The organism is Streptomyces inhibens (genome assembly GCF_003389455.1).
GTDB lineage: Bacteria > Actinomycetota > Actinomycetes > Streptomycetales > Streptomycetaceae > Streptomyces > Streptomyces inhibens.
Window position 1 is genome coordinate 1 of the sequence record NZ_QUAC01000021.1, and the last position, 56394, is coordinate 56394.

Below are 56394 nucleotides of genomic sequence, written 5' to 3' on the forward strand. Positions count from 1 at the left end.
GGGACGGCCTTGGTGGCGGCGGTCGATGCGGCGGTGCCGGCGGCGTTCCGTGCGGCGACCGTCGCCGCGGTCTCCTCGGCGCGCGGCACCCGCAGCTTGGCGGTCGATACGGCGTCGGGCGAGCCGGCGGCCGGGGTCTTCGGCCCGACCGGCTGCGGCGCTCCCGCGGCGGCCTGGGGGACGGCCGTGGTGGCCGCCGAAGCGGCCCGCGAACGGTCGGTGACCAGCGCCAGGGCCCGGCGTCCCGCCACCGCGCCGTTGCGGTCGGAGAGCACCCCGCGCAGCCCGATGGACGCCTCCAGCTCGGCGCGCGCCCGGTCGAGGCTGCCGGTGCACAGCGCCAGCACGCCCAGCTCGTGGTGGAAGTAGGCCTCTTCGGCGACCTCACCGGCCAGCCGCGCGGCCTCCTGGCCGTGCCGCAGGCTGCGCTCCCAGGCGCTCCAGTGCAGCGCCGCGGCGAAGGCGGGGGCGGCCGTACGGGCGAGCAGCACGGCCGCGCTGGCGTGTCCGCTCTCCCGGCTGCCGGTGAGCACGCCCATCGCGGCCAGCGCGACATCGGACTCGGCGGCGGCCCGCTCGGGGGTGACCGAGGGGTGTCCGGCCCACCAGGCGTAGTGCTGGGCGGCGGTGTGCGCGCGGGTGGCGGCGCCTTCGGCGTAGCCGGCCGCCGTGAGCTGGTCCTGGACGGTGGCGGCGAGCCGGTAGTGGCCGCCGACCGGGGTGATCAGGCCGCAGGCCAGCAGCGCGCCGAGGGCGGCGTCGGCGTGGGTGTCCTCGGTGAGGGCCGGCAGATGCGCCTGGTGCGGCAGCTCGCCGCCGAGCGCGACGGCGAAGCGCAGCGACTCCCGGGCGGCGGCGCTCAGCCGCGAGGCGAGCAGCGGGGCGGGGGCGGCGGCCTCGCCGAGGGAGGGCAGCGGCACGTCGGGGCGCTCGCCGGGCTCCGCGGCGGCGTCGTCCTCCGGTGTCTTCTCGGGGAACAGTCCGTAGCCGTCGTCGAGGGCGCCCGGCGCGGAGCTCATCCGGTCGCGCTGCCGCAGCAGGGCGGCGGCCTGGACGAACCGCAGCGGCAGCCCCTCGGACTCGAACCACAGGTCGGCGGCCCAGGCCTGCTCGTCGTCGGTGAGCGGCCGGTCCACGGCGCGCTCCAGCAGCCGTACGCAGGCGTCGCGGCCGATCCCGCCGAGGAAGACCTCTTCGAGGTGCGAGGCGGCGCTGGGGGCCGCGACGTCGGGGGTGGCGGCGAGCAGGAAGGCGCATTCGGGGGTGGCGTCGAGCAGCTCGTCGAGCGCGGAGCCGCCGAACTCCAGGTCGTCCAGGACGACGATCGCGCCGATCTCGGCGACCATGCGCAGCAGTTCGGGCCGCTCCGGGCGGTGCTGCGGGGCCCGGTGGACGGCGGCGAACAGCGCGTACAGCAGGTCGGTGGCGGTGCGGTGGTAGCCGGAGAGCCGGACCACGCCGTCGGGGGCGAGGTCGGCGCAGGCGGTGGCGACGGCGTCCAGCAGCCGGGTGCGGCCGGAGCCGGAGGGCCCGGTGACGCGTACGGAGCGGCCGCGGGAGAGCAGCCGTACCAGGCGTTCGGTGTCCTCGGTGCGCTCTTCGAGTACGGTCTCGTGCCCGGCGAATCCGGGCGGTCCCGGGGGCAGCGGGGGCGCTGCGGCACGGGCGGCCGCGGCGCGCTCCTGCGGGTCGAGTTTGCCGGGCGCCGCGGGGCGCTCTCCGGGCGGGCAGGGTTCTATCTCGCTGCCGTCGACGGGGTTGACGGTGACGAGGTAATGGCCCGAGACGAGCCGGACGACGCGGGCGAGCCCTCCGGAGCCGCCCTGCGCGCCGCCGAACGCGGGGGCCGGCGGTTCGGCAGGGTGGTCCTGCTCGCCGTACTCCTCAGGTCCCCGGTGAGTGTTCGGGTCCATGCTGCAAGCTCCCAGATGCTTCGTTCCACTCCGCCTCCGCCACGCGTCCTTGCCCAGGAGGCGGAGCGGCGTGCCGACTGCGCTTCCGGCCGTCCGCACCCCGCCGGCTCCGGCAGTCGTCCTCAGCTGTCGCGTCCGGTCCGGTGCCCGTCGCGGATGATGGCATACGGCGGGAACCGAACCTTAGACCTGGCGAGCAAAACGTTGCACCGCCGGGGGCCGGTCCTGACCGTAACTTCCGGGATTGGCCGGTATCGCGCGGTTGACGACACTTCCGTCGGCAGACCGTGGATGTTTCGTCGCGCTTTGCCGTGCGGTCCTGTTCGCCCGGGGGACGTCCCGGGCGCGGCCGTCGGGCGGCCGCGCCCGTGTCTCACACCCGAGGAAGCGATTCCGCTTCGATGCCGCCCTCGATGGCGAGGATGCGGTGCAGCCGGGTGGCGACCAGCAGGCGCTGCATCTGGGGCGGCACTCCGCGCAGCACCAGCCTGCGGCCCACCCGGCCCGCGCGGCGGTGCGCGCCCATGATCACGCCGAGGCCGGTGGCGTCCCAGGAATCCAGCTCGGTCAGGTCCAGCACCAGATCGCCCCGACCGGAGTCGACGGCGGTGTGCAGGGCCGTACGGGCGTCCGCCGCGCTGCGGACGTCGAGGCGGCCCTCGACGACCAGCTCGGCGTGGTCGCCCCTGATGTGCATATGCGCTCCCCGGTGTCATGGGTGGTGATGTCTGGACGTCTACAGAACTGACTGCCTCTCATGCGGCGAAGTTGCCGCCTGTAAGCGAACCGATACCGAATTCACCCCGGAGGGTGACACCATCGGGCCCCTGATCCTGACGGGGGCCCTGACGCGGCATCAGTGCTCGTAGAAGCCCTGCCCACTCTTGCGGCCGATATCGCCCGCATCGACCATTCGGCGCATGATCTCCGGCGGTGCGAACTTCTCGTCCTGGGACTCGGTGTAGATGTTGTCGGTGGCGTGCAGCAGGATGTCGATGCCCGTCAGGTCGGCGGTGGCCAGCGGCCCCATCGCATGACCGAAGCCCAGCTTGCAGGCGGTGTCGATGTCCTCGGCGCTGGCCACGCCGGACTCGTAGAGCTTGGCGGCCTCGACGACCAGCGCCGAGATCAGACGGGTGGTGACAAAGCCGGCCACATCGCGGTTGACGACGACACAGGTCTTGCCGACCGACTCGGCGAATTCCCGGGCGGTGGCGAGGGTTTCGTCGCTGGTCTTGTAGCCGCGGACCAGCTCGCACAGCTGCATCATCGGCACCGGCGAGAAGAAGTGCGTACCGACGACCCGCTCGGGGCGGGAGGTGGCCGCGGCGATCTTGGTGATCGGGATCGCGGAGGTGTTGGAGGCCAGCACCGCCTCGTCCTTGACGAGCTTGTCCAGCGTCTGGAAGATCTCGCGCTTGACGTCGATCCGCTCGAAGACGGCCTCGACGACGATATCGGCGTCGGCGGTGGCTTCCAGGTCGGTCGTGGTGGTGATGCGAGCCAGCGCCTGCTCGGCGTCGGAGGCCGCCAGCTTCCCCTTGGCGACGAACTTCTCGTACGAGGCCTCGATGCCGCCCTTGCCGCGGGCCAGCGCCCCGTCCGTCACATCGCGGAGGACCACGTCCCAGCCCGCCTGGGCGGAGACCTGCGCGATACCGGACCCCATGAGTCCGGCGCCGATGACGGCGAGCTTCTTTGCCACTGCTGTCCCCTCACACCCTGTGCATTTGAAAGCCTGTCGGTCTTGGGGTGACGTTAGCGGTCGTAAGCGATCCTTTGGTGGGTAAGAGATGCGCGTCACGCCCGCCCGTCACCCGACCACCGCCCCTCAACGAGGCCCTTCGGGCCGCAGCGCCAATTTTTCATGACGGACATCACATTGAAGGGGTGCGCCCCGTGGGGCGCGATCCGGACAGCCCGCCGTCAGTCGGCCGCGCGTGGGGCGTAGTTGAGGACCTTTTCACTCAGCAGCTCCTCCATCTCGTCCAGCAGGACGAGGGCCTCACGGGAGACGACGGAGGGCTTGCGGCCGGCGATCATCTCGTGGGCGATGGCGGCCATCAAGGTCTCGTGCACCCAGCCGATCTGGCCGGCCATCAGGCCGGGCATCGGGTCGTCGTCCGCGGCGCCGGTCTCCCGTCTGAGGGTGGCCTCCAGGTTGTCGAACTGCTCCCGCTGCACGTACCACAGGCGGGCCTGGAGGGCGGCCGTGCCGTGCACCACCTTCATGAAGCGGTCGAACCCCTCGATCAGCCCGACCTTGGGCGAGACGCTCTCCACCTCCTCGCGCAGCTCGCGCAGTACGGCGGCGGCGGCCGACTCCCCCGCGGCCCGGGCCCGTACGAAACGGGACAGCCGGTCGACCAGCCCCTTGCTCCGGTCCAGGAAGAGGTCCTCCTTGGACGGGAAGTAGTTGTGAAGTCTCCCAGGATTGCCGCCTGGGCTTCCCTCGCGCATCGCCATTCATGCGGTTACCACGCGATTCGGTTGACGATTCGGCTGCAGCCAACGCCGCGGCCTGCGTCTCCGCCAGGCGGGGACGCTGCGTCCGTCCACCCTGCTCCCCAGGGCAGTCAAGCATGCCAGTCCACGCGGCCACTCGTAGGTATGGATGGCATCGGTCTTGATGTTGTACGCGGAGTTCACATCGGTGTTCACCGGTCCATAGCCGCATTCGGGATTCGTGCACTCGAAGACCGCTTGGCTCTTGCGATTCTTCGCATCCACGTGCCCGCAGGCGGAACATCTCAGCGAGGTGTTCCTGGCTGGCACCGGCACGACGACACCACCGCGCTCAACAGCTTTGTAATCCAACAGTGCGAGGACGCGTGACCACCCTTCGCTGAGAATCGCCCGGTTCAAGCCGGTCTTCTGCGCCACACGTCTGCTCGGCCGGTCGGCACTGCCGCGAGGGGAGGCAGTCATCGCGCGGACATTCAACTGCTCGACGCCGACCAAGCCGTAGCGAGCAGCAAGCTCCGTGGTCACCTTGTGGTGCCAGTCCGCCCTGCGTCGCTTCTCCCGGCCGCGCAGCTCCGCAATATGCGCGTACGTACGTTGCAGCCGGCTCGATGCCGGTTGGCCTCGCTGAGCCGACCGCCGCTGACGGGCGGCCTTGCGCTCCAGGCGGCGCAGGCGCTCCCTTTCCTTCGGGTGCAACCACGGCCCGTGACTAACAAACGGCCTGCCGGGGTCCGAGGTAGCGAGTGGCACCGCTACGCCTCGGTCCAGCCCTACCGCAGGCCCGGGGTGAGACCCCGGCGCGGGGTTTTCTCGTTGGAACGCGCAGCGGAAGGCTGCATACCAGCCTTCCGTCTCCCGTACCAACCGCCCTCCGGTGACCCTGCCGACCGGGGCCTGGTCGCCGAGCCCCGGCAACTCGCGTGAATACCGAAAACGCACCCGCCCGACCAATGGAAGGCTGGCCTCGCCCCATCTGCGGTTCAGACGCGCAATCTTCATCGCGCCTGCCTGGGGCACGTCGATCGACAACCGCGTTCGGGCACGCGAGTGGAAGTGCGGACGGCGACGGGCGCCCCTGCGAGCGGCCTGCCACGCCTGGACGTACAGCTTCAGCACCTGTTGACACGTCTGGGCAGGCAGGGCGGAGAGCCAGTCGATCTCACGCCGCGCCTGGCGGATGGCCTCATCCGCCTCAGCAATCGACGGCCACCGCTGTGGGGCGTGGAACGTGTACCACTCGTGCAGCAGATTCCAGAGCGTCCGAGCGGCGTGTCCCTGACCGGCAAGAACCAGCTCCTGCTCAGGCGTCGGGTACAACCGCAGCTTCACCATGCGGCGTACTCCGGACTGCCCGGCGGTCTGCTTGGTGCGCCGTGGTCGCCTCTGCTCTCCGTCCCCCATGTGACACAGCTTGCAACCTCGGTGCCCCCTACTCCCCGCATTCGCTCAAACGAACCTCGAACGAGTGACACGCTCGCCGCCCAAGAGATCGGGCCGGTCATCAATGCCGTCACCATGCCCTCGATGCTGCTGTCCGGGCTGATGCTGCCGATGACGCTGGGGCCCGCGTGGCTCGATGTGCTCTCGCACTTCATGCCGTTCCGCTATCTCGTGGACGCGGTGCGGGCGGCGTTCGTCGGCTCCTACGCCTCCTCGGCGCTGCTCTACGGCGTCCTGGTGGCAGCCGCCTTCGCCGTATTGTCCGTGACCTTCTGCACCCGGGCCTTCCGCAGGTCCGCGGCGTAGGCTCGCCCACATGGTGAATCTGACGCGCATCTACACCCGCACCGGCGACAAGGGCACCACCGCCCTGGGCGATATGAGCCGTACCGCCAAGACCGATTCCCGGATCTCGGCATACGCGGACGCCAACGAGGCCAATGCGGCGATCGGCGTGGCGCTGGCACTCGGTTCGCTGTCCGAGGAGGTCGCCGCGGTGCTGCTGCGGGTGCAGAACGACCTCTTCGACGTCGGCGCGGACCTGTCGACGCCGGTGGTGGAGAACCCCGAATTCCCGCCGCTGCGCGTCGAGCAGAGCTATATCGACAAGCTGGAGGCCGACTGCGACCGCTTCCTGGAGGAGCTGGAGAAGCTGCGCAGCTTCATCCTCCCCGGCGGTACGCCCGGTGCGGCCCTGCTGCACCAGGCGTGCACGGTCGTCCGCCGCGCCGAGCGCTCCACCTGGGCGGCTTTCGAGGAACACGGCGAGACGATGAACCCCCTCACCGCCACCTACCTCAACCGCCTGTCCGACCTCCTGTTCATCCTGGCCCGTACGGCCAACAAGGAGGTCGGAGACGTGCTGTGGGTGCCGGGCGGCGAGCGCTGACCGGCTGCCGGACCGCTAGCGCAGCGTCTTTTCCTGGGGCCGGGCCGCTTCCTCGGTGGCGGTGGTCCGGCCCGGGTCCTTCTTCTGCCAGATCAAGTAGGTCAGCGCGATCACGGCGTGGATGCTGACGATCTTCAGCGCGGTGCCCTGCCATTCGTGCAGCGACTTGGTGTCGCCGCCGTCGCCGACGTACCAGATCGCGACCTGCAGCAGCGCGCACGCGACCACGGCCATCAGCACCGTGCGCAGCCACACCTTGCCCTCGTGCGCGGCGCGGGCCAGGCCGTAGAGCTTGACCGGCGGCGGGCCGCCCGCGAAGCGGTGGGCGAAGTGCCCGTCGACCCACTTGATCGTGTAGTGGCCGTAGGCGACCGTGAAGCCGATGTAGACGGCGGCCAGGCCGTGTTTCCAGTCCGCCGCGGCCCCGTTCTTCAGGTCGATCGCGGTCACGACCAGCAGGATCAACTCCAGCAGCGGCTCCATCAGGAGCAGCATCGCTCCGGTGCGCGGCATCCGTGCCAGGTACCGCAGCGCCAGGCCGGCGACCAGCAGCACCCAGAAGCCGACCTCGCAAGCGATGATCAACACGACGACCACGGCAGTCTCCTCTCGGGGGCTCTCCGACCGAACACCTCAAGCCTCCCAGCGGCCGGCGCCCGGTACGTCGTCGCACACGATGATCCCGGACTGCATCTTTCGATGTAGCGCGCGAAGTGCACGGATGACGCGGACGTGGAGGCAGCGGGCCCCGGCGCCGTGTTTGATGGAGGGGTGACCGCCAGATCCCTCGCCGCCGTCGGCCGGCCGCACCGACTCGATGTGCTCATCGCGGGCGGCGGGCTGCTCGGCGGGCTGCTGCTCTGGGCGATGAATCTGCACGGCGGTCCGGCGCGCCTGGGGCTGCCGACATCACTCACCCTGGTCGCACTCACCGCGATGTCGGCGGCCGAGCTGCTGCGCCGTACGGCCCCGATGACGGCGCTGGCCATCGCGGTACCGGCGCTGGTGCTGGACATCTGCACCGGCGCGCTGGTCGCCACCGTCCTGATGTTCACGGACGTGGTCTATGCGGCGGTGCTCTACGGCCCGGCGAGCGCGGCCCGCCGGATCCCGCTGCACTCCGTGCTGGTGACGGTGCTGGCGGCCATCGCGCTGACCGCGCTGTGGCAGGACCCGCAGGTCGTGATGGCCGTCATCGGCATCGCGCTGGTCACCATCGCGCCCGCCTGGACCGGCATCATCACCCGCAATCACCGCGACGCCGCCCAGTCCGCCCGGCTGCGGGCCGAGCGGATCGCGCTGCTGGCGGAGCGGGACCGGACGCAGGCGGTGGCGGGCGAGCGGGCGCGGATGGCACGTGAACTGCACGACATGGTCGCCAACCATCTGTCCGCCATCGCGATCCACTCCACCGCCGCGCAGTCCATCGACGACCCGTCGGCGACCCGCGAGGCGCTCGGGGTGATCCGCGAGAACAGCGTGCAAGGTCTGGCCGAAATGCGTCGTCTCATCGGGCTGTTGCGGGACCCGAAGACGACCGAAACCGCGGAGGAGCCCGCCGCGACCCCCACACTCGACGGGCTGGACGCGCTGATCACCCAGGCCCGTGCGAACGGTACGTCCAGCGGGCTGACCTTTGTGCTGGACGACGCCCGGAGCCCGGACGGCCAGGGAGCCGGGCGGACATTGGCGGCGGTCGAACTGGCCGCGTACCGCATCGTCCAGGAGTCACTGACCAACGCGCTCAAGCATGCCGCGCCCGGCGAGGTACGGGTGCGGATCGCCCGCGAGCGCGGCGGGGCGCTCACCGTCGCCGTGCGCAGCCCGTTCGCCGACCGGCCGGGTCCCCGTGCACCCGGCTCCGGTACCGGACTGGTCGGGATGCGCGAGCGGATCGCCCTGCTGGGCGGAGCATTCGAGGCCGGCCCGGAGAGCGGGCCGGCCGGCAGAGTCTGGCTGGTGCGGGCAGTGGTGCCCGCCGCCGAGGAGGAAGAACAACGATGACAGGCGCCGACGCGCAGCCGATCCGGGTTCTCGTCGCCGAGGACCAGTCCGCCGTACGGGCCGGGCTGGTGCTCATCCTGCGCTCCGCCCCCGACATCGAGGTCGTCGGGGAGGCCGAGGACGGCGAGGAGGCGGTACGGCTCGCCCGCGAGCTGCGCCCCGCCCTCGTCCTCATGGACATCCAGATGCCCCGGCTCGACGGGGTGTCCGCCACCCGGCAGGTGGTCGCCGAAAAGCTCGCGGATGTGCTGGTGCTGACCACCTTCGACCTGGACGAATATGTCTTCGGGGCGCTGCGCGCGGGGGCCGCGGGCTTCCTGCTCAAGGACAGTGATGCGGCCGCCCTGCTGACCGCGGTGCGCACGGTGGCGTCCGGCGAGGGGCTGATCGCGCCGGCGGTGACCCGGCGGCTGATCGCGGAGTTCGCCAGCCCCCGTACGGCGCGGCGGCGCCCGGCCCGGGACGGCGAGGCGCCGGATCCGGCGGTCCTGGACGCGCTGACGCCGCGCGAGCGGGAAGTGCTGGGGTGTCTGGGGCGGGGGCTGTCCAACGCCGATATCGCGTTACGGCTGGCGATGGCGGAGGCCACCGTCAAAACGCATGTCAGCCGGCTTCTGGCGAAGCTGGATCTGCGCAGCCGGGTCCAAGCGGCAGTGCTGGCGCAGGAGTTGGGGGTGGACAGCCCCTAGCGGACGCGCGCCGTCAGGCCACGTTCGTCGCTCCCCCGGACTCCGTCCGGGGGACACTCCCACCCAACGAGAACCCCTGCCTATGCCACATTGACTCTCTGGCCGGGCGGCGCCGCCTCCAGCCAGGCCAGGAAGCCGGTGAGGGCGTCCTCGCTCATCGCCAGTTCCAGGCGGGTGCCGCGGTGCCGGCAGGCCAGCACGATGGAGTCGGAGAGCAGTGCCAGCTCTTCCTCACCCTGGGGGGTGCGGCGCTCCAGGACCTCGATGGCGGAGCGCTCCAGGAGGCGGCGTGGCCGGGGCGCGTACGAGAACACCCGGAACCATTCGATCCGGTCGCCGTTGTAGCGCGCCACACCGTAGATCCAGCCCTTGCCGCCGGTCTCGTTCTCCGGCACGTTCCAGCGCAGGCTGCAGTCGAACGTGCCGCCGGACCGCTGGATGAGCCGCCTTCTCAGTCCGAAGACGAACAGTCCCAGCAGCACCAGTACCACGACCGCGCCGCTCACAAGCAGAGCGAGGACCATCTCGACCGACCTCCTCGCCTCGATGGGGGTGCCCCCGGACGGGGTCCGGGGGAGGGAAACGCACCTGCATTGCCTCAGCCGCGGGCCGCTCCGGAGAATTCCGGGCAGCCCGCGGCTGAGGATCGATCTCGTCGGCGACGGGGCTCAGTGAACGCCCGTCACCGCACGCAGCCGGACATCGGCGCGACGCTCGGCGGCCGCGTCAGCGTCCGACTTCGCTCGCTCCAGGGCCCGCTCCGCGCGCTGGACATCGATCTCGTCCGACAGTTCCGCGATCTCCGCGAGCAGAGACAGCTTGTTGTCGGCGAAGGAGATGAAGCCGCCGTGCACAGCGGCGACGACGGTGCCGTCCCCGCTCTCGCCGGTCGTACGAATCGTCACCGGGCCCGACTGCAGCACGCCGAGCAGCGGCTGATGTCCGGGCATGACGCCGATGTCGCCCGACGAGGTGCGCGCGACGACCAGGCTGGCCTCGCCGGACCAGACCTGACGGTCCGCGGCGACCAACTCGACGTGCAGCTCAGCCACGATGGCTCCTCGGGTCTCCACCTGCCTGGCGTGGCAGATGTTGGGTCAAATACTAGTGGTCGTACGGGCCGGGGGCGGCCAGGGCCGCCCCCGGGACCGGTGCCGGGGTCAGGAGACGCCCAGCTCCTTGGCATTGGCCTTCAGGTCCTCGATGCCACCGCACATGAAGAACGCCTGCTCGGGGAAGTGGTCGTAGTCACCGTCCGCGATCGCGTTGAACGCGGTGATCGACTCGTCGAGCGAGACGTCCGAGCCGTCGACACCGGTGAACTGCTTCGCCACGTGGGTGTTCTGCGACAGGAACCGCTCGATACGACGGGCGCGGTGGACAGTGAGCTTGTCCTCCTCGCCGAGCTCGTCGATACCCAGAATCGCGATGATGTCCTGGAGGTCCTTGTACTTCTGCAGGATCGTCTTGACGCGCGAGGCGCAGTCGTAGTGCTCCTGCGTGATGTAGCGGGGGTCCAGGATCCGGGACGTCGAGTCCAGCGGGTCGACCGCCGGGTAGATGCCCTTCTCCGAGATCGGGCGCGACAGAACGGTCGTCGCGTCCAGGTGGGCGAAGGTGGTGGCCGGCGCCGGGTCGGTCAGGTCGTCCGCGGGGACGTAGATCGCCTGCATCGAGGTGATCGAGTGACCGCGGGTCGAGGTGATGCGCTCCTGCAGCAGACCCATCTCGTCCGCCAGGTTCGGCTGGTAACCCACCGCGGACGGCATACGGCCGAGCAGCGTGGAGACCTCGGAACCCGCCTGGGTGTAGCGGAAGATGTTGTCGATGAAGAAGAGCACGTCCTGCTTCTGCACATCGCGGAAGTACTCCGCCATGGTCAGACCGGCCAGGGCGACGCGCAGACGGGTGCCCGGGGGCTCGTCCATCTGACCGAAGACCAGTGCGGTCTTGTCGATGACGCCGGAGTCCGTCATCTCCTCGATGAGGTCGTTGCCCTCACGGGTGCGCTCACCGACACCGGCGAACACCGACACACCGTCGTGGTTGTTGGCCACGCGGTAGATCATTTCCTGGATCAGAACGGTCTTGCCGACACCGGCACCACCGAACAGACCGATCTTGCCGCCCTTGACGTACGGGGTCAGCAGGTCGATGACCTTGACGCCGGTCTCGAACATCTCGGTCTTGGACTCGAGCTGGTCGAAGGACGGAGCCTTGCGGTGGATCGGCCAGCGCTCGGTGATCTCCGACTCGGCCTCGGGCTTGTTCAGGATCTCGCCGAGGGTGTTGAACACCTTGCCCTTGGTGACATCGCCGACCGGGACGGTGATCCCGGCGCCCGTGTTGGTCACCGCGGCCTGGCGGACCAGACCGTCGGTGGGCTGCATCGAGATCGCACGGATCAGGCCCTCGCCCAGGTGCTGGGCAACCTCAAGGGTCAGGATCTTCTTGACCCCGGCCTCGGCCGGGTCGGCGACCTCGACGGTCAGCGCGTTGTAGATCTCCGGCATCGCGTCGACGGGGAACTCCACGTCGACGACCGGGCCGATGACCCGGGCGACGCGGCCCGTGGCGGCGGCCGTCTCAACAGTGGTCGTCATTACTTGTCACTCCCCGCGGTCGCGTCGGCCAGGGCGCTGGCGCCACCGACGATCTCGCTGATTTCCTGGGTGATTTCGGCCTGTCGGGCCGCATTGGCAAGCCGCGAGAGCGACTTGATGAGGTCTTCTGCGTTGTCGGTCGCCGACTTCATCGCACGACGCGTGGCGGCGTGCTTGGAGGCGGCGGCCTGCAGGAGCGCGTTGTAGATCCGCGACTCGACATACCGCGGAAGCAGGGCGTCGAGGACGTCCTCGGCCGACGGCTCGAAGTCGAACAGCGGAAGGATCTCGCCCTTGGACTCCGCAGCCGTCTCCGCCACCGTCTTGTCGAGGCTGAGCGGCAGCAGGCGGTCGTCCAGCGCCGTCTGCGTCATCATCGAGATGAACTCGGTGTAGACGATGTGGAGTTCGTCCACGCCGCCCTCGGCGGTGTCCTGCTGGACAGCGTCGATCAGCGGTGCGGCGATCGCCTTGGCGTCCGCGTACGTCGGGTTGTCGGTGAAGCCGGTCCACGACTCCACGACCTTGCGCTCGCGGAAGCTGTAGTACGACACACCCTTGCGCCCGACGATGTAGGCGTCGACCTCCTTGCCCTCGGCCTTGAGCCGCTCGGTGAGCTGCTCCGCGGCCTTGATGACATTGGAGGAGTAGCCGCCGGCCAGACCGCGGTCGCTCGTGATGAGCAGCAGCGCGGCCCGCGAGGGCTTCTCCGCCTCCGTCGTCAGCGGGTGCTGGGTGTTCGAGCCCGTGGCAACCGCTGTCACCGCGCGGGTCAGTTCACTCGCGTACGGCGTCGACGCCGCCACCTGGCGCTGCGCCTTGACGACGCGCGAGGCGGCGATCATCTCCATCGCCTTGGTGATCTTCTTGGTCGCGGTGACGGAGCGGATGCGACGCTTGTAGACCCGGAGCTTGGCTCCCATGGATCAGGTCCCTTCCGTCGTCACTTGCTGGTGCCGGCCGGGGCGTCCTCGCCGAGCAGCTTGCCGTCCGAGGTCTCGAACTGCCGCTTGAAGCCTTCGACGGCCTCGGCGATCGCACCGATGGTGTCGTCGGACATCTTGGCGCCCTCGCGGATGCTGGTCAGCAGGTCCTTCTTCTCCCGGTGGAGGTGGTCCAGGAGCTCCCGCTCGAAGCGGCGGATGTCCTCGACCGGGACGTCATCCATCTTGCCGTTGGTGCCGGCCCAGATGGAAACGACCTGGTCCTCGGTGGCGTACGGGGCGTACTGACCCTGCTTGAGCAGCTCGGTCATGCGCTTACCGCGCTCCAGCTGCGCCTTGGAGGCCGCGTCCAGGTCGGAACCGAAGGCGGCGAACGCCTCCAGCTCGCGGTACTGGGCGAGGTCCACACGGAGGCGGCCGGACACCTGGCGCATGGCCTTGTGCTGGGCGGAGCCACCGACACGGGAGACGGAGATACCGACGTTCAGCGCCGGGCGCTGGCCCGCGTTGAACAGGTCGGACTCCAGGAAGCACTGGCCGTCGGTGATGGAGATGACGTTGGTCGGAATGAACGCCGACACGTCGTTCGCCTTGGTCTCGACGATCGGCAGACCGGTCATCGAGCCGGCGCCCATCTCGTCGGAGAGCTTGGCGCAGCGCTCCAGCAGACGCGAGTGCAGGTAGAAGACGTCGCCCGGGTAGGCCTCACGGCCCGGCGGACGGCGCAGCAGCAGGGACACGGCGCGGTAGGCGTCGGCCTGCTTCGAGAGGTCATCGAAGATGATCAGGACGTGCTTGCCCTGGTACATCCAGTGCTGGCCGATGGCCGAGCCGGTGTAGGGCGCCAGGTACTTGAAGCCCGCCGGGTCGGACGCCGGGGCGGCGACGATGGTGGTGTACTCCAGGGCACCGGCCTCCTCCAGCGCACCGCGCACGGACGCGATGGTGGAGCCCTTCTGGCCGATGGCGACGTAGATGCAGCGGACCTGCTTCTTGGGGTCGCCGGTGCGCCAGTTGTCGCGCTGGTTGATGATCGTGTCGACGGCCAGGGCGGTCTTGCCGGTCTGGCGGTCACCGATGATCAGCTGACGCTGGCCACGGCCGATCGGCACCATCGAGTCGACGGCCTTGTAGCCGGTCTCCATCGGCTCGTGCACCGACTTACGGACCATGACGCCCGGAGCCTGCAGCTCCAGGGCGCGGCGGCCCTCGGACTCGATCTCGCCGAGGCCGTCGATCGGGTTGCCCAGCGGGTCGACAACGCGGCCGAGGTAGCCCTCGCCCACGGCGACCGAGAGCACCTCACCGGTGCGCTGCACCGGCTGGCCCTCCTCGATGCCGCTGAACTCACCGAGGACAACCGCACCGATCTCGCGCTCTTCCAGGTTCAGCGCAAGACCGAGCGTGCCGTCCTCGAACTTCAGCAGCTCGTTCGCCATCGCCGAGGGAAGGCCCTCGACCTTCGCGATGCCGTCTCCGGCCTCGCTTACCGTGCCGACCTCCTCGCGCGAGGCCGCGTCCGGCTTGTACGCCTGGACGAAGTTCTCCAGCGCGTCCCGGATCTCCTCCGGCCGGATCGTGAGCTCCGCCATCTGGGTTCCCTGCTCTCCTTGTTGGGCCCGAAGTTACTTGCGGGGGTCTGGGGGCTGTCCCCCAGGGGGTTTCCGCTTACGGCCCAACTCGGGCCGCCGTCATGCATGTGCTGGTCCCCGGGGCTTCTTCCGGACCGCAGCCGGACCTCTCGGTCCGGCCGGCTGGTCCGGCGCCTGGCCGCCGGTTGTGCAGCTCTTGAGTTGGTGGCTGGGTCAGCCGGCCATCCGCCGGGCCGCCTCTTCGAGGCGCTCCGCGATGGTCCCGTTGATGACCTCGTCGCCGATCCGGACCTGGATTCCGCCGAGGACCTCGGGGTCCACGTCGAGGTTCAGGTGGATCTGCCGTCCGTACAGCGCGGCCAGGGAAGCACTCAGGCGCTCCCGCTGCCCTTCACTGAGGGGCACCGCAGAGGTGACCACCGCGACCATCCGGTCCCGGCGGCTCGCCGCCAGCTTGGAGAGGGCATCGAGCCCCGCTTCCAGGCTACGGCCCCGCGGCTGTACGACAAGACGGATCACGATCCGCTCGGTGACCGGGTTGGCCCGGCCGCCCAGCAGCGAGTGCAGCAGCTCCGTCTTGGCCGAGACCGATGCGTTCCGGTCGGTCAGCGCACGGCGCAGCTCGCTGTTGGAGCTGACGATCCGGCCGAACCGGAACAGCTCGTCCTCGACGTTGTCGAGCTGGCCGGCCCGCTGTGCCGCGACGAGGTCGGCGCTGTACGCCAGCTCCTCGAGCGCGTCCGTCAGGTCACGCGAGCGCGACCAGCGGGAGCGGACCATGCCGCCGACCAGGTCGACGGCCGGGCCGCCGACCTGGCTGCCGAGCAGCCGTCCGGCCAGTTCGGCACGCGCCTCGCCGGCCTGCGCCGGGTCGGTCAGGACCCGACGCAGCGACACCTCGCGGTCGAGCAGAGCGGTGACGGCAGCCAGCTCCTCGGCGAGCTTCGCGGCGTCGACGGAGGTGTCGTCCGTCAGCGCGTTGAGTCGCTCGCGTGCGGAGGCGAGTGCCTCGCGGCTGGCTCCGTTCATCGCCCGGCCTCGGCCTTCGTCGCGTCCGACGCCGCCTGGGCCTCGATCTCGTCGAGGAAGCGGTCGATGGTCCGGCTCTGCCGGGCGACGTCCTCGAGGGACTCGCCGACGAGCTTGCCGGCCAGTTCGGTGGCGAGCTTGCCCACGTCCTGACGCAGCGAGTGCGCAGCCTGCTTGCGGTCCGCCTCGATCTGGGCGTGACCGGCAGCGATGATCTCCTCACGCTGCCGCTGGCCCTCGGCGCGCATCTCAGCGATGAGCGTCGCGCCCTGCTCCTGCGCCTCCTGGCGCAGTCGCGCGGCCTCATGGCGGGCATCGGCCAGCTGTGCCCGGTAGTCCGCGAGCACCTGCTGGGCCTCGGCCTGAGTCGCCTCGGCGTCCTCAATCCGGCCTTCGATCTGCTTCCTGCGCTCGTCCAGAACCTTGTTGATGTTCGGGAGGAGCTTCTTGGCGAGGAAGCCGAAGACGATGAAGAAAGCGATCAGGCCGATGACCAGCTCTGGAATCGGCGGGACCAGGGGGTTCTCGGGAACCTCCGCCGCCATGTTGACCAGGGCGTTCACATCAGTGCCTTCCGTCTGAATGGATAGTCGATGCGGTTCGTTTACTTGTAAACGAAGCCCATGACGATGCCGATCAGGGCGAGCGCCTCACAGAAGGCGAAACCCATGATCTGGTTGGTCCGGATCAGGCCGGCGGCCTCGGGCTGGCGGGCCAGGGCCTGGGTGCCGTTACCGAAGATGATGCCGACGCCGACGCCGGGGCCGATGGCCGCGAGACCGTAGCCGATGGAGGCGACGTTGCCGACCAGGGTGGTCTTGGCGTTGTCACCGACGGCAGCGAGGTTGATCATTTCGAGAGCAGCGGACATGCCGTTACTTCCTTCTCATTTCACGGACCGGTGGGGGTTGGCCACCGGACAGCTGTTGGGCTGGGAGGCGGGGGTGCTCAGTGGTGCTCGGCGAGCGCGCCCTGGACGTAGTTGCAGGCCAGGAGGACGAAGACGTACGCCTGAACGGCCTGAATGAAGAGCTCGAAGGCGGTCATCACGATGGTCATCACGAAGGATGCCCCCGCGTAGACGATGCCGATGCCGTTCAGCATGTACCAGCTGGCAATGGTGAACAGCAAGATCAGCAGGTGACCCGCGAACATGTTCGCGAAGAGTCGGACCGCGTGAGTGAAGGGGCGGATGATCAGGTGCTGGAGGAGTTCGAGCACCATGATCAGCGGCAGCACCCAGCCGAGCGACTTGTCGTAACCCGAGATGTTCTTCAGACCGCCGACGAAGCCCTGCTTCTTGAACGTCAGGAACAGCCAGAGGACATAGACGACCAGGGCAAGGCCTACCGGGAAGGCGATGACCGACGTCACGGGGAACGAGAAGAGCGGAATCACCGACCAGAGGTTCATGATCCACACGAAGAAGAACAGCGAGACCATGAAGGGGACGTATTTGTCGCCCTCCTTCTTCCCCAGCGCGTCATAGACGAGCCCGCGGCGCACGAAGTCGTAGCCCGCCTCGCCGACCATCTGCAGCTTTCCGGGCACGACCTTGGCTTTGCCGAATGCGGCCCAGAAGAACCCCACCACGACGACCGTGCTGAGGAAGGCCAGCAGCATCGGCTTGTTGAACTCGAAGCCACCGATCGTGAAGAGGGGTTCGAATACGAACGAATGAAGACCCGGGGCCTCGAAGCCACACCCCGGAATGAAGAGGTGGCACTCCGTGTCGAAGGCGAGCATCGTTTCAGCACTCACCGCGGGCTCCTTCAGCGTGGCGCATGGGTACGGCAACCTCGTTGTGTCGGCGCGGCATTGAGCCACGGAGCGGCACTGGACTGGTCTTACGGATTAGGGGGCGGCGGCCGGCCGGCGCTGGGCCGGGCCGAATCACAGGCATCGGCCGCGAGAACTGCCCGTTCCATCGAGTGGAACTCGGGAGCTCAGCCGCCTGCGCCATCTGTGCCGCAGTTGGCACCGGACGATAGCAGGCCCGCATGAGGGCATTTATTTCGGCCCTACGTGTCACGTCGGCGACCCCGCCGTCTCCGCCTTCTTCGGCTCGGCGGAGTCGGGATCCACGTACAGAATCTTCGCCTTCATATGACCGCGGGTCTGTGCCGCGATCCATACGAGGGTGGCACCGAGCAACGTGAACGCAAATGCCTTGGTGTCAAAGAGCGTTGTGTCCTTGAAGACGATGAGGAAGACCAACACGAACAGGATCTGCACCGTGTACAGCAGCAGGCCCATCATCTGGAACAGCTGCGGAAGGCTCTTCGCGGTCTTCTGCAGGGCAACGAGGCCCGCCCCCATGACGAACACCACCAGCGCGGTACCGATGACGGCGCCGATCGCTCCCGTCCCGCCCGCGACCACTGCGCTCACAGCAACGGCAATGGCGCCGATGGCGAGCGTGGGCACAACGGCGTGAAGGAGTAGTCGGGCGTCATTCGACTGCATGGCGGCGCTCCGGCAAGGGGTGGGGGTGTGTCGTCAGGGACGAGCGTAGACCCGGCCTGAGGCGGAACCTGAGGCCAAAGAACCGTCGCACTACGGTCCTTCGGCTCTATCGCCGGGTTTCGTGAACGGTATCACAAACTATTTGATGAGGTCTTTACCTGGTTCGTGTGGACCCTGTCACACTTGAGCGTGAACGTGCGCGTTGGTGCACTGACGGCCAGCTATTTGTCTGGTATGAGGTCAACCCGCCCGATTTCTGATGCCCGTTCGGGCGACCGGCCCCCCGTATCAGTGGTGACTGCCAGCCCTCCGGCGGTCCACGAAGCGTGACCGGTCGCCGATCGCGGTGGCACCGTGGATGCCCGCGGGGATCGGCTCGCGCGCCTCCTCCGGCGCATCGCCCTCGCCGTCGGCCACCGCGGCCGGAGCCACCGCCGTACGGACGACCCGGCGGTAGCGCGGCGGGACCATCCACTCCGCCCAGCGCGGGGCCCGCGGCGTGAAGCGCGGCAGCAGAAGCAGCACCAGACCCACCGCGCTCAGCAGCACGATGCCCAGCACGATCCACATGCTGGCGTTGTTCGCGGAGTAGGCGACCGCGCCGAACGCGATCAGCGCCGACCAGAAGTACATGATCAGCACGGCCCGGCTGTGCGAGTGGCCGATCTCCAGCAGCCGGTGGTGCAGATGTCCGCGGTCGGCGGCGAACGGCGACTGGCCCTGCCACGTACGCCGCACGATCGCCAGGATCAGGTCGGCGACCGGCACCGCGATGACCGTCAGCGGCAGCAGCAGCGGGATGTAGACCGGCACCATCGCGTGGGTCGCCTCACGCAGACCGCCCGCCTTCAGGTTGAGCAGGTCCGGGTCGACCTGGCCGGTCACCGAGACCGCGCCGGCGGCCATCACCAGGCCGATCAGCATCGAGCCGGAGTCGCCCATGAAGATCCGGGCCGGGTGCATGTTGTGCGGCAGGAAGCCCAGGCACATGCCCATCAGAACGACCGAGAACAGCGTTGCGGGCGCGGCCGCCTCGATGCCGTAGCCGAACCACATCCGGTACGCGTACATGAAGAACGCGGCGGCCGCGATGCACACCATGCCGGAGGCCAGACCGTCCAGGCCGTCCACGAAGTTCACCGCGTTGATGGTGATCACGACCAGCGCGACGGTCAGCAGCGTGCCCTGCATCGGGGTCAGCGAGACCGTGCCCACACCGGGGATCGGGATCCACAAAATCGTCAGACCCTGAAGGACCATCACACCCGCGGCGATCATCTGGCCACCCAGCTTGACCAGCGCGTCCACGCCCCACTTGTCGTCCAGTACGCCGAGGATCCAGATCAGCGCGGCGCCCGACAGCAGCGCCCGCGGCTCGTTGGAGTTCTCGAAGACGCTCTTGAGGTTGGTCAGATGCGAGGCGACCAGAAGGCCGGCGCACAGCCCGCCGAACATCGCGATACCGCCGAGCCGGGGTGTCGGTTCGCGGTGCACATCACGCGCGCGGATCTCCGGCATCGCACCGGCCGCGATCGCGAACTTCCGCACCGGCCCGGTCAGCAGGTAGGTCACCGCGGCCGTGACGCACAGCGTCAGCAGGTATTCACGCACGGGCTGCCCCATTGGTATAGCTGGCCATCACAGCCCCACACCCTATGCGTGTCAGCGCCCTGGCCGTGAATACAGGACTAGACGCATCGCGTCAGCGGATGGTTCCCGCCGTTATCCGAGATCGGGATAAGGCGGAAATCCGTGGACCAAAGCGACGGTCCTGGAGCGGGCCGTACCGTCCTCCTGGAGCGCCGCCACGATCAGCTCGGCGACCGTCCGCATCTCGGCCTCGCCCATGCCCTGCGTCGTCACCGCGGCGGTGCCGAGCCGGATGCCGGTCCTGCGGTCCACGGGCGCATCGGTGCAGGGCAGCGCGCAGGTGTCCAGCACGATCCCGGCGGCCGCCAGCCGGCCGCGGGCGGTGCGCGCGTCCAGGCCCAGGGGCGCGGTGTCGGCGGTGATCAGATGGGTGTCGGTACCGCCGGTGGTGATCATCAGGCCCTGTTCGGCCAGCGCCCCGGCGAGCGCGCGGGCATTGGCGGTGACCTGATGGGCGTACGTGCCGAAGGCGGGCGTGGCGGCCTCCGCGAAGGCGACGGCCTTGGCGGCGACGGAGTTCATCTGTGCGCCCCCTTGGGTGAAGGGGAACACCGCGCGGTCGATGCGCTCGGCCAGCTTCGCACCGCACAGAATCAGCCCTCCGCGCGGTCCGCGCAGCACCTTGTGGGTGGTGCCGCACACCACATGCGCGTACGGGACGGGGCTGGGCGCCGCTCCCCCGGCGATCAGCCCCAGGGGGTGTGCGACATCCGCGATCAGGTAGGCGCCGGTCTCGTCGGCGATATCGCGGAAGGCGGCGTAGTCGATGTGCCGGGGGTAGGAGATCGAGCCACAGACGATGGCCTTGGGCCGGCGGGCGCGGGCCAGCTCGCGGATCGCATCGTAGTCGAGCAGTCCGGTCTCCTCGTCGACGCCGTAGCCGGCGAAGTCGAACCAGCGGCCGGAGAAGTTGGCGGGCGATCCGTGGGTGAGGTGTCCGCCGTGCGGGAGGGACATGGCCAGGACGGTGTCTCCAGGGCGCAGCAGGGCGGCGTAGGCGGCCAGTACGGCCGAAGACCCGGAGTGTGCCTGGACGTTGGCGTGTTCGGCGCCGAAAAGGGCCTTGGCGCGCTCCACCGCGATCCGCTCGGCGAGGTCGACGATCTCGCAGCCGCCGTGGTGCCGGGCGCCCGGATAACCCTCGGCGTATTTGTTGCCCAGCGGGGAGCCGAGGGCGGCGAGGACGGCCGGTGAGGTGAAGTTCTCCGCGGCGATCAGCTGCAGCCCGTCACTCTGGCGGGCGCTCTCGCCGAGCACCACGCCGGCGATCTCGGGGTCCTGGCGCAGCAGCGCGCCGAAGTCCGGCGCACCGGCCGGCCGGGTGACACCGTCGCGGGCCGCGGCGCGCGCCCGGTCCTCGATCGTCTCGGTTTCGCCGGCACCGGCGGGGGGATCGGTGGCCGGAATTCGACTGTCCGGGGTCTCGCTACGGGGTGACGCGGTGGTGGCAGGCATCGCTTGCTCCGGGCCTCGTACGGGGACGTAGTCCCAATGTAGGCGCGGTGGGGCGATCGGGCGCGGTGTGCGGGCCGCTCGGGGGCCCGTGGGTCCCGTGGGGCCCTGTGGAGGCCTGTGGGGTCCGCGCCCGCGCCCGTGACCGTCAGGCGCGGGCCGGGAGTCCCGTAAGGGCCGTGACGACCGGGTCGAGGGCCTGGTTGATCTCGTCCCCGATGGAGCGGAAGAAGGTGATGGGGGCGCCGTAGGGGTCGTAGACCTCGTCGGACTCCGGGTTGGGCGCCAGCAGCCAGCCGCGCAGCGCGGCGGCGGCGCCGACCAGTGCGCGGGCCCGCTCGACCAGCCCGCCGTCCGGCAGGTCCGGGTCGGGCTCGGGCAGCGTTGCCGGGTCTATGGCGCGCACCAGCCGGTTGAACTCCTTGAGCGTGAAGGTGCGCAGCCCCGCGGAGTGGCCCATCGAGATGACCTGGGCACGGTGGTCCCGGGTCGCGGTGAGTACCAGGTCGGCGCGGATGACGTGCTCGTCGAGCAGCTCACGGCCGATGAAGCCGGCCGGGTCGGCGCCGTAGTCGGCGAGCACCGTCGCGGCGTGCGCCTCCATCGGGGCGCCTTCGTGGCCCCAGGTGCCGGCGCTCTCCACGAGCAGCCCGCCGCTGCGGTGCGCGCCGAGCCGCAGTTCCAGGGCATGGCGGTGCAGCCGCTCGGTGATCGGCGAGCGGCAGACGTTGCCGGTGCTGACGTGGAGAATCCGAAAAGGGGATGCCGGGGGCAGGAGGGTGTCGTCGCCCGGTCCCGCTATGCCACGCCCCAGGGGCGCCATCAATTGGCCACCTCGAGCTCGGGTACCACCTTGCGCAGCTCCTCCGCGCTGATCGCGCCCGCGCGCAGCAGCACCGGGATCTTGCCGGTGACATCGACGATCGAGGACGGCACGGCGGCAGGCGTCGGACCGCCGTCCAGGTAGACGGAGACCGAGTCGCCCAGCATCTCCTGTGCGGCGTCGCAGTCCTGCGGGGACGGGTGGCCGGTGAGATTGGCGCTGGAGACGGCCATCGGGCCGAAGTCGGTGAGCAGCTCGATCGCCACGGGGTGCAGCGGCATCCGTACGGCGACCGTGCCGCGGGTCTCGCCCAGGTCCCAGGTCAGCGACGGCTGGTGCTTGGCGACGAGGGTGAGCGCGCCGGGCCAGAAGGCGTCGACCAGCTCCCAGGCCTGCTCGGAGAAGTCGGTGACCAGGCCGTGCAGGGTGTTGGGGGATCCGACGAGGACCGGGGAGGGCATACCGCGCCCGCGGCCCTTGGCCTCCAGCAGGTCGCCGACGGCCTCGGCGCTGAAGGCGTCCGCGCCGATGCCGTAGACGGTGTCGGTCGGCAGCACGACCAGCTCGCCGCGGCGGACGGCCGAGGCGGCCTCGCGCAGACCGGTCGCGCGGTCGGTCGCGTCGCTGCAGTCGTAACGCCGTGCCATTTAACGGACCTCCTCGTGCGGAACGGATACATCGGATGCACCGGTGCCGGATGCATCGGGCGTCGAAACGGGTCGCGTCATGGCGTCGCCCGGCGCGCGGTGGCGAAACGGGGCCGGTTGTTGAGGTCGGGGTGGTCGGCCGCGTCGGCCCAGCCCCGCTCCTCGGTGAAGATCCATGGCACCTGTCCGCCCTGGGTGTCGGCGTGCTCGATGACGACCACTCCGCCGGGCCGCAGCAGGCGGTGTGCGGTCCGCTCGATGCCGCGGATGGTGTCCAGGCCGTCCTCGCCCGAGAACAGCGCGAGCTGGGGGTCGTGGTCGCGGGCCTCGGGTGCGACGTACTCCCACTCGGTCAGCGGGATGTACGGCGGATTGGAGACGACCAGGTCGACCTGCCCGTCCAGTTCGGGAAGCGCGGTCAGCGCATCACCCTGGTGGAGAACGACGCGGGACCCCTCGACGTTCTTGCGGGCGTACTCCAGGGCCTCTTCGGACAGCTCCACGGCGTGCACCCGCGAGCGCGGGACCTCCTGCGCCAGGGCGAGGGCGATGGCCCCGGAGCCGGTGCACAGGTCGACGATCAGCGGCTCGACGACGTCCATGGCGCGTACCGCGTCTATCGCCCAGCCGACCACCGACTCGGTCTCCGGGCGGGGCACGAACACCCCTGGCCCGACGGCGAGTTCGAGATAGCGGAAGAAGGCGCGGCCGGTGATGTGCTGGAGCGGCTCACGGGCCTCGCGGCGGGCGACGGCCTCCCAGTAACGGGCGTCGAAGTCGGCGTCCTTGACGTTGTGCAGCTCACCCCGTTTGACGCCGTGCACGAACGCGGCGAGTTCCTCGGCGTCGAAGCGCGGCGAGGGCACACCGGCGTCGGCCAGCCGCTGGGTGGCCTGGGCCACCTCGGCGAGCAGAAGGTTCACGGGGCCTTCCTCCTAGTGCGCTGCGTCTTCATTGTGCGGTCCGCCGTCGATCGGCCGGGGGTCCGGGGGTTTCCCCCCGGGGGGATGAGGTACAGGTCTTGCTGCCCTACTGGGCGGCGGCGAGCTTGGCGGCCGAGTCGGCATCGACGCATGCCTGGATGACCGGGTCGAGCTCGCCGTCGAGCACCTGGTCCAAGTTGTACGCCTTGAAGCCGACCCGGTGGTCCGAGATACGGTTTTCCGGGAAGTTGTACGTACGGATGCGCTCGGAGCGGTCGACCGTACGGACTTGGCTGCGCCGGGCGTCCGACGCCTCGCGCTCGGCCTCTTCCTGGGCCGCGGCGAGCAGCCGGGAGCGCAGGATCCGCATCGCCTGCTCCTTGTTCTGGAGCTGGCTCTTCTCGTTCTGGCAGGAGACGACGATGCCGGTGGGCAGGTGCGTGATGCGGACCGCGGAGTCGGTGGTGTTGACGGACTGGCCGCCGGGGCCCGAGGAGCGGTAGACGTCGATCCGCAGGTCGTTGGGGCCGATCTCGACCTCGACCTCCTCGGCCTCGGGCGTGACCAGCACACCGGCCGCGGAGGTGTGGATGCGGCCCTGCGACTCGGTGGCGGGCACCCGCTGGACACGGTGCACCCCGCCCTCGTACTTCAGCCGCGCCCAGACGCCCTGTCCGGGCTCGGTGGCACCGCCGCCGCCCTTGGTCTTCACGGCGACCTGGACGTCCTTGTAGCCGCCGAGGTCGGACTCGTTGGCCTCAAGGATCTCGGTCTTCCAGCCGGCCCGCTCGGCGTAGCGCAGATACATCCGCAGCAGGTCGCCGGCGAACAGCGCCGACTCCTCGCCGCCCTCGCCGGCCTTGACCTCCAGGATGACGTCCTTGTCGTCGCTGGGGTCGCGCGGGACGAGCAGCAGCCGCAGCTTCTCGGTCAGCTCCTCGCGCCGGACGTCGAGCTCCTTGACCTCGCCTGCGAAGTCCGGGTCGACCGCGGCGAATTCGCGCGCGGTCTCCATGTCCTCACCGGTCTGCTTCCAGTCGCGGTACGTCGCGATGATCGGGGTCAGCTCGGCGTAGCGCTTGTTGAGCCGCATGGCCTCGCGCTGGTCGGCGTGGACCGCGGGGTCGGCCAGCCGCTTTTCGAGATCGGCGTGCTCGCCGATCAGTTCTTCGACCGCCTCGAACATCGTGGGGTTCCTCTGCTGGCTGCTGTGGTGACCGGGGGACCTGGGGCGCCGGGCACATCGGGTGCCGCGCCGCGGGCCCCGGGACCCCCGTAAGGGAGCCAAGGGCCAGGGCGACGCCGCGGGAATCCGGGAGACACCCCCGGATCCCCGGCAAAAAAGGCGCCGGTCCGGTCACCCCTGGGCAGGGGCGACCGGAGACCGGCGCCTTGTGCGTCGCTACTTCTTCGCGGCCGCGGCCTTGCCGAAGCGGGCCTCGAAGCGGGCCACGCGGCCGCCCGTGTCCATGATCTTCTGCTTGCCGGTGTAGAACGGGTGGCACTCGGAGCAGACGTCGGCGCGGATGCTGCCGCCGGCGACGGTGCTGCGAGTGGTGAAGGACGCGCCACAGGTGCAGCTGACCTGGGTCTCGACGTACTCCGGGTGGATGTCGCGCTTCAAGGGATTCTCCTAGGTTCGGGAGTGCACCGGGTCGTATCGCGGGTTGCGTCACGTGAACCGGGGCCGACGGTCCAGTCTGCCAGGACTAGCCGTATCTCCCAAAACCGGGGTTCGTGCGCAACTATTCCCTCGCGGATTCCGGGGCCCGCCGGGCCCCGGAACCACACCGTCCGCCTACTTGACGTAGTTGTCCGTGCCGCCCTTGTCACCGGCCGAGCCCTTGATCGCGGACTTGGGGATGTCCTTGTCCTGCCGCAGCGCGTCCCAGACCAGCCGGCTCTGCTTGGCCAGCGGCAGCACCCGGTCGGGGTCGGCGGTGTCGTACGCCACCGGCAGCGTCATCATGTCGATGTTCTCCGACCCGATGTTGCCCAGGCTCTTGGCCAGCCCGGTCAGTTCGCCGACCGAGTTGAGGTCGGTGTCGGTGGTGATGGCCTTGGTGGCCGTGTCGGCGATGTCGTAGAGCTTGGTGGGGTTGGTGAGCACCCCGACGTTCTTGACCTGGTTCATCAGGGCCTTGATGAACGTCTGCTGCAACTGGATGCGGCCCAGGTCGCTGCCGTCGCCGCCGGGGACGCCGTGCCGGGTCCGTACGAGACCGAGCGACTGCTCGCCGTCGAGCGTGTGCTTGCCGGGCTCCAGATGCAGATGGCTCTTGTCGTCGTTGATCGCCTTGCTGGTGGTGATCTCCACCCCGCCCAGCGCGTCGATGAGCTTCTTGAAGCCGGTGAAGTCGACCTCGATGAAGTGGTCCATACGGATCCCGCTGATCGACTCGACAGTCTTGACCGCGCAGGCCGGCCCGCCGACCTCGAAGGCGGTGTTGAACATCACCCGCCGCGCGCCGGTTACGGTCCTGCCGTCCTTGGTGCAGTCGGGGCGCTTGATCAGGGTGTCGCGCGGGACGCTGACGACGGAAGCCTTCTTACGGCCCTTGTACACGTGCACGATCATCGCGGTGTCGGAGCGCGCGCCGCCCTCGTCCTTGCCGTACTCATCGTTCTTGCCCGCGCGGGAGTCGGAGCCCATGACGAGGATGTCCATCGAGCCGTCGTCGACGTTCTTCGGCCGGTCGTGCCCGAGGGCGGCGTTGATGTCGACGCCCTTGAGATTGCCGTTGAGCTTGAAGTAGACGTACCCGAGTCCGGCGCCACCCAGCAGTACGACGCTGACCAGCGCGCACAACGTGATGGTCAGAGCTCGGCGGCGCCGGGCCGGCCCCTTGCGCCGGCGGCCCGTGGCACGTATGCCGCGGGCACGGCTTTCGGCCGTCTGCGCGGTCCCGTTGCTGTCCGCCATCTGCTCCTCAGTCCTTGTTCGCTCGGCTGCCCCTCGCCGCCACCGTGCTGCGTGCCGTCACGGCTTGTTGCTCCTTGTCAGACGGGAGGTCGACGGGAAGGGTTGCACAGCGAGTCATGAGTGCTTTCTTAGAAAATTTCCGCGGCGGTCCACGAGGGCGCGCGAGCGTCGCCCGTCCCACCTGGGCTTTCGTCCCGTTTTCCGGCATGGCTGGAACCGTGCGGGTTGCACCCGATCTGTGCGGAAGGTCTCAGGCAGGCCGCCCGCTCAGCCCTTGGAGCGCGGCGCAGGTCACATCCCGCCCGTCGGTGGCCCGCACCGTACGGGGCACCCCAGCGCAAAGCCCCCCTCACCCGTAAGAGCGAGGGGGGCTTTGTGTACGGCGCGAGGAAGCGCCCTACGGGCGTCAGTCGTTGTTGCCGCCCATACCCGGCGTGGTCTTCTGGATCTGCAGCAGGAACTCCGCGTTGGACTTCGTCTGCTTCATCTTGTCCAGCAGCAGCTCGATCGCCTGCTGCTGGTCCAGGGCGTGCAGCACCCGGCGCAGCTTCCAGACGACGGCCAGCTCGTCGCTGCCCATCAGGATCTCTTCCTTACGGGTGCCGGACGCGTCCACGTCCACCGCCGGGAAGATCCGCTTGTCGGCGAGCTTGCGGTCGAGCTTGAGCTCCATGTTGCCGGTGCCCTTGAACTCCTCGAAGATCACCTCGTCCATCCGCGAGCCGGTCTCGACCAGCGCGGTGGCCAGGATGGTCAGCGAGCCGCCGTCCTCGATGTTGCGCGCGGCGCCGAAGAACTTCTTCGGCGGGTAGAGCGCGGTCGAGTCGACACCACCGGACAGGATGCGGCCCGAGGCCGGGGCGGCGAGGTTGTACGCACGGCCCAGACGGGTGATCGAGTCCAGCAGGACGACGACATCGTGGCCCAGCTCCACCAGGCGCTTGGCACGCTCGATGGCGAGCTCGGCGACGGTGGTGTGGTCCTCGGCCGGACGGTCGAAGGTCGAGGAGATGACCTCGCCCTTGACCGACCGCTGCATGTCGGTGACCTCTTCGGGACGCTCGTCCACCAGGACGACCATCAGGTGGCACTCGGGGTTGTTGCGGGTGATCGCGTTGGCGATCGCCTGCATGATCATGGTCTTACCGGTCTTCGGCGGCGCCACGATCAGACCACGCTGGCCCTTGCCGATCGGCGAGACCAGATCGATGATCCGGGTCGTCAGCGCGCCGGCCTCGCCCTCCAGCCGCAGTCGGTCCTGCGGGTAAAGGGGCGTCAGCTTCCCGAACTCCGGCCGTCCGCGGCCCTGTTCGGGCGCCACGCTGTTGACCGTGTCGAGCCGGACCAGCGCGTTGAACTTCTCGCGCCGCTCGCCGTCCTTGGGCTGGCGGACCGCGCCGGTGACGTGGTCACCCTTGCGCAGACCGTTCTTACGGACCTGGGCGAGCGAGACATACACATCGTTCGGGCCGGGCAGGTAGCCGGAGGTCCGGATGAACGCGTAGTTGTCGAGGATGTCGAGGATGCCCGCGACCGGGATCAGCACATCGTCCTCGGACACCTGCGGCTCGTTGCCGAACTCCTCACGGCCACCACGGCTACGGCCCCGGCGGTCGCGGTAGCGGCCGCGACGGCCACGGCGGCCGCCCTCGAAGTCGTCGTCCTCTTCGGTCCGGCGGTCGCGCTGACGCTGGCCGCCCTGGCTGCCCTGGCCGCCCTGACCGGCGTCGCCCGCGTCGCCCTTACGGCGGTCGCCGCGGTCACGGTCGCGCTGACGCTGGCCGCGCTCGCCGCGCTCCCCGCGCTCGCCCTTCGGCCCGCGCTCCTGGCGGTCGCCACGGTCCTGACGCTCGACGCCCTTGGCGGGCCGGCCCTCGCCGGTCTCCTGCGGGGACACCGCGGTCTCGGTCCTGGCCTCGGCCTTGACCTCGGTCCTCGTCTCGGCCTTGGTCTCGGTCTTGAGGTCGCCCGAGGCGGCCTCAGGGCTGCCCGCGGCGGCGGTGGCGCGGCGCCGGCGGCGCTCGCCGGCCGGCTGCTCGTCGCTGACCGGCTGGCCCGGGATGTCGATCTGCTGCTGGGCCCCGGCCTTGTCCGCGGCCTTGGCGGCCTTGTCGGACTTGCCGGCGGCCGGCTCCGTGCCGCCCTCGCCGGTGCGGGCCTTGGAGGTCGTACGGCGCTTGGGCTTGGTCTCGGTGTCGGCGGGCGCGTCGGCCTTGGCCGCGGAGCCCGAGCCCCCGGCCTGCCTCTCCTTGATGACCTCGATCAGCTGGCTCTTGCGCATCCGCGCGGTGCCCTTGATACCGAGGCCGGAGGCGACCTGCTGCAGCTCTGCCAGGACCATGCCGTCAAGGCCGGTGCCGGAACGGCGGCGCCGCGTGGTGGCGGCGGGAGCGTCCGTGGCGGGCGCGGTGGCACTGCCGTCGGTTCGCGCGCCCATCAGATCGGTGGTGTCGCTCACGAAGGGTCCTTCCCTGGAGCGGGCGTCGGCCTGTCTGGCTCGGCGACCGGTTGTGCTGTCCGGCTGGGTCCTTGGTCTTGTGGACCGGGCCGGGGCGGTGGTCCCGCCGGAAGTGGCGGAGAGAATCAGTTCATGGCTCCGGCGTGAAGAGATGCACAGTGGCCCATGTCGTCACGCCGATTCCGGAGCGTGCTCACTACTGCTCAGGCCATTGCTCCAAGCAGTTTGGGAGGCTCCCGGAAGAAAGTGGTCCCGATGGGGGACACGAAGCACCGCGCCACTCAGGCGTCGAGTACTGACTTGAGGTTAACACTACCGGATCCAACAAACATTCCCCCTCTCCAAGACCGGCAATCGTCGATCACCCGCGTGATCACCCGGCGAGCGGCAGCACACAGGCTCCTGCCGCATCGAGGGTCAGCCGGTTGGCCGCCCACCCCTCTCCCGCCAGCGCCGCGACCTTCTCGGCCGCCGCGTCCTCGACCAGCGCGAGCACCGTCGGGCCCGCACCGGACACAACTGCGGGGACGCCGTCCGCGCGCAGTCGGTTCACCAGGGCCACGCTCTCCGGCATCGCGGGGGCGCGGTACTCCTGGTGAAGTCGGTCCTCGGTCGCGGCGAGCAGCAGCTCGGGGCGCCTGGTCAGGGCCTCGACGAGCAGTGCGGCGCGGCCGGCGTTGGCCGCGGCGTCCACATGCGGGACGGTACGCGGCAGCAGTCCGCGGGCGGTCTCGGTCAGCACCGGCTTCCCGGGCACGAAGACCACCGGAACGATGGAATCGGCGGGATCCATCCGGATCGCCCGCGCGGTTCCGGTGTCCATCCAGGCGAGCGTGAAGCCGCCCAGCAGACAGGCGGCGACATTGTCGGGGTGACCCTCGATCTCGGTGGCCAGCTCCAGCAGCGCGGCGTCGTCGAGCTTTTGCTCGCCGCCTATCGTCACGGCGCGGGCGGCGACGATACCGGCGCAGATGGCTGCCGAGGAGGACCCCAGACCGCGGCCGTGCGGAATGCGGTTGGCGCAGACGATTTCCAGGCCGCGCGGCTGTCCGCCGAGCAGCTCGAAGGCGGTGCGCATCGACCGTACGAGCAGGTGGCTCTCGTCACGCGGCAAGGTGTCGGCACCCTCACCTGCGATGTCGATGTGCAGCCCGGAGTCGGCGACACGCACCACGACATCGTCGTACAGGCCCAGGGAAAGACCCAGGGCATCGAAGCCGGGACCGAGATTGGCGCTGGTAGCGGGGGTGCGCACCCGGACGGCGGCGGCGCGGAACGCGGGACCGGCCATCGCTCGATGACTCTCCTTGATTGATGCTGCGGTACTGCCCCGGAGCGCCGCGGCACCGAAATGCCCGGCCGGCTCCTGGGGTCTGTTCTGACCTGCCCTGAACACCACTGCGTTATGCCGTGGGGAGGGGAGTTGGCTGCCAGCCTATCGAAGGAAGGTTCTGTCGCGACATAGGGCGCACAGGAGGCGCACGATGCGTGTCGCACATCTTCCTGTGCCCCGGCGCTGCCTTCCAGGGGCTTTGCAGCCTTTGCACAATTTGCTGTGCGAGTGGTGACGGGGCGCTCACCGCCCCGTCACCGTATGCCGTACGCGCAGGTCACTGCCCGTACGGCCGCGCTCTAGGCGAGCCCGAGGCGCTCGGCCGCGGCGTCCGCGTCGATCGGGATCGTGACCGGCTGCGGCGCTCCGGCCACCGCCCAGTCCGGGTCCTTGAGACCGTTGCCGGTGACCGTGCAGACGATGCGCTGGCCCGGGTCGACCTTGCCCTCCTCGGCGGCCTTGAGCAGACCGGCCACCGAAGCGGCCGAGGCGGGCTCCACGAAGACGCCCTCCTGCGCGGCCAACAGGCGATAAGCAGCAAGGATTTGACGGTCGGTCACGTCGTCGATGAAGCCGCCGGACTCGTCCCGCGCCTGCTCCGCGAACTTCCACGAGGCGGGGTTGCCGATGCGGATCGCGGTGGCGATGGTGTGCGGGTCCTTGACGACCTCGCCGCGCACGATCGGCGCGCTGCCGGAGGCCTGGAAGCCCCACATGCGCGGGGTGTGCGTGGCGATGCCGTCGGCGGCGTACTCCTTGTAGCCGCGCCAGTACGCGGTGATGTTGCCGGCGTTGCCGACGGGCAGCACATGGATGTCGGGCGCGTCGTCGAGCATGTCGACGATTTCGAAGGCGGCGGTCTTCTGGCCCTCGATACGCACCGGGTTGACGGAGTTCACAAGTGCGACCGGGTAGTTGTCGGACAGTCCCCGGGCCAGCGTCAGACAGTCGTCGAAATTTCCGTCGATCTGCAGGATCTTCGCGCCGTGGACCAGCGCCTGGCCCATCTTGCCGAGCGCGATCTTGCCCTGGGGGACGAGCACGGCGCAGACCATGCCGGCGCGGACCGCGTAGGCGGCGGCCGAGGCGGAGGTGTTGCCGGTGGAGGCGCAGATGACGGCCTTGGCACCCTCCTCCTTGGCGCGCGTGATGGCCATCGTCATGCCCCGGTCCTTGAAGGAGCCGGTGGGGTTGGCACCCTCGACCTTGAGGTGTACCTCGCAGCCTGTGCGCTCGGAGAGCACCTGGGCCGGTACGAGGGGAGTGCCGCCCTCCCGGAGGGTGACGACCTCGGTCGTGTCGCTGACCGGAAGCCGGTCACGGTATTCCTCGATGATTCCGCGCCACTGACGGCTCGCGGTGGAATTGGCAGACATGGGTTCCTTTACTCCCCTTCGACCCGCATGATGCTGGCGACACCGCGCACGGTGTCCAGCTCGCGCAGTGCCCCGACGGTCGACGACAGGGCCGCGTCGGCCGCTCGGTGGGTGACGACGACGAGGGATGCCTCGCCGTCCTTGCCCTGCTGACGGACCGTATCGATCGATACCCCGTGTTCGGCGAAGACCGTCGCGACCTGCGCGAGAACGCCGGGCTTGTCGGCCACGTCGAGACTGATGTGGTACCGCGTGATGACCTCGCCCATGGGGCTCACGGGCAGGGCCGTGTACGCGGATTCACCCGGCCCGGTGGCACCGGCGAGCTTGTTGCGGCAGACCGCCACCAGGTCGCCGAGGACCGCGGAGGCGGTCGGCGAGCCGCCCGCGCCCGGTCCGTAGAACATCAGCTGACCGGCCGCGTCGGCCTCGATGAAGACCGCGTTGTACGCCTCACGGACGGAGGCGAGCGGATGTGTCAGCGGGATCATCGCGGGGTGCACCCGCGCGGTCACGGACGCCCCGTCCGCGGCCCGCTCGCAGATGGCCAGCAGCTTGACGGTGCAGCCCATCCGCTTGGCGGAGGCCATATCGGCCGCGGTGACCTCTGTGAGGCCCTCGCGGTGCACATCGTCGATGGTCACGCGGGTGTGGAAGGCGATACCGGCCAGGATCGCGGCCTTGGCGGCGGCGTCGAAGCCCTCGACATCGGCGGTCGGGTCGGCCTCGGCGTATCCGAGCGCGGTCGCCTCGTCCAGCGCCTCGCTGTAGCCGGCCCCGGTGGAGTCCATCTTGTCGAGGATGAAGTTGGTCGTGCCGTTGACGATGCCGAGCACCCGGTTGACCTTGTCGCCGGCCAGCGACTCGCGCAGCGGCCGCACCAGCGGGATCGCACCCGCGACGGCGGCCTCGTAGTAGAGGTCCGCGCCATTGGCCTCGGCCGCCGCATGCAGCGCCGCGCCGTCCGCGGCAACCAGCGCCTTGTTGGCCGAAACCACGCTCGCGCCGTGCTCGAAAGCGGTGGTGATCAGCCCACGGGCCGGCTCGATACCGCCGATGACCTCGATCACGACATCAATGTCGCCGCGTTTGACGAGCGCGGTCGCATCGGTGGTGACCAGCTCGGCCGGGACACCTTCGCGCACCCTGTCGGGGCGGCGGACGGCGATCCCGGCGAGCTCCACGGGCGCACCGATGCGGGCGGCGAGGTCGTCGGCGTGCGTCGTCATGATGCGCGCCACCTCTGAGCCGACGACACCACAGCCCAGGAGCGCCACCTTCAGCGGACGCGTACGCATCATTCGACCTCTGCTTCTCATCGATCAGCGATTCAGCTTGCTAGTGCACCAGTCTCACGCACCGGACGGCAGTTTCCGTCCGTCGTCCGGATGCCGAGACATTTATTTCATCCGGGGCCGGGCCCCGGCGATCCGGCCCTACCCGACATCCAACCGCAGGAGATCTTCCTCCGTCTCCCGCCGGATGATCACCCTCGCCTCGCCGTTCTTGACGGCCACGACCGGCGGCCGCAGCGCATGGTTGTAGTTGCTCGCCATGGACCGGCAGTACGCACCGGTGGCCGGCACCGCGAGCAGATCGCCGGGCGCGACATCCGCCGGCAGGAACGCGTCCCGCACGACGATGTCCCCGCTCTCGCAGTGCTTGCCGACCACCCGCGACAGCATCGGCTCCGCGTCCGAGGTCCGCGATACCAGCGCCACGCTGTACTCCGCGTCGTAGAGCGCCGTCCGGATGTTGTCCGACATCCCCCCGTCGACGGACACATATGTCCGCAGCCCTTCCAGCTCCTTGACGGTGCCGACCTCGTAGAGCGTGAAGGCGGTGGGGCCCACGATCGCCCGCCCCGGCTCGACCGAGAGCCGCGGCACGCTCAGCCCGGCCGCCGCGCACTCCCGGCTGACGATGTCGCCCAGCGCCTTGGCGATCTCGTGCGGCTCGCGCGGATCGTCGTCCGAGGTGTACGCGATACCGAGCCCGCCTCCGAGGTCGATCTCGGGCAGCTCGATACCGTGCTCGTCGCGCACTTCGGTCAGCAGCTGCACCACACGGCGCGCGGAAACCTCGAAGCCCGCCATATCGAAAATCTGCGACCCGATATGGCTGTGAATCCCGATGAGCTCAAGACCGTCCAGCTTCAGCGCACGGCGTACGGCCTCGGCCGCCTGTCCACCGGCCAGCGCAATTCCGAACTTCTGGTCCTCGTGTGCGGTCGCGATGAATTCATGCGTATGCGCCTCGACACCGACCGTGACCCGGATCTGGACCCGCTGCCGCTTTCCCAGCCGCTCCGCGATATGCGCGACGCGCACAATCTCCTGGAACGAATCCAGCACGATCCGGCCCACCCCGGCCTCCACGGCCCGGGTGATTTCCTCGGCGCTCTTGTTGTTGCCGTGCAGCGCGATCCGCTCGGCCGGCATCCCCGCCGCAAGCGCCGTGGCCAGCTCGCCTCCGGAACAGACGTCGAGGTTCAGCCCCTCTTCGTCCAGCCATCGCACGATGGCCCGGGACAAGAACGCCTTCCCGGCGTAGAACACATCGGCTCCCGGCCCGAAGGCGTCCTTCCAGGCCCGGCAGCGCGCCCGGAAATCGTCCTCGTCCAGGAAATACGCCGGCGTCCCGAATTCCTCGGCAAGCGCGGCGACATCGAGCCCGCCGACGGTGAGCACACCATCGGCATTGCGCCGGACCGTACGGGACCAGACGCGCGGGTCAAGGGTGTTGAGATCGGCAGGCGGCCCGGCGTAGTGCCCCTCGGGCAATACGTCAGCGTGCCGGGGCCCTGCGGGATGCGCGGAACGACTCATAGCAGTGAGGATCCCCTCAAGATCATTCAGAGGTATTCAGGAGCGGAGATGCCGAGCAGACGCAGGCCGTTGGCGAGCACCGTCCCACTGGCCTCGGCAAGGGCCAGCCGGGCACGGTGCACGGCCAAGGGTTTCTGCTCCCCGACGGGCAACGGCGGAAAGTCGTCATGCCACCGGAAGAACGCGTCCGCCGTCGCCTCCAGATGCCGCACCACCCGGTCCGGCGCCCGCAGCCGCGCGGCGACTTCGATGTCGGAGGGGTAGGTGGCAAGGAGGGTGAGCAGGACCTGGAGCGACTGCGCCGCGGACCCGCCGAGCGCCTGCCCCACATCCCCCGGCCGGCCCTCGAACCCCAGCTCGGCCGCGTTGCGCACGAGCGCCCGCACCCTCGCGTATGCGTACTGCACCCGAAACCGCGGATTGCTCTCCCGCTGCACGGGCCGCTCGGGCACCCGCACCGGATCATGCGCGGCGGGCCGCAGCAGAACCCAGCGCGCTTCGTCGGCCCCGAGGCGGGCGGTGAGGACGGCCAGCTCATCGGCAGCCCGCTCATCGACGACATACGCATCGTCGCCGACAGCACCGACTGCACCGGCCACGTCCGGCAGGCACTCCCCCGCAGCCACCCGAATCCGCCCCAACGCCTCGGCCACGGCCAGCCCTCGCGCACCATCGAGAGACGGCACACGGACCGGTACACGGACCGGTTCACGGACCGGTTCGCGGGCGGACGTTCGGACCGGCGAGGGACCCGGCACTTCCCCACGGCCACCGGCGCCACGCTCTCCATAAGCGGCACCCCGCGCCAGCACATCCCGTACCAGCGCGACCTGCGCCCCGTCCCCGAGCGTGAAATTCAAGAACCCCGGCCCGGCGATCTCGACGCGGGCGATCCCGGCGCTCCCGACCAGCCGCTTCCGCAGAATCTCGGCGACCTCCCGGGCCGGCCGCCCCGCCTGCTGGGCGAGCTGCAGCGCGACATTGGAGGCGTAGTCCCCACACCCGGGCCGCGGCGGCGGCTGCACCACGATCCGCGCCGGCACAGGCACGGAGAGCTCCTGCTCCTCAACGGCACCACGCACGGAGCGCAGGACGGTACGGGAGAGCTCAGCGGGGGTCACGGGACAAGCGTATGGGAGAACAGGGGTGGACATGCGACCCGGTTTCGCCCTATGGACACTCCGCGCGCCACTTCAGCACGGCCTCCAGGGCTCACCCTCCGGCGCCGCGCCCCCTTCCTCATCGCCTTACTCATCCCCCGGGCCGGGCCACGGACGCCCCGGATTCCCCACCCGCGTCCACCATCCCCACTCCACCGGCCGCACCGGCCGCCGGACTCCCACCGGACGCGACAGCCCCACCGGCCGCCATGACCCCATCGGAGTCCATGACCCCATCGGACACGGCAGCCTCACCGGTCGCCATGCCCACGCCGGACGAAGCAACGCACTCCTCCCCGCTACTCCGCTCCCCCTCCTCGCCGCCCCCTCCCCCGCTCTCTTCCCCGGCCCCGGCCCCGGCCCCACCCTCGGGCCCACGCTCCCGCTGCCGGCCCTCGCGCACCAGCTTCCCCACGGTCCGCACCAGCTCGGTCGGCTCGAAGGGCTTCGCAAGAAAGGCGTCCACGCCCACCGACTCACCGTTGTCCATATCGCCCTGGCTGCAGGCGCTGACGATGGCGATCGGGATGTCCCACGTCCGCGGATCGGAACGCAACCGTGCCGCGGTGTGCAGACCGTTGAGCCTCGGCATCACGACATCAAGGGTCACGACATCAGGTCTCACGTGGTGCACGACATCCAGACATTCGGCACCATCAGCCGCGGTCACGACCTCGAAGCCCTCCAGCTCGAGATTGACCCTGATCAACTGCCGGATCACCTTGTTGTCGTCCACAACAAGGATCCGACCGGACAAGCCAGGCACACCATGAGACTAGGGCTCCACCTGCGACTGCGTCCCGGTTTTCCCCACTTCCGCCCCCATGCGGGGGACCTTTCCCCGACCGCCGCCGACACACCCACGCCATGCGCTAAGGACTCTCCCCACCCCTTCCCCGCCTCCCCCGAAACCTGTTCATGAACACCCCATCAGAGCTGGTAGTGTTCTACCCGTCGCCGCACAAAACGGTGACAACGCCCCCGTAGCTCAGGGGATAGAGCAACGGCCTCCGGAGCCGTGTGCGCAGGTTCGAATCCTGCCGGGGGCACTTCGCAGGAAGTGCCTGAAGGACCCTCCATCCAGTGAACACTGGGAGAGGGTCCTTTTCATATTCGTCTTCGGCGGTTGCGCTTCACGCGCATAAGGATCGGCATCCCGTCACTCTCCCTCCGAGAATCCGTCGGTTTCCGGGCCGCGGACATCGGACGCAGGACGATCGGCTCCGCTCCGGGCCGTCCGGTCCGGCGGAGGAAGCCGGACCGAGGGGTGCGCCCGCTCACAGGCCGTGTTCGTCGAGTCTCCGCATCAGGTTGCGCTTGCGTTTCTGGTCGGCGCGCAGGTCTGCGAGGTACCGCGTGAACTCGGCCTCCGTGCCCAGGGCTCGATGGCAGGCGCGGGCCGAGAGCAGGAGTTCTGTCATGCGTTCGTAGGCGGGATGGCCGGTCTGCTGCTTCAGCGGGGTGAGGGCACGCAGGTAGACGGGCAGGGCGTCGGCGGGGTGTTGCTCGCGTACGGCGTCGGCCAGGCGCACCCATTGAGCGAGGGTGGTCGGAACGCTCGGTGCCGTTTCCCAGGCGGTTTCGGCGTCGCCGTCGTCGAGCAGCGCCTCGATCAGGACCGGGCCGGTGTGGGGGCGGCGGCCGGTGTGTTCCCCGGTGGCGTCGGCGCGCAGGAGAGCCAGGGCGCGAGGGCGTTCGGCGGACCAGCAGTGGGCGGTCCGGCAGGCGGTCCGCAGGCTGCGGTACGTGCCGAGTGTGCCGTGGTGGCGAACGTCGTCGCGGCGTAGGCGTACCAGGTCGGTGAGGCGGCCCGCCTCCTCGTAGCGGTGTGCCAGAAATTCGACGAGGCGCCGGTCGCGTGGCGGGGCCGTTTCGGTGTCGGACAGGCCGCGTTCGGCCCATGTCATGGCCTCGTCGCGGCGGCCCGCCCGGTCCAGTTCGAGGACGATGGCCAGGTGCGTGGAGCCGTCCGGCTCAAGGTCGGTGGAGAGGGCGGTCACCAGCTCGTCCACCCTGCCGTCGGCCTTGAGCACGGACTCCAGCACATAGCGCTCGGTCCAGCCCGAGGGATGGCCGCGGTGGGCTTCGTGTGCCAGGCGCCTCAGCTCCGCCCGGCCGGGCTCGCCGAGAATTTCCCGGTATGCGGTGGGGTCGAGTTCCGGCAGGTGGCTCCAGTCGCCGAGGAGGTGGGCGGCGAGCCACTCGGCGGTACGGCCGGATCGGGGAGGAGGAGGCGGCAGGCCTCCAGGTGTGCCTGCGCCATGTCCTGGGCGGCGTCGGAGAGTTCGCCGTCCGAGTCGTCGATCCGCTCGACGGCCTCGCCGATCACTTTGATGGCGGTTTCGGCCAGTGTGACCGCCTCGGCATCCTGCTCGGTCGCAGCGAGGGCGCGGATGGCGGCTGCCGCCTCGGTGAGCTGTGCCGCGTACCCGGCGGCGGCGCGTCGGTCGACGACGCCGTACTGCTCGAAGGGGCGGGTGTCGAGCAGGCGGAGGATGTGGGCGCGTACGGCGAGGGTGTCGGAGCCGGCCGCGGCGGCGCGCAGTTCCAGGCGGCGGTGGAACTCGTCGTCCCTGGCAAGTTGTTCCCTCAGCAGTTCCCTCAGTTGGTCACGGTCGAGGGAGTCCAGCCAGCCGTCCAGGGTCTGCGCCCGCCGGGTCGTCTCGGCGCGCAGCCGCGGGAGGTCGTCCCGCCGGTCGAGAGCGGTGAGCCCGACGGCGACTCAATGCTTGCAGAAGTGTCCGTCCTGGCCGTAGGGGCAGTCACAGGAGCCGGTGAGGCGGGGGCCGGCCAGGAGCAGGACGACGTGGTAGGGCTCGGAGCCGTACACGGTGGCGGTGATCCGGTCTTCGGCGGCGGAGAGTTCCGCCACGTGGGAGAGGTAGTTCTGGCCGCGTGCGAAGGAGCGTGCTCCCGCCAGGCGGGAGAGGTCCTCTTCGGTGAAGGGCGGACCCATGGCATCAGGGCGCGGGGATCGAGTGCTCATGATCGGGCCCTGTCTTCCCGGATTTCCTTCTCGTACGCGGTGTCCCGGCCGTCCCTGGCCTGAAGCTCTTCGCGCTGCCGACTGTAAGTGCGCCGGTACAGCGGAACCTGGAACTGCTTCTCGCCCTGGACGAGTTTGCTGAACGTGGTCTCCTGCGCGTGCACACGCGTCCCCGCCCGGCGTTGTGCCGCTGACGGCCATGATCTCGCACCTGCATGCCGCGGTCAGGGAAAGCCGGAACACCCTCCGCGTTTCCGGCGTGCTTCAGATACCAAAACCGGGCACTCGGCTCAGATGCCAAGTGCCCGGTCATGGTCGGACGGGGACGATGGACCTCGGGGTCAGCCGTCGAGGCGGACCGGGAGGGATTCGATTCCGTAGACGATGGAGAGTTTGCGGAATTCGAGGTCCTCCGGTTTGGCCGCCAGGCGCATGTGGGGGAAGCGGCGTACCAGGGCGGGGTAGGCGGCGCGGAGTTCCATGCGGGCCAGTTCGGCGCCGACGCAGCGGTGGATTCCGTAGCCGAAGGCGAGGTGGGACGGGACATTGCGCGAGGGGTCGAACTGTTCCATGTCCGGGCCCAGTTTGCCGTCCCGGTCCGCACCGCTCAGTGAGCACAGCACCACATCTCCGGAGGCGATCTGGACGCCACCGATTTCCAGGTCCTCGCGGGCGAAGCGCGGGAAAGCGACCTGTACGACGGTCAAGTAGCGGAGGAGTTCCTCGACGTAGCGGTCGACGACGTCATCGCCGTCGTTGAGGGCCGCGAAGTGCTTGGGGTCCTGGAGGAGGACCAGGGCGCCGAGCGCCAGCATGCTGGCGGTGGTTTCGAAGCCGCCGGTGAGGACGCCGTCGGCAAGGCCCGCGAGTTCTTCGTCGCTGACCGAGTCGCCGTGTTCCTTCACGATCATGCCGAGCAGGCCGTCGCCGGGGTTTTCGCGCTGCTTCTTGACGATGTCCCGGAAATAGGAGAGGGATTCGGATATGGCACCGAAGGAGGCGTTTGCGCCGCTGAAAAGGTCGAAGCGGGCGGCGCTGAGGCGCTCGAAGTCGGCGCGGTCCTCGTAGGGGACTCCGAGGAGTTCGCAGATAACGAGGGACGGGATGGGGAGGGCGAAGGAGTGGACTATGTCGACCGGGTCGCCGTTCTTTCCCGCCTGCTCCATGGCGTCGAGGCGTTCCTCGACGATCTCGTGGATGCGAGGGGTGAGCCGGCCGAGACGGCGCATGGTGAATTCAGGCGTCAGGAGCCGGCGGAGACGGGTGTGTACGGGCGGGTCGGCGAATCCGAGGCCGCCGGGATTCTGTTCGGCACCGGCGCCGGCCTTGCCGACGAGGTTGGTGAAGTCCGAACTGAAGGCATTGGCCTTTCCGAGCACCGCCTTGATCTCGTCGTAGCCGGTCACCAGCCAGACGTTGGCGGCTATCGGTACGGGAAGCTTGCTGATGGGCTCCCGCTCCCGGACGGCTGCCAAATCGCCCACAGGGTTGAGTCCATCGCGCCGCAATGGCATCAGGACGGACTCGGGCAAGAAAGACATTCGAGACAGGTCGAAGCCTTTCTTCTGTGTTCTCGCCAGATACATACGGCCGGCCCAGGCGATGATCCGGGAACGGAGAGTCGTCATGACGCTAATACTGCCTTTCGTCGAGGGGGACGGTCACCCGCGCTCGGCGCCCCAAGGGAGCCGGGACAGCGCGGGACCTCCCCTCGGCGTGCACGGGTGTGACGTACGCCATAGCCCCTCGCTCACGGTGGTCATGGCGCAGGTCCATGCCATCGACCGGTGTCTCGGTCGTCCGCATCAGCGTGACGAGCTCGGCCTTCTTCTATTCGGTCTGGAAGAGTTTACAAACTGCCATTGGGCGCGTTCACGGAACAACCCGGAACAACCCTGGGTCGCCCCCGGGTAGTCCCTGATTCTTCCCTTAGGCATGCCAGATCGGGGGGCGGCCTCTCGTCGGGTGAGCCTCTCGGCGAGCGGGGCTCTCGTCGGGTACACCTTCGGCCGCGCGCCCCTCGATGGAGGCGCCTGCCGCTATGCGGGGCCGGTGCCTTCGCGTACCTCCATGTGCGCCACCTTGCCGTCGCGGAAGGTGTAGACGTGGTCGATGGTTCCGTCGGACCAGTGGTCGCCGTTCGCGTCCCGCAGGCCCTGGCGTACGTGGACGGCGATGCGGCCGTCCTGCTCCGCGGCCATTCCCTCGATGCGTACGAGGGGATGCGCGACGGCGAACTGGCGCTTCCAGTAGGCCAGCACGCCGTCGACGCCGTGGATCCGCTTGCCTTCCAGGACGTTCGGCCAGTCGACGTCCGGGTGGAATTCGGCTCGGGTGAGGTCGTCGACGTCCTGAGTGTTGAAGATCTCGTACATGCGGTGGAGCAGGTCCGCCTGGGCGGCGGGGATTTCTTCGGTCGGCATGAGGAGCAGCAAAGCGCATTCCGGGGAACGGGGTGACTCGTTCCGTTTGTGGCGAACGGAACGAGTGGCGGGTTGCGGAGCGGTGCGATGCCGGTGAGTGGGCTGCGGGGGTCGCCCGATGGTGTGTGCGGGTGGGTGTTCGGGTCACCGCACGGTGCGATGGCGAGGCGGTGAGGGTGACCGGGGCGGCGGGGTCTTCGGGTGCTTGGTTGGGGGGCTGGTCGGGGGGATTGATCGGGGGGCTTGATCGGGGGGCTTGATCGGGGGGCTTGATCGGGGGGCAAAAGGGGCACCGAAGGAGGCGAGTTGGGGGCTGCGCGGTGCTGTCGGTGGACTGTGGCGCCCCGGGGCGGATTGCCGGGGCTCGGCGACCGGAGGGCTTCGTCACGGAATGTGATGAGTTGCGGACCCTCCGGGGCCTCTCTAGCGTGAGAAGAGAGCGAGGTAGGCGGCGTGACGCGACGCGAGACAGCGGTGCGCATGGCAGAGGGAAGCCGGAGGCCGCACTCGCAGCCGGGGAAGGGTGCAACAGGCACCGCGCCGGCGGGGCACCAGGCCCCGACCCGTCCGTCAAGCGACGCCCGGCGACTTTGTTCGATCACCCGCGACTCCACTCGATTCACCCCGCAGGGACTCCCCTAGGGCTCTCCCCTTCGCAGGAGGAAGCGCATGTTTCCGAAATCGAAGTCCGGCAAGTTTGGCCTGTGTGTCGTTTCCGGTGCGTTGGCCGGCGCCGTGGTGGCCGGCCCGGCGGTGGCGGCCGACGACGATGAGGGCGAAGGCGAGGTCCGCGCCCGGTACGAGGGCCGGGTCGTCGCCAGGTCGGGCCTGGTGGTGCGTACGGGGCCGAGCACCGACTACAGCGCGGTCGGTTCGAAGGAGTACGGGGCGGTCGTGGGCATCACCTGCCAGCTCAACGGGCAGCGCGTCAGGGGCAACCCGGTCTGGTACAGGCTCAGCGATGCCTCGTACGCCTGGTCCTCCATGCGCGACATCGTGAACGACGGGGAGGATCCCCAATGGTGCTGAGGCTCCTCACCGGCGCCCGGCGCGCTCCGAGGAGAGCGGGTACGCCACGAACGTCGTATCCGACATAACGGAAATAGCGGCCGCCGCTTGCTACGTTGCCAGGCATGACGGCAATGGCAAGGTCGGCGGCCGCGGCGCGCCCGGTGGACGCTCCCCCACCCTTGCCGCTACTGCCCAGGCGGCGGGGCATCGAACTGGCCCTCCTCCTGGGTGCCGTCCTCATCAGCGTCTGCGGGTATGTCGTCGTGGGCCTCGCCAGGTGGCATGCCCTCCCGGCCGGCGCGGCCCGCTACGGCGCGGGGCTCGGCGGGCTCGCGCTGCTCGCGCATCTCGCCGTACGCTTCCGCGCCCCGTACGCCGATCCGCTGCTGCTCCCCACCGCCGTGCTGCTCAACGGGCTCGGGCTCGTACTGATCTTCCGGCTCGATCTGGAGACCCCGGCCGACCACGCCGCGCCCACCCAGCTGATGTGGTCGACCGTCGGCGTCGCGCTCTTCATCGCGGTGGTGCTGCTGCTGCGCGACCACCGCATGCTCCAGCGGTACGCCTATGTCTGTGCGGCGCTCGCACTGCTGCTCATGGTCGCGCCGATTCTGTTCCCGGCCATCAACGGGGCGAAGATCTGGATCCGTATCGCCGGATTTTCCATTCAGCCCGGAGAGTTCGCCAAGGTTCTGATCACCGTCTTCTTCGCCGCCTATCTCGCCGCCAACCGCAGCGCGCTGGCGCACACCGGCCGCCGTATGGGGCGGCTGCGGCTCCCCACCGGCCGGGTGCTCGGGCCGATCGTCGCGATCTGGCTGGTCAGCGTGGCGGTGCTGGTCCTCGAACGCGATCTGGGCACCTCGCTGCTCTTCTTCGGGATCTTTGTGGTGCTGCTGTACGTGGCCACGGGACGGACCGGCTGGATCGCGATCGGGCTGATCCTGGCGGGTGTCGGGGCGACCGCCGTCGGCAAGCTGGAGCCGCATGTGCACAGCCGGGTCGCGGACTGGATGCATCCGTTCGCCGGTATCGCGGCGGGCAAGGGGCCCGGTCAGCTCGCCCAGTCGCTGTTCGCGTTCGCCGAGGGCGGGTTGCTCGGCACCGGCCTCGGCCAGGGCCACTCGTATCTGATCGGCTTCGCCATGAAGTCCGACTTCATCCTGGCGACCTTCGGCGAGGAGCTGGGGCTGGCCGGGCTCACCGCGCTGTTCCTGCTGTACGCGCTGCTGGTGGCGCGCGGTTACCGTGCCGCGCTCGGGCTGCGGGACCCGTTCGGCAGCCTGCTGGCCGTGGGCCTCGCCGCGCTGCCCGCTCTCCAGGTCTTCGTCATCGCGGGCGGCGTGATGGGGCTGATCCCGCTGACGGGGATGGCGATGCCGTTTCTCGCGCAGGGCGGGTCGTCCGTCGTCACGAACTGGATCATCATCGCGCTGCTGCTGCGGATCAGCGACCGGGCGCGGGCGCCACGGCCGGAGGGGAGCGGGGCGGGGAGCGGTACGAAGAGCGAACCGGAGGGCGGGAGAGGGAGCGGGACGGGGAGCGGAGCGGGGAGCGGGAAGGGGCCTGGTGCGGGGCCGGGTGCGGGGCCGGGGAGTGATGACGCCGTGCGCCAGGCGGGGAGCGATGCCGCGTTCGGGTCGGTGAGCTGGGTGACCGGGTTCATGAAGCAGACCCAGAGCGAGCAGAACCAGAGCCGGCCACCCCGCAGCGGGCAGGCGCAAAAGCCGAGTCGGGCGCAGAAGTCGGGTCAGGCGCAGAAGGCGAGTCAGGCGGAGAACGGGACGCCGACGCCGCCCGCCTCCGCCGACGACGCCCCCGCCCCGGAGGCCGGCCGTTGATCCGCTGTATCCGGCATACCGCCGCCTTCACCTTCCTTCTCCTCGTTGCGCTGCTGGTCAACGCCGCCCGGGTGCAGGTCTTCGAGGCGGAGGGCTATGCCGGCAATACGGCCAATCGCCGGGTTCCGATCGCCCGTTACGACAAGCCGCGCGGCGCGGTGCTCGTCGCGGGCAGTCCGGTCACCGGGTCCCGGGACAGCGGTGGGCGGCTGCGCTACGAGCGCACGTACACCGAGGGTCCGCTGTATGCGCCGGTCACCGGCTACTCCTCGCAGACCTACGGGACCTCGCTGCTGGAGCGGGCCGAGGACGGCATCCTCTCCGGCGCCGACGACCGGCTCGCCACCTTCCCCTGGTGGGACCATCTCACCCGCACCCACCGGGCGGGCGGCAGCGTCCACACGACCATCAACCCCAAGATGCAACGCGCCGCGTTCGACGGGCTGGGCGGCAAGAAGGGCGCGGTGGCCGCGGTCGAACCGCGTACGGGGCGGATCCTGGCACTGGTCAGCACGCCCTCGTACGACCCGGGTGAGCTGTCCGGCAACAGCCCCGCGGTCAGCGAGGCCTGGCGCCGGCTGAACGGTGCCGAGCAGCGGCCGATGCTCAACCGGGCGCTCCGGCAGACCTATCCGCCCGGCTCCACCTTCAAGGTCGTCACCGCGGCGGCCGCGCTGGAGAGCGGCAAGGTCACCGACATCGAGGCCCGTACGGACTCCCCCGATCCCTACACCCTCCCCGGCACCGCCACCCAGCTCGGCAATGCGGCCAGGGGCTGTGAGGACGCCCCGCTCAAGGACGCCTTCCGGGTCTCGTGCAACACCGTCTTCGCACGGCTGGGCGCCGAGATCGGGCTGCGCGGCATGGTCGATGCGGCCCGGCGGTTCGGTTTCAACGACCGCCGGCTGCGGATCCCCTCCCTCGTGGCGCCGAGCAACTTCGATACCCGGATGGACCCCTCGCAGGTCGCCCTGTCCGCCATCGGGCAGTACGACACCGCCGCCACGCCGCTCCAGATGGCGATGGTCTCGGCGGCGGTCGCCAACGGGGGGCAGCTGATGCCGCCGTACCTCGTCGACAAGGTCACCGACGCCCGAGGTGTCATGGTCGCGGCCGGTCCGCACCGCCCCACCCGCGAGGCGATGGGTCCGGCCACGGCGCAGCAGCTCCAGGACATGATGATCGACGTCGTCGCGCACGGCAGCGGCCGGCGAGCCGCGATCAAGGGCCTCACGGTCGGCGGCAAGACGGGCACCGCCCAGCACGGCGTGCGCAACGAGGGCACGCCGTATGCCTGGTTCATCTCCTGGGCTCGGGAGAAGGACACCTACGAGCCGACGGTGGCGGTGGCCGTGGTCGTCGAGGACGCGGCCGCCGATCGCGAGGACATCAGTGGCGGGGGGAGCGCGGCGCCGATCGCGCGGGCGGTGATGGCGGCGGCAGGCTGAGGGGCGTCTCCCTCTCGACCATTGCCCAGTGGCCTGCGCCCAGGCCTCCCTGCCCGGGTCACAATGGCCGTATGCCTGACGCGAACCCGCCCATGACACCCGCCCGGCCGCCGCTGCTGTCCCTGGCCGAGGTGGCGGCGCTGGCCCGGCGTGCGCATGCGGGGCAGACCGACAAGGCGGGCCGCCCGTATGCCGAGCATCTGGCCGCGGTCGCGGCGGGCGTACGCGAACGCGGTGGCAGCGACGAGCAGATCGCGGCGGCCTGGCTGCACGACGCGGTCGAGGACGAGGCGCTGAGCCAGGAGTGGCTGGCCGGCGCGGCACTGAGCGAGGCGACCAAGGCGATGGTCCTGGCCGTCACCAAACGGGCCGGTGAGCCGGTCGAGGAGTACACCGCGCGCATCCTGGCCACGCCCGGCGCGCTGCTGATCAAGGAGTCCGATCTCGCGCACAACGCCGATCCGGCCCGGCTGGCCGTGCTGGACGCGCCGACACGGGAGCGGCTGACGGCGAAGTACGCACAGGTACGGGCCCTGTTGGGGCTGACCTGACCCCCTCCCCTCCCCTCCCCCGGTTCCGCGCATCGGACACCCGCACAGAAAGATGTCGTACACAGCTAGTCTGCGGCGATGACCACTACGCAGCCCTTGGAGCGCCCTGAGCCCGCAGCAGCGCGTGTGATCGCCGCCCTGGAGGGCGTCGGCGTCCGCCGCTACACCACCGGCCAGGTCATCCTCGACGCCGTCGACTGGACCGTATGCTCCGGTGAGCACTGGGCGTTGCTCGGTGCGAACGGCGCCGGCAAGACCACCGTCCTGCGGCTCATCGGCGCGCTGATGTTCCCCACCGTGGGCACCGTCGAGGTGCTCGGCCACCGGCTCGGCTCGGTGGACGTCCGCGAGCTGCGCGCCGTCATCGGGCTGGTCTCCGGCGCACAGAAGGTTCCGCAGGACGCGACCGGCCACACGGTCGTACTGACCGGCGCGACCGGGACCGTGCAGCCGCTGTGGCGCAAGTACGACGAGGCCACTCGCGAGCGCGCCCATGAGCTGCTCGCCGAACTGGACTGCAAGGAGCTGGCGGACCGCCCGTACGGGGTGTGTTCGGGCGGCCAGCGGGCCAGGATCCTGATCGCCCGCGCGCTGATGGCCGATCCCTCGCTGCTGCTGCTCGACGAGCCCTTCAACGCGCTCGACCTGCCCTCCCGCGAGGATCTGATCGACGCCCTGCACCGACTGGCCCTGGGGCGCCCGGAGTTGGCGACCATCACGGTCACCCACCACCTGGAGGAGCTGTCCCCGGCGATCGGCCACGCCCTGCTGCTGCGCGACGGCCGGGTACAGGCGCGCGGCCCGGTGGACGAGGTGCTGACCGGCGAGCGGATGAGGGCCTGCTTCGGCCGCCCGATCGAGGTGTCCCGGCACGAAGGGCGCTGGCCGGCCAGGTCGGGCAGACGCCAGGGCTGACCCTCCCTACGGCCTGTCCGCCGCCACGTCCGTCTCCCCCTCCCCGGCAGTCTCCCTCTCCCCGGCAGTCTCCCCCTCCCCGGCAGTCTCCCTCTCCCTGACCGTGCCCCTCTCCCCGACCGTCTCCTCCTCCCCCACCGTGTCCCGCACCCCGCTCAAGAACCGGCGGATCGCGGCCTGTTCGCCGGGCTCGAAGGTGGCGAGCAGGGCGAGGGTGCGGTCGATGAGCGGGCCGAAGAACGACTGGCCCAGGGCGACCGCGCGTTCGTCGACCTCCAGCAGGACGCGGCGCCGGTCGCGGGTGTCGCGGACCCGGCGGATCAGACCGAGCCGCTCCAGGCGGTCGATGAGTGCCGTGGTGCCGGCGGAGTTCAGGCCGAGCCCGGCGCCGAGCCGGCCGGGCGTCGACTCGGTGCCGGCGCGGGCCGCGTCCAGCAGGCAGATCAGCGCCCGGAGGTCGGTGGGGTGCAGGCCGTTGCGGCCGGCGAACTGGGCTCCCGCGAGGTCCAGTCGGAGGGTCACCTCGCGCAGGAGATGGACCAGGTCCATTCCGTCCGGTTCCACTGGATCCACCATGGCCGACCGCCTTTCCTCATTCCGGCCCCTCACCCAACCATCCCCACTATTATCTCGTTCAGCGAGATACTTGCCGAACGAGGGGATGCGCACCATGCCGGCAGACATCACCGCAGACGCTCCCGCCCCCACCGCCTCAGCCGCCTCCCGTGCCGCCTCCCGTGCCGCCTCCCGTGCCGCCTTCCGTGCCGCCTACGAGCAGGCGATGGCGCTGTGGCCGGTCCCGGTGGAACGGCTCGATCTGGTATCGGAGTTCGGGACCACCCGCGTCAACGCGTGCGGTCCCACCGACGGTCCGCCGCTGGTGCTGCTGCACGGCGGGGGCGTCACCTCGGCCGTCTGGTACGCCAACGCCGGCGCGCTCTCCCGTACGCACCGGGTCTACGCGGTGGACCAGATGGGCGCGCCGGGGCTCAGCGTGCCCGGCGGACGGGCGCTGCGGCGGCCGGAGGATCTGCCGGCCTGGCTCGACGGTGTGCTCGACGGGCTCGGTCTGGACTCGGCCGCGGTGCTGGGGCATTCGTACGGCGGCTGGATTGCCCTGAGTTACGCGGTGCATGCGCGGGACCGCCTGGACCGACTGGTGTTGCTCGACCCGACACAGTGTTTCGCCGGGTACCGGGCGTCGTACCTGCTGCGCGCGCTGCCGCTGTTCGTACGGCCCGGGGAGCGGAGCACCCGGCGGTTCCTGGCGTGGGAGACCCGGGGCGCGCCGCTCGCGCCGGAACTGGTGCGGCTGATGGGGCTGGGCGCCCTCGCGTTCCGCGGGGCGAAGGTGGTCACCGGGCCGCGGCCGGATACCGCCCGGCTGGGCGGGGCCGGGGTGCCGGTCCTGGTGCTGCTGGCGGAGCGCAGCCGGGCGCATGATCTGCGGCGGGTCGCCGCAGGGGCCGGGCGGATGCCGGCGGACGTACGGATCGAGACCGTGGCGGGCGTCAGCCATCACTCGTTGCCGGACGGCCGGGCCGAGGAACTCGACCGGCGGGTGCTCGACTTCCTGAGGGCCTGAGCCGGCTCACGGCCGCCGCCCGTCCCGCAAGCCCCTCGCACGTCCCTCCTGCCCGACGTACCGCCGTACGCGGCGGGCCGCCGCTTCGCGAGGAGGCTGTCCATCCACAGCGGACGACAAAAGGCAAAGGCAAGGAGATCCCACTCCTTGCCACTCTCAACTTATAGCGGACCGGGGGGCTTGCGGCAAGGCCCGGGTTGTACCGCAGAATCGGCGGCCGAATGCCAGAACCTGCGGATATGGGAGTCACGAAGTGCGAGTGTTGTTGACGACGTGGGGATCGCGCGGAGATGTCGAACCGCTGGCGGGACTGGCGGTGGGGTTGCGGGAACTCGGTGCGGAGGCGCGGGTGTGCGCGCCGCCGGACGAGGAGTTCGCGGCGCTGCTGGCGCGTGTCGGCGTGGAGCTGGTGCCGCTCGGCCCGACGGTGCGCTCGGTGGTCGCCGGCACGAAGCCACCGACGGCCAAAGACGCGTTCCGGCTCGCTCCCGAGCTGGTCGCCGCGCGGTTCGACACGCTCACCGCGGCGGCCGAGGGATGTGACGCGCTGCTGGCGACCGGCCTGATGCCGGCCGGCGCACGGGACGTGGCCGAGAAACTGGGCATCCGCTACGTGCTCGCGTGCTTCCACATCTTCGGGCTGCCGTCGCGGCACTTCCCTCCGGGGCGGCGGCCGGGCACGCCGTCCCCGCAGGACGAGACCGACAACCGGGTGCTGTGGGAGCAGGACGCCCAGCGGGTGAACGCGTTGTACGGCGAGGCGCTCAACAGCCATCGGGCGGCGATCGGCCTGCCGCCGGTGGACAACGTCCGCGACTACGTCCTCACCGACCAGCCGTGGCTGGCGGCGGACGCGACGCTGTGTCCGTCGCAGGGCATGACGGACCTCGACATCGTGCAGACCGGGGCGTGGATCCTGCCCGACGAACGTCCGCTCCCGGAAGAGCTGGAGGCGTTCCTGGACGCCGGCGCACCGCCGGTGTACGTGGGCTTCGGCAGCATGGCCGCGCACGCCCCGAAGGACATCGCCCGGGTGGCCATTGAAGCGAGCCGTGCGCAGGGGCGCCGCGTACTCCTTGCCCGCGGCTGGGCCGACCTGGCCCCGATCGACGACGCCGACGACTGCTTCGTCGTCGGCGAGGTCAACCAGCAGGCGCTGTTCCGCCGGGTGGCCGCCGTCGTGCACCACGGCGGCGCGGGCACCACGACGACGGCCACCCGGGCCGGCGCGCCTCAGGTGGTGATCCCCCTGATCGCGGACCAGCCGTACTGGGCCGGCCGGATCGCCGAGCTGGGCATCGGCGCGGCACACGACGGCCCGACGCCTACCTTCGAGTCCCTGTCGGCCGCCCTCACAACGGCCCTGATGCCCGAGACCCGAGCGCGAGCGAGCGCCGTGGCCGGCACGATCCGCACCGACGGGGCGACGGTGGCCGCGAAACTGCTGCTCGACGCAGTCAGCCGGGAAAGGCCGCCCGTGTCCGCGTGAATCACACGGAATCGTCGAGCCAGGGACCGGCGGGCGACGGCACCGGCTTCCGGGATCGCGGTGTGTCAGGAGTTCCAAGGAGCAGGGAGGACCCCCGCCGGCAGCGGCTCCCGGCGCTCCCGCCACTCCTCGGGGAGCGCCGCCACCCCCGTACGGGCCGCGACCACCCCGCCCGCGATGGCGCAGGTGGTGTCCACATCGCCGAGGCCGGCCGCGGTGGTCCAGAGGGCGGACGCCAGTTCCTCCCACGCGGCGGGGTGCGGCGTGCCGCGATCAGCTCACGGGACGCGTCCACGGGGCGGAACAGCGGGAAGAAGCGCTCCCCGAAGGCGTCGCCGAACGCCAGGCCTTCGATGCTGCCGCGGCCCGGTGGGGATGGTCGTCCATGGCCGAATCCTGCCACGCGGGGCAGTGACCCGCCCCGTTCAGCCCTCCCCCGCCCCCTCCGCGATCGCCGCCGCGACCTCCGCCGTACGGGCCTCCTCCTCGGCGGCGAAGCGTTCCGCGTCCAGCTTTTCGGCGAGCTCCTCGTCCTGGGCCATCAGCAGATCGAGATTGGAGTCGCCCAGGTCGAAGACGCCCATGTCCACATAGGCGCGCTGCAGCCGCTCGCCCCACAGGCCGATGTCCTTCACGCACGGCACTATGCGGCTGAAGAGCAGCTTCCGGAAGAGGTGCAGGAATTCGGAGCGCTCGGTGAATTCGGCGGCCTCCTTGGGGGGAATGCCGAAGTTCTCCAGGACTTCCAGGCCGCGCAGCCGGTCGCGCATCAAATAGCAGCCCTCGATGACGAACTCCTCGCGTTCGCGCAGTTCGGCGTCGGTGAGCTGCTTGTAGTAGTCGCGCAGCGCCATCCGCCCGAAGGCGACATGGCGCGCCTCGTCCTGCATGACGTACGCGAGGATCTGCTTGGGCAGCGGCTTGGTGGTGGTGTCGCGGATCATGCCGAAGGCAGCCAGCGCCAGGCCCTCTATCAGCACCTGCATACCGAGGTACGGCATGTCCCAGCGGGAGTCCTTGAGGGTGTCGCCCAGCAGCGCCTGGAGGTTGTCGTTGACCGGGTAGAGCATCCCGATCTTTTCCTGGAGGAAGCGGCTGTAGATCTCGGCGTGCCGCGCCTCGTCCATGGTCTGGGTGGCGGAGTAGAACTTCGCGTCGAGATCGGGGACGGATTCGACGATCCGCGCCGCGCACACCATCGCGCCCTGCTCGCCGTGCAGGAACTGGCTGAACTGCCAGGAGGTGTAGTGCTGGCGCAGATCGCCGCGGTCCTTCTCGGACATTTTGTCCCAGTACTTGGTGCCGTACAGGGACATGGACTCATCGGGGGTGCCGAGCGGATCCCTGGGATCCACCTCCAGCTCCCAGTCGATCCGCAGATTGGCGTCCCACTGCTTGTCCTTGCCCTTCTGGTAGAGCGCGAGCAGCCGGTCGCGTCCGTCGTCGTACTCCCAGCTGAAGCGGGCCGCGCCGGAGGCGGGCACCTTCCACAGCGGGTCGCCAGGATCCTGCACATAGAGGTCTCGGGTCGACACGGGGCGCCTCCTCGGCTCGCCAAACGCCTTGTCATGGGCGGTGGTTGGCAGGCTCACACGCTTCTTACCGACGGGTCAATAACCCGTGCACGAGGGATTGACGAGCTTGCTGACAAGCAGTCTCATAAGAGTCGTCCCCAACCCGCTAGCGAGGTAGCCACAGCCATGACGAGCGCGCCCACCGCAATGACCGCGACGGACACCGAAGTCCTGCGGGACGCCCTCGGTCTGCTCAAGGACCGGGAACAGGTCGCCGAGCGGTTGCTCGACTCCTCCGCCAAGCACTCCTTCGACCCCGACACCGAGCTCGACTGGGACGCGCCGCTCGAAGCGGGCAAGTGGTTCTGGCCGCCGGAGCTGGTCTCGCTCTACGACACGCCCCTGTGGAAGAAGATGTCGCTGGAGCAGCAGCAGGACCTCTCCCGGCACGAGGCCGCCTCGCTCGCCTCGCTGGGCATCTGGTTCGAGATCATCCTGATGCAGCTGCTCGTACGGCATATCTACGACAAGCCGGTGACCAGCGCACATGTCCGCTACGCGCTCACCGAGATCGCCGATGAGTGCCGGCACTCCAAGATGTTCGCCCGCATGATCCACAAGGGCGGGGCGCCGGCGTACCCGGTCTCCCGGCTCAACCACAACCTCGCCCGCGTCCTGAAGACGGTCTCCACCACCCCGGGTTCGTTCGCCTGCACCCTGCTCGGCGAGGAGATCCTGGACTGGATGCAGCGGCTGACCTTCCCGGACGAGCGGGTACAGACCATCGTGCGCGGGGTGACCCGGATCCATGTCGTCGAGGAGGCCCGGCACGTCCGCTACGCCCGCGAGGAGCTGCGCCGCCAGATGGTCACCGCGCCGCGCTGGGAACGGGAGTTGACCCGCATCAGCTCCGGCGAGGCGGCGCGGGTCTTCTCCCTCGCCTTCGTCAATCCGGATGTCTACACCAATGTCGGGCTGGACAAGCGCGAGGCCGTCGCCCAGGTGAGGGCCAGCGGCCACCGCCGGGAGGTGATGCAGTCCGGCGCCCGGCGGCTGACCGACTTCCTCGACGAGATCGGCGTACTGCGCGGTATGGGCCGCAGGTTGTGGCGCAGCTCGGGCCTGCTGGCCTGAAGGCGTCCGCCGGAGCCCCCGTACGGCACGAGCACATGTGCGAACCGAAATCCGGGGCGGCTACGCTGCTGCCCATGAACGGCAGCGGCATCGCCCCAGCAGTACCCCGACCCGCCTATCGCAGGCTGAGCGTCGAGCAACGCCGCAGCCAACTGCTCGCCGCCGCGCTCGGCCTGTTCGCGCAGCGTGCGCCCGAGGATGTCTCGCTGGACGATGTCGCGGCCGCCGCCGAGGTCTCGCGCCCGCTCGTCTACCGCTACTTCCCGGGCGGCAAGCAGCAGTTGTACGAGGCCGCGCTGCGCAGCGCGGCCGACATCCTGGAGCGCTGCTTCGCCGAGCCGGAGACCGGCCCGCTCACCCAGCGGCTGTCCCGCGCCCTGGACCGCTATCTGGCGTTCGTCGACGAGCACGACGCCGGGTTCAGTGCGCTGCTCCAGGGCGGCAGCGTCGTGGAGACCACCCGTACGTCCGCGATCGTGGACGAGGTACGGCGTGCCGCGGCCGACCAGATCCTGCGGCATCTGGGCGAGCCCGAACCGGGCCTGCGGCTGCGGATGACCGTCCGGATGTGGATCACCGCGGTCGAGGCCGCGTCCCTGATCTGGCTCGACGAGGACAAGCAGCCCGCCCTCGACGAGCTGCGGGACTGGCTGGTCGACCACTTCATCGCGCTGCTGACCGCGACCGCGGCCCGGGATCCGCAGACCGCGCGGGTGACCCGCGCCGCGCTGGCGCTGGAGACCTCCGACGGCCCGGCCGGCGATCTGGCCGGCCGCATACTGCCCGTCGTGAGCGACGCCGCACACCTGCTGCGACCTGCGGCTCCGCTGCGGTGACCGATCGGCGCGCCCCGGCGGCCCGGGGCCCGGCCGCGCGCCCGGTGGTGTGAGACTGAGGGTGTGAGAAGCGAGAACACCCTCTTCGTCGGCGGGCCACTGGACGGCCGGGTCCTGCCGGTGCTGCTCGGGATGACCGGCCAGCCACCGAAGACGTACGAGGTCCCGGTGCCCCACGACGACGGGCGGCCGCCCACGCTGCATGTCTACCGGCGGGTCCCGGGGCGGGTGGGGCGCCTGGGGCTGCCGAAGGGGTGGAAGTACGAGTACGACCCGGAGGGCAAGCCGTCGGGCGGCCTCAAGTGGCCCTGGCGAAAGACCCCTTGAGCCCTCCTGCCGCGGACACGCACCCTCGCCACCCATCTGGTCCGGACCATTGACAGCAGTGGTCTAGTCCTGTTTGCTGCCTGCCCAGGGAGCCGCCCCGCGCCTCTCCGGCAGACCCCACCCCTCAGGGGCGGCCCCCTCCCCACTCGACCCGCGCGCACCCCCTCGTAGCGCCGTCGGCAAAAGGAGCAGCCCCCATGCGCCTCCGGTCCCCCCTGCTGATATCCGCCGCCCTCGCGGGCGCCGTGACCGTCCTGGGCATCACCCCCGAGGCGAGCGCCGCGCGGCCCGCCGCCGCCCTCCCCTCGCACGCCCTCGTCGGCTATCTCCACACCAGCTTCGCCAACGGCTCCGGCTACACCCGGCTCGCCGACGTCCCCGACAGCTGGGACATCATCGATCTGGCCTTCGGCGAGCCGACCTCCACCACCTCCGGCGACATCCGCTTCTCGCTCTGTCCACGGAGCGAGTGCCCCGGAGTGGAGTCCGAGGACGAGTTCAAGGCCGCGGTCAAGGCCAAGCAGGCGGCCGGCAAGAAGGTGCTGATCTCGATCGGCGGGCAGAACGGCCAGGTCCGGCTGACCACCACCGCGGCCCGGGACACGTTCGTCGCGTCGGTCGGCGCGATCATCGACCGTTACGGACTGGACGGCCTGGACATCGACTTCGAGGGCCACTCACTGTCCCTGGACACCGGCGACACCGACTTCAAGAACCCGAAGACCCCCGCCGTCGTGAACCTCATCTCGGCGGTGAAGACCCTCAAGGCCAAGTACGGCGAGAAGTTCACCCTCACCATGGCGCCGGAGACCTTCTTCGTCCAGCTGGGCCACCAGTACTACGGCTCGGGCCCCTTCGGCGGCCAGGACCCGCGGGCCGGCGCCTACCTCCCGGTCATCCACGCGCTGCGCGACGACCTCACCCTGCTGCATGTGCAGGACTACAACTCGGGCCCGGTCATGGGCCTGGACGAGCAGTACCACACCATGGGCGGCGCGGACTTCCACATCGCGATGACGGACATGCTGCTGGCCGGCTTCCCGGTGGCCGGCAACAAGGACAATGTCTTCCCGCCCCTGAAGCCCTCCCAGGTCGCGATCGGCCTGCCGGCCTCCGTCAACGCGGGCAACGGCTACACCTCCCCCGCCGACGTCACCAAGGCCCTCAACTGCCTCACCAAGAACACCGACTGCGGCGGCTACCGACCGCACGGCGCGTGGCCCGATCTGCGCGGGCTGATGACCTGGTCGGTCAACTGGGACCGCTACGGCAACTGGGAGTTCCAGAAGAACTTCGACGGCTACTTCGGCGGCTGACGGCGTCCGCCGGACCGGTTCCGGGACGGGCCCGGTCCGGCGGGGCGCCCCGGCGGATCAGCCGGTCTGCGACGCCAGGTACGCGTTCGCCTTGTCCGGGTCGTAGAAGTAGTTCTCGAAGTCGGACGGGTCGTTGAAGCCGTTGGCGAAGCGGTCGGCGACGCTCTGGAGCTGGCCGGCCGCGCCGATGATGTTCAGTACGTGCTCCGGCGGCGGGGCCAGCATCGCGTTGGTCCACTTGGTGACGTGCGAAGCGGTGTTCCAGTAGCGCTCGAAGGTGCTCTGCATCCAGTCCTCGTCGAAGGGCTGCTCACCGCGCTCGACGATGGAGGCGAGGTAGGACGCCGCGCACTTGGAGGCCGAGTTGGAGCCCTGGCCGGTGATTGGGTCGTTGGCGACGACGACATCCGCGACGCCGAGGACCAGACCGCCGGAGGGCAGCCGGCCGATGGGGTTGCGCACGGTCGGGGCGTAGCGGCCGGCCAGCGTGCCGTTGGCGTCGGTCAGCTCGACCTTGGTGGCGCGGGCGTACTCCCAGGGCAGGAACTTCTCCATCAGCTCCAGCGTCGTGGCCAGGTGCTCGTTGGGGTCCTTGACGCTCTGGAAGACGTCCAGCGGGCCGCCGGGGATGCCCTCCCAGAAGAGGATGTCGGCGCGGCCGGAGGTGGTGAGGGTCGGCATGACGAAGAGTTCGCCGACGCCCGGGACGAGGTTGCAGCGCACCGCGTCGAACTCGGGGTGCTCGGGGCGCGGGCCCAGGCCGTGGACGTAGGCGACGGCGAGCGCGCGCTGCGGGGCGTCGTACGGGGAACGGTCGGCGTTGCGGCCGAACATGGACACCAGCTCGCCCTTGCCGGCCGAGACCAGCGTCAGATCGTAGCGGCTCGCGAAGAAGTCCAGGTCGGAGACGGCCGCGCCATGAATGACGAGCTGCCCGCCGCGCTGCGCGAAGGTCTCCATCCAGCCGGCCATCTTGACCCGCTGGTCGACGGACTGGGCGTAGCCGTCGAGCTTGCCGACCCAGTCGATGGCGCGCTGCGATCCGCCGGGCTCCGCGTGGCTGCCGGGCGCGGCGACCGAGACACCCGCGCCCTCGATGCGCGGGGCCTGGCTCTCCCAGAAGTTGATCTGGAGGTCACGCTCGTTCTGGAGCGCGGTGTCGAACATGCACTGCGTCGACATGACCCGGCCGGAGCGGATCTCGTCGGCGGTGCGGTTGGACATGAGGGTGACCTCATAGCCCTGGGACTGGAGGCCGAGGGCGAGCTGAAGACCGGACTGGCCGGCTCCAACGATGAGTATTTTCCGCATGGCGGCACTCTTCTCTGCTACTGCTGATGTTCGGGGGTGAAGGGTGTGAGGGGTGTGCGGGGTGCGCCGGTGTGACGGAGAGGCCCCGTACGGAGGCCG

General features: G+C 69.9%; 52 protein-coding genes, 1 tRNA gene and 4 pseudogenes. 16 read left to right on the forward strand and 41 right to left on the reverse strand.

Annotation, left to right across the window (positions count from 1 at the left end; all coding sequences use genetic code 11):
• From DY245_RS03560 to DY245_RS03580, 5 genes are all read right to left on the reverse strand, one after another.
• Window positions 1-1913: P-loop NTPase family protein (locus DY245_RS03560; protein ID WP_147318322.1), on the reverse strand; the 1913-nt coding region annotated here is incomplete at its 3' end.
• A gap of 373 nt (window positions 1914-2286) precedes the next feature.
• Window positions 2287-2610: an STAS domain-containing protein gene (locus DY245_RS03565; protein ID WP_128503380.1), complete on the reverse strand. Its 324-nt coding sequence runs from the start codon at window positions 2608-2610 to the stop codon at window positions 2287-2289.
• 159 nt (window positions 2611-2769) lie between these two features.
• The gene (locus DY245_RS03570; RefSeq protein ID WP_128503382.1) at window positions 2770-3618 is read right to left on the reverse strand and encodes a 3-hydroxyacyl-CoA dehydrogenase family protein; all 849 of its coding nucleotides are present in this window, start codon (window positions 3616-3618) and stop codon (window positions 2770-2772) included.
• A gap of 221 nt (window positions 3619-3839) precedes the next feature.
• A complete protein-coding gene (locus DY245_RS03575) occupies window positions 3840-4373 on the reverse strand; it encodes a TetR/AcrR family transcriptional regulator (RefSeq protein WP_244942809.1) in 534 nt (177 codons plus the stop codon).
• 6 nt (window positions 4374-4379) lie between these two features.
• Window positions 4380-5711: an RNA-guided endonuclease InsQ/TnpB family protein gene (locus DY245_RS03580; protein WP_181923503.1), complete on the reverse strand. Its 1332-nt coding sequence runs from the start codon at window positions 5709-5711 to the stop codon at window positions 4380-4382.
• Window positions 5712-5726: 15 nt separating this feature from the next.
• On the opposite strand from DY245_RS03580, the pseudogene DY245_RS03585 reads away from it, so the two are divergent.
• Both DY245_RS03585 and DY245_RS03590 read left to right on the forward strand, forming a co-directional pair.
• Window positions 5727-6125 (forward strand): annotated as a pseudogene (locus DY245_RS03585) (ABC transporter permease); the annotation flags it as partial.
• 10 nt (window positions 6126-6135) lie between these two features.
• Window positions 6136-6708: a cob(I)yrinic acid a,c-diamide adenosyltransferase gene (locus DY245_RS03590; RefSeq protein WP_128503386.1), complete on the forward strand. Its 573-nt coding sequence runs from the start codon at window positions 6136-6138 to the stop codon at window positions 6706-6708.
• Between the two features lie 15 nt (window positions 6709-6723).
• Here DY245_RS03590 and DY245_RS03595 read toward each other — a convergent pair whose 3' ends face one another.
• Window positions 6724-7305, reverse strand: a complete 582-nt coding sequence (locus DY245_RS03595; protein ID WP_128503388.1) for a hypothetical protein — start codon at window positions 7303-7305, stop codon at window positions 6724-6726.
• A gap of 174 nt (window positions 7306-7479) precedes the next feature.
• Between DY245_RS03595 and DY245_RS03600 the strand changes: the two genes are divergently transcribed.
• The gene (locus DY245_RS03600) at window positions 7480-8712 is read left to right on the forward strand and encodes a sensor histidine kinase (RefSeq protein ID WP_128503390.1); all 1233 of its coding nucleotides are present in this window, start codon (window positions 7480-7482) and stop codon (window positions 8710-8712) included.
• Complete coding sequence (locus DY245_RS03605; RefSeq protein WP_128503392.1) at window positions 8709-9401, forward strand: response regulator; 693 nt, start codon at window positions 8709-8711, stop codon at window positions 9399-9401. The genes DY245_RS03600 and DY245_RS03605 overlap by 4 nt, the downstream gene beginning before the upstream one ends.
• Before the next feature lie 80 nt (window positions 9402-9481).
• Here the strand turns inward: DY245_RS03605 and DY245_RS03610 are convergent, their stop codons facing one another.
• From DY245_RS03610 to DY245_RS48105, 25 genes are all read right to left on the reverse strand, one after another.
• Window positions 9482-9925, reverse strand: coding sequence for a DUF2550 domain-containing protein (locus DY245_RS03610; RefSeq protein WP_128503394.1), 444 nt, complete (start codon window positions 9923-9925; stop codon window positions 9482-9484).
• 144 nt (window positions 9926-10069) lie between these two features.
• On the reverse strand, window positions 10070-10453 hold the full coding sequence (locus tag DY245_RS03615; RefSeq protein WP_018087383.1) for a F0F1 ATP synthase subunit epsilon: 384 nt from the start codon (window positions 10451-10453) through the stop codon (window positions 10070-10072).
• Window positions 10454-10561: 108 nt separating this feature from the next.
• Window positions 10562-12004 carry a F0F1 ATP synthase subunit beta gene (gene atpD, locus DY245_RS03620; protein ID WP_128503396.1) on the reverse strand — a complete coding sequence of 481 codons (1443 nt, stop codon included), beginning with the start codon at window positions 12002-12004 and terminating at the stop codon, window positions 10562-10564.
• Window positions 12004-12927: a F0F1 ATP synthase subunit gamma gene (locus DY245_RS03625; protein WP_128503398.1), complete on the reverse strand. Its 924-nt coding sequence runs from the start codon at window positions 12925-12927 to the stop codon at window positions 12004-12006. Before DY245_RS03625 ends, atpD begins: the two co-directional genes overlap by 1 nt.
• Before the next feature lie 20 nt (window positions 12928-12947).
• A complete protein-coding gene (gene atpA, locus DY245_RS03630; protein ID WP_128503400.1) occupies window positions 12948-14540 on the reverse strand; it encodes a F0F1 ATP synthase subunit alpha in 1593 nt (530 codons plus the stop codon).
• 213 nt (window positions 14541-14753) lie between these two features.
• Window positions 14754-15569 carry a F0F1 ATP synthase subunit delta gene (locus tag DY245_RS03635; protein ID WP_128503402.1) on the reverse strand — a complete coding sequence of 272 codons (816 nt, stop codon included), beginning with the start codon at window positions 15567-15569 and terminating at the stop codon, window positions 14754-14756.
• The gene (locus tag DY245_RS03640; RefSeq protein WP_128503404.1) at window positions 15566-16132 is read right to left on the reverse strand and encodes a F0F1 ATP synthase subunit B; all 567 of its coding nucleotides are present in this window, start codon (window positions 16130-16132) and stop codon (window positions 15566-15568) included. Before DY245_RS03640 ends, DY245_RS03635 begins: the two co-directional genes overlap by 4 nt.
• 41 nt (window positions 16133-16173) lie before the next feature.
• On the reverse strand, window positions 16174-16440 hold the full coding sequence (gene atpE / locus DY245_RS03645) for an ATP synthase F0 subunit C (protein WP_181923504.1): 267 nt from the start codon (window positions 16438-16440) through the stop codon (window positions 16174-16176).
• Window positions 16441-16517: 77 nt separating this feature from the next.
• Window positions 16518-17315: a F0F1 ATP synthase subunit A gene (atpB, locus tag DY245_RS03650; RefSeq protein ID WP_128503479.1), complete on the reverse strand. Its 798-nt coding sequence runs from the start codon at window positions 17313-17315 to the stop codon at window positions 16518-16520.
• Between the two features lie 282 nt (window positions 17316-17597).
• Window positions 17598-18035, reverse strand: coding sequence for a Cg1360 family ATP-synthase-associated protein (locus tag DY245_RS03655; RefSeq protein WP_128503406.1), 438 nt, complete (start codon window positions 18033-18035; stop codon window positions 17598-17600).
• 288 nt (window positions 18036-18323) lie between these two features.
• Window positions 18324-19658 carry an MraY family glycosyltransferase gene (locus tag DY245_RS03660; protein WP_181923505.1) on the reverse strand — a complete coding sequence of 445 codons (1335 nt, stop codon included), beginning with the start codon at window positions 19656-19658 and terminating at the stop codon, window positions 18324-18326.
• A 99-nt stretch (window positions 19659-19757) separates the two neighbouring features.
• A complete protein-coding gene (locus tag DY245_RS03665; RefSeq protein ID WP_128503410.1) occupies window positions 19758-21140 on the reverse strand; it encodes a serine hydroxymethyltransferase in 1383 nt (460 codons plus the stop codon).
• 145 nt (window positions 21141-21285) lie between these two features.
• A complete protein-coding gene (locus tag DY245_RS03670; RefSeq protein WP_425329338.1) occupies window positions 21286-21963 on the reverse strand; it encodes an arsenate reductase/protein-tyrosine-phosphatase family protein in 678 nt (225 codons plus the stop codon).
• Window positions 21960-22607: an L-threonylcarbamoyladenylate synthase gene (locus DY245_RS03675; RefSeq protein WP_128503412.1), complete on the reverse strand. Its 648-nt coding sequence runs from the start codon at window positions 22605-22607 to the stop codon at window positions 21960-21962. Before DY245_RS03675 ends, DY245_RS03670 begins: the two co-directional genes overlap by 4 nt.
• A gap of 77 nt (window positions 22608-22684) precedes the next feature.
• Window positions 22685-23530, reverse strand: coding sequence for a peptide chain release factor N(5)-glutamine methyltransferase (gene prmC / locus DY245_RS03680; RefSeq protein WP_128503414.1), 846 nt, complete (start codon window positions 23528-23530; stop codon window positions 22685-22687).
• 106 nt (window positions 23531-23636) lie between these two features.
• Window positions 23637-24716, reverse strand: coding sequence for a peptide chain release factor 1 (gene prfA, locus DY245_RS03685; protein ID WP_128503417.1), 1080 nt, complete (start codon window positions 24714-24716; stop codon window positions 23637-23639).
• A gap of 216 nt (window positions 24717-24932) precedes the next feature.
• Window positions 24933-25154 (reverse strand): 50S ribosomal protein L31, encoded by a 222-nt coding sequence (rpmE, locus tag DY245_RS03690; RefSeq protein ID WP_033266704.1) that lies wholly within the window; start codon window positions 25152-25154, stop codon window positions 24933-24935.
• Between the two features lie 174 nt (window positions 25155-25328).
• Window positions 25329-26453: an LCP family protein gene (locus DY245_RS03695; RefSeq protein WP_128503419.1), complete on the reverse strand. Its 1125-nt coding sequence runs from the start codon at window positions 26451-26453 to the stop codon at window positions 25329-25331.
• Window positions 26454-26859: 406 nt separating this feature from the next.
• Window positions 26860-28911: a transcription termination factor Rho gene (rho, locus tag DY245_RS03700; RefSeq protein WP_128503421.1), complete on the reverse strand. Its 2052-nt coding sequence runs from the start codon at window positions 28909-28911 to the stop codon at window positions 26860-26862.
• A gap of 373 nt (window positions 28912-29284) precedes the next feature.
• A complete protein-coding gene (gene thrB / locus DY245_RS03705; RefSeq protein ID WP_128503424.1) occupies window positions 29285-30202 on the reverse strand; it encodes a homoserine kinase in 918 nt (305 codons plus the stop codon).
• Window positions 30203-30543: 341 nt separating this feature from the next.
• Window positions 30544-31620 carry a threonine synthase gene (thrC, locus tag DY245_RS03710; protein ID WP_128503426.1) on the reverse strand — a complete coding sequence of 359 codons (1077 nt, stop codon included), beginning with the start codon at window positions 31618-31620 and terminating at the stop codon, window positions 30544-30546.
• Window positions 31621-31628: 8 nt separating this feature from the next.
• Window positions 31629-32921: a homoserine dehydrogenase gene (locus tag DY245_RS03715; RefSeq protein ID WP_128503429.1), complete on the reverse strand. Its 1293-nt coding sequence runs from the start codon at window positions 32919-32921 to the stop codon at window positions 31629-31631.
• Window positions 32922-33056: 135 nt separating this feature from the next.
• On the reverse strand, window positions 33057-34448 hold the full coding sequence (gene lysA / locus DY245_RS03720; RefSeq protein ID WP_128503431.1) for a diaminopimelate decarboxylase: 1392 nt from the start codon (window positions 34446-34448) through the stop codon (window positions 33057-33059).
• 26 nt (window positions 34449-34474) lie between these two features.
• Window positions 34475-35569 carry an ArgS-related anticodon-binding protein NrtL gene (gene nrtL, locus DY245_RS03725; RefSeq protein WP_128503434.1) on the reverse strand — a complete coding sequence of 365 codons (1095 nt, stop codon included), beginning with the start codon at window positions 35567-35569 and terminating at the stop codon, window positions 34475-34477.
• A 130-nt stretch (window positions 35570-35699) separates the two neighbouring features.
• The gene (locus DY245_RS48105) at window positions 35700-36344 is read right to left on the reverse strand and encodes a response regulator (protein ID WP_425329339.1); all 645 of its coding nucleotides are present in this window, start codon (window positions 36342-36344) and stop codon (window positions 35700-35702) included.
• A 241-nt stretch (window positions 36345-36585) separates the two neighbouring features.
• Between DY245_RS48105 and DY245_RS03740 the strand changes: the two genes are divergently transcribed.
• Window positions 36586-36657: transfer RNA gene (locus tag DY245_RS03740), tRNA-Arg, on the forward strand.
• 228 nt (window positions 36658-36885) lie between these two features.
• Here DY245_RS03740 and DY245_RS45740 read toward each other — a convergent pair.
• From DY245_RS45740 to DY245_RS03755, 6 genes are all read right to left on the reverse strand, one after another.
• Window positions 36886-37653 (reverse strand): hypothetical protein, encoded by a 768-nt coding sequence (locus DY245_RS45740; protein ID WP_244942810.1) that lies wholly within the window; start codon window positions 37651-37653, stop codon window positions 36886-36888.
• A gap of 56 nt (window positions 37654-37709) precedes the next feature.
• Window positions 37710-37937 carry a hypothetical protein gene (locus DY245_RS45745; protein ID WP_244942811.1) on the reverse strand — a complete coding sequence of 76 codons (228 nt, stop codon included), beginning with the start codon at window positions 37935-37937 and terminating at the stop codon, window positions 37710-37712.
• A gap of 393 nt (window positions 37938-38330) precedes the next feature.
• Window positions 38331-38594, reverse strand: coding sequence for an SWIM zinc finger family protein (locus DY245_RS45750; RefSeq protein WP_244942812.1), 264 nt, complete (start codon window positions 38592-38594; stop codon window positions 38331-38333).
• Window positions 38591-38758 carry a hypothetical protein gene (locus DY245_RS44100; protein ID WP_181923507.1) on the reverse strand — a complete coding sequence of 56 codons (168 nt, stop codon included), beginning with the start codon at window positions 38756-38758 and terminating at the stop codon, window positions 38591-38593. Before DY245_RS44100 ends, DY245_RS45750 begins: the two co-directional genes overlap by 4 nt.
• Window positions 38759-38935: 177 nt before the next feature.
• On the reverse strand, window positions 38936-40222 hold the full coding sequence (locus tag DY245_RS03750; protein WP_128503436.1) for a cytochrome P450: 1287 nt from the start codon (window positions 40220-40222) through the stop codon (window positions 38936-38938).
• A 411-nt stretch (window positions 40223-40633) separates the two neighbouring features.
• Window positions 40634-41017: a nuclear transport factor 2 family protein gene (locus DY245_RS03755; RefSeq protein ID WP_128503438.1), complete on the reverse strand. Its 384-nt coding sequence runs from the start codon at window positions 41015-41017 to the stop codon at window positions 40634-40636.
• A gap of 669 nt (window positions 41018-41686) precedes the next feature.
• Here DY245_RS03755 and DY245_RS03760 point away from each other — a divergent pair.
• From DY245_RS03760 to DY245_RS03780, 5 genes and pseudogenes are all read left to right on the forward strand, one after another.
• On the forward strand, window positions 41687-42046 hold the full coding sequence (locus tag DY245_RS03760) for a hypothetical protein (RefSeq protein WP_128503440.1): 360 nt from the start codon (window positions 41687-41689) through the stop codon (window positions 42044-42046).
• A 113-nt stretch (window positions 42047-42159) separates the two neighbouring features.
• A pseudogene (locus DY245_RS03765) lies at window positions 42160-43516 on the forward strand (FtsW/RodA/SpoVE family cell cycle protein); the annotation flags it as partial.
• Between the two features lie 349 nt (window positions 43517-43865).
• Complete coding sequence (locus DY245_RS03770) at window positions 43866-45317, forward strand: penicillin-binding transpeptidase domain-containing protein (protein ID WP_128503442.1); 1452 nt, start codon at window positions 43866-43868, stop codon at window positions 45315-45317.
• Window positions 45318-45388: 71 nt separating this feature from the next.
• Window positions 45389-45868 (forward strand): HD domain-containing protein, encoded by a 480-nt coding sequence (locus tag DY245_RS03775; RefSeq protein ID WP_128503444.1) that lies wholly within the window; start codon window positions 45389-45391, stop codon window positions 45866-45868.
• Between the two features lie 78 nt (window positions 45869-45946).
• Window positions 45947-46783 (forward strand): ABC transporter ATP-binding protein, encoded by an 837-nt coding sequence (locus tag DY245_RS03780; protein ID WP_128503446.1) that lies wholly within the window; start codon window positions 45947-45949, stop codon window positions 46781-46783.
• 129 nt (window positions 46784-46912) lie between these two features.
• Here the strand turns inward: DY245_RS03780 and DY245_RS03785 are convergent.
• Window positions 46913-47359 (reverse strand): annotated as a pseudogene (locus DY245_RS03785) (MarR family winged helix-turn-helix transcriptional regulator); the annotation flags it as partial.
• A 94-nt stretch (window positions 47360-47453) separates the two neighbouring features.
• Between DY245_RS03785 and DY245_RS03790 the strand changes: the two are divergent.
• Together DY245_RS03790 and DY245_RS03795 are read left to right on the forward strand one after the other, a co-directional pair.
• Window positions 47454-48368, forward strand: coding sequence for an alpha/beta fold hydrolase (locus DY245_RS03790; RefSeq protein WP_128503448.1), 915 nt, complete (start codon window positions 47454-47456; stop codon window positions 48366-48368).
• A gap of 253 nt (window positions 48369-48621) precedes the next feature.
• On the forward strand, window positions 48622-49857 hold the full coding sequence (locus DY245_RS03795; RefSeq protein WP_128503450.1) for a glycosyltransferase: 1236 nt from the start codon (window positions 48622-48624) through the stop codon (window positions 49855-49857).
• Between the two features lie 65 nt (window positions 49858-49922).
• Here the strand turns inward: DY245_RS03795 and DY245_RS03800 are convergent.
• Window positions 49923-50099: pseudogene (locus tag DY245_RS03800) on the reverse strand (ADP-ribosylglycohydrolase family protein); the annotation flags it as partial.
• Between the two features lie 183 nt (window positions 50100-50282).
• Window positions 50283-51392 (reverse strand): ferritin-like domain-containing protein, encoded by a 1110-nt coding sequence (locus DY245_RS03805; RefSeq protein ID WP_128503454.1) that lies wholly within the window; start codon window positions 51390-51392, stop codon window positions 50283-50285.
• A gap of 165 nt (window positions 51393-51557) precedes the next feature.
• On the opposite strand from DY245_RS03805, the gene DY245_RS03810 reads away from it, so the two are divergent.
• The 4 genes from DY245_RS03810 to DY245_RS03825 all read left to right on the forward strand — a co-directional run bounded on the left by DY245_RS03810 (window position 51558) and on the right by DY245_RS03825 (window position 54984).
• Window positions 51558-52505 (forward strand): AurF N-oxygenase family protein, encoded by a 948-nt coding sequence (locus tag DY245_RS03810; protein WP_244942814.1) that lies wholly within the window; start codon window positions 51558-51560, stop codon window positions 52503-52505.
• A gap of 74 nt (window positions 52506-52579) precedes the next feature.
• A complete protein-coding gene (locus DY245_RS03815; RefSeq protein ID WP_128503456.1) occupies window positions 52580-53341 on the forward strand; it encodes a TetR/AcrR family transcriptional regulator in 762 nt (253 codons plus the stop codon).
• A gap of 63 nt (window positions 53342-53404) precedes the next feature.
• Window positions 53405-53668 (forward strand): hypothetical protein, encoded by a 264-nt coding sequence (locus DY245_RS03820; protein WP_128503458.1) that lies wholly within the window; start codon window positions 53405-53407, stop codon window positions 53666-53668.
• A gap of 197 nt (window positions 53669-53865) precedes the next feature.
• Window positions 53866-54984: a chitinase gene (locus DY245_RS03825; protein WP_128503460.1), complete on the forward strand. Its 1119-nt coding sequence runs from the start codon at window positions 53866-53868 to the stop codon at window positions 54982-54984.
• A gap of 57 nt (window positions 54985-55041) precedes the next feature.
• Here DY245_RS03825 and DY245_RS03830 read toward each other — a convergent pair whose 3' ends face one another.
• Window positions 55042-56295: a styrene monooxygenase/indole monooxygenase family protein gene (locus tag DY245_RS03830; protein ID WP_128503462.1), complete on the reverse strand. Its 1254-nt coding sequence runs from the start codon at window positions 56293-56295 to the stop codon at window positions 55042-55044.
• Between the last annotated feature and the right edge of the window lie 99 nt (window positions 56296-56394).

Excerpts from the sequence above, each read along its gene's own strand:
- atpA (WP_128503400.1), bottom strand. The coding sequence starts at position 14,540 with ATGGCGGAGCTCACGATCCGGCCGGAGGAGATCCGGGACGCGCTGGAG.
- prfA (WP_128503417.1), bottom strand. The coding sequence starts at position 24,716 with ATGTTCGAGGCGGTCGAAGAACTGATCGGCGAGCACGCCGATCTCGAA.
- DY245_RS03665 (WP_128503410.1), bottom strand. The coding sequence starts at position 21,140 with ATGCCTGCCACCACCGCGTCACCCCGTAGCGAGACCCCGGACAGTCGA.
- atpD (WP_128503396.1), bottom strand. The coding sequence starts at position 12,004 with ATGACGACCACTGTTGAGACGGCCGCCGCCACGGGCCGCGTCGCCCGG.
- lysA (WP_128503431.1), bottom strand. The coding sequence starts at position 34,448 with ATGAGTCGTTCCGCGCATCCCGCAGGGCCCCGGCACGCTGACGTATTG.
- DY245_RS03625 (WP_128503398.1), bottom strand. The coding sequence starts at position 12,927 with ATGGGAGCCAAGCTCCGGGTCTACAAGCGTCGCATCCGCTCCGTCACC.
- DY245_RS03715 (WP_128503429.1), bottom strand. The coding sequence starts at position 32,921 with ATGATGCGTACGCGTCCGCTGAAGGTGGCGCTCCTGGGCTGTGGTGTC.
- DY245_RS45750 (WP_244942812.1), bottom strand. The coding sequence starts at position 38,594 with ATGAGCACTCGATCCCCGCGCCCTGATGCCATGGGTCCGCCCTTCACC.
- atpE (WP_181923504.1), bottom strand. The coding sequence starts at position 16,440 with ATGTCCGCTGCTCTCGAAATGATCAACCTCGCTGCCGTCGGTGACAAC.
- DY245_RS03810 (WP_244942814.1), top strand. The coding sequence starts at position 51,558 with ATGACGAGCGCGCCCACCGCAATGACCGCGACGGACACCGAAGTCCTG.
- DY245_RS03780 (WP_128503446.1), top strand. The coding sequence starts at position 45,947 with ATGACCACTACGCAGCCCTTGGAGCGCCCTGAGCCCGCAGCAGCGCGT.
- DY245_RS03830 (WP_128503462.1), bottom strand. The coding sequence starts at position 56,295 with ATGCGGAAAATACTCATCGTTGGAGCCGGCCAGTCCGGTCTTCAGCTC.
- DY245_RS03660 (WP_181923505.1), bottom strand. The coding sequence starts at position 19,658 with ATGGGGCAGCCCGTGCGTGAATACCTGCTGACGCTGTGCGTCACGGCC.
- thrB (WP_128503424.1), bottom strand. The coding sequence starts at position 30,202 with ATGGCCGGTCCCGCGTTCCGCGCCGCCGCCGTCCGGGTGCGCACCCCC.
- DY245_RS03605 (WP_128503392.1), top strand. The coding sequence starts at position 8,709 with ATGACAGGCGCCGACGCGCAGCCGATCCGGGTTCTCGTCGCCGAGGAC.
- DY245_RS03695 (WP_128503419.1), bottom strand. The coding sequence starts at position 26,453 with ATGGCGGACAGCAACGGGACCGCGCAGACGGCCGAAAGCCGTGCCCGC.
- DY245_RS03610 (WP_128503394.1), bottom strand. The coding sequence starts at position 9,925 with ATGGTCCTCGCTCTGCTTGTGAGCGGCGCGGTCGTGGTACTGGTGCTG.
- DY245_RS03790 (WP_128503448.1), top strand. The coding sequence starts at position 47,454 with ATGCCGGCAGACATCACCGCAGACGCTCCCGCCCCCACCGCCTCAGCC.
- DY245_RS03825 (WP_128503460.1), top strand. The coding sequence starts at position 53,866 with ATGCGCCTCCGGTCCCCCCTGCTGATATCCGCCGCCCTCGCGGGCGCC.
- DY245_RS03590 (WP_128503386.1), top strand. The coding sequence starts at position 6,136 with ATGGTGAATCTGACGCGCATCTACACCCGCACCGGCGACAAGGGCACC.
- DY245_RS03760 (WP_128503440.1), top strand. The coding sequence starts at position 41,687 with ATGTTTCCGAAATCGAAGTCCGGCAAGTTTGGCCTGTGTGTCGTTTCC.
- atpB (WP_128503479.1), bottom strand. The coding sequence starts at position 17,315 with ATGCTCGCCTTCGACACGGAGTGCCACCTCTTCATTCCGGGGTGTGGC.
- DY245_RS03580 (WP_181923503.1), bottom strand. The coding sequence starts at position 5,711 with ATGGTGAAGCTGCGGTTGTACCCGACGCCTGAGCAGGAGCTGGTTCTT.
- DY245_RS03635 (WP_128503402.1), bottom strand. The coding sequence starts at position 15,569 with ATGAACGGAGCCAGCCGCGAGGCACTCGCCTCCGCACGCGAGCGACTC.
- DY245_RS03655 (WP_128503406.1), bottom strand. The coding sequence starts at position 18,035 with ATGCAGTCGAATGACGCCCGACTACTCCTTCACGCCGTTGTGCCCACG.
- DY245_RS03565 (WP_128503380.1), bottom strand. The coding sequence starts at position 2,610 with ATGCACATCAGGGGCGACCACGCCGAGCTGGTCGTCGAGGGCCGCCTC.
- DY245_RS03775 (WP_128503444.1), top strand. The coding sequence starts at position 45,389 with ATGCCTGACGCGAACCCGCCCATGACACCCGCCCGGCCGCCGCTGCTG.
- DY245_RS03750 (WP_128503436.1), bottom strand. The coding sequence starts at position 40,222 with ATGACGACTCTCCGTTCCCGGATCATCGCCTGGGCCGGCCGTATGTAT.
- DY245_RS03575 (WP_244942809.1), bottom strand. The coding sequence starts at position 4,373 with ATGCGCGAGGGAAGCCCAGGCGGCAATCCTGGGAGACTTCACAACTAC.
- DY245_RS03675 (WP_128503412.1), bottom strand. The coding sequence starts at position 22,607 with ATGGCACGGCGTTACGACTGCAGCGACGCGACCGACCGCGCGACCGGT.
- DY245_RS03815 (WP_128503456.1), top strand. The coding sequence starts at position 52,580 with ATGAACGGCAGCGGCATCGCCCCAGCAGTACCCCGACCCGCCTATCGC.
- DY245_RS03755 (WP_128503438.1), bottom strand. The coding sequence starts at position 41,017 with ATGCCGACCGAAGAAATCCCCGCCGCCCAGGCGGACCTGCTCCACCGC.
- thrC (WP_128503426.1), bottom strand. The coding sequence starts at position 31,620 with ATGTCTGCCAATTCCACCGCGAGCCGTCAGTGGCGCGGAATCATCGAG.